This window comes from Micromonospora avicenniae (assembly GCF_900156065.1).
Taxonomy (GTDB): Bacteria; Actinomycetota; Actinomycetes; order Mycobacteriales; family Micromonosporaceae; genus Micromonospora; species Micromonospora avicenniae.
Window position 1 is genome coordinate 1 of sequence record NZ_FTNF01000032.1, and the last position, 48,632, is coordinate 48,632.

The window sequence follows — 48,632 nt, forward strand, 5'->3', positions numbered from 1 at the left end:
AGCCTTCCTGCATCACTACAATCACCACCGGCCTCACTCAGCCATCGGCGGCCTACCACCCATCACCAGGTTGACCAACGTCCCTGGACAGCACAGCTAGGCCGCTGATCAATGCGGAGGTCTCTGCGACTATCTCGGCGGTGAGGAGACCGGCATGAGCCAGTTCCACCCACACGTGCGCTGAATGTCCCCCTTGCAGATCCTGCGCAAGATCACCGACGATGCGCTTGGCGTCGAGCCGGTATTCGATCGGGATGTACTTCCGGTAATCGGGGTCGTCGGGGAGCGCCTCCCGAAGCGACTTCGGGCGCACCCGCCCGGTCGCACTGACCAGGATCGGTGCCTCCAGCTGACCGAACCTTCGTCCCCAGGGATCAGTGGGATATCCGAGTGGCCTGCTCATTCTCGTCTCCTTCACGCATAACGGCGGCCTGCCAGAGCTGGTCTACTCGGATCGCTGCAAGTTTCGGGCCAGGCAACGGGATGGACCTTCGTTGGTGAGCTTCGATGGGCCTTCCGTGGCCCATCGAAGCTCACGTCCATTCGTCCGGCTGCTACTCGGGCTGGATGTTGTGGTTGACGCGGAACATGTTGTCCGGGTCGAAGCGGCGCTTGATCCTGGCGAGCCGGTCGTAGCGCTCCGCGCCGTAGACGAGCCGCACCTGTTCCGGTGTGGTGGCCTCGTCCTTGGACAGGAAGTTCACCATGCGGCGCTGGTCGACCGACCATGGCTCGAAGGTGTGAACCATGCGCTCGAGCCAGCTCCGAAGCAGCTCAGCCTGGTCGGGCCCACCTACCCCAGCGCCGAACACCACGTATGGGACGCCACGGGTGGGCACCGCGTTCGGTACCTCGGGCTCCCGGTCGAACGCGCCGCCAAGGGCGCGGATCTCGATGCTGGCCAGCGGATTGTCCACCGCCGGTCCGGCGAACTCGACCAGGGCGTCGAGCACCTCGGGGGAGAACTCGCGCAGCGTGGTCGTGCCGTCGTAGTACGGGGCGGGCGTCGTCGGGTCCAGGTGGATCAGCGGACTGTCCACGTAAGGCAGCATCCGCACGCCGTCGATCAGCGGCTGCGTCACCGCGCGGATCGGCGCGAGCAGGCGCTCTCCATCTTCAGCCGAGCCCAGGTACGCGAAGCGAAGATGCAGCACGAGCGCGCCCCGCAACGGCTCCGGCAGTTCGGGGATGGGTGGAAGCCGCTGCACGGCGACCGAGGTGGTCGCCTGCTCCGGGAGCTCAGGTGCCCACGCGCCCCAGACCCGCAGGACATCTTCCATCCGGTCACCGGGAAGATACAGCCCGCCGCCGTAGAACTCGGTCACCGGAAACAGGTCGAACTCCATCGCGGTCACCACGCCGAAGTTGCCCTTGCCACCGAGCAGCGCCCAGAACAGGTCCGGCTCGCTGTCGGCGGTGGCCTGCCGCAACTCACCGTCTGCGGTCACCACCTCGATCCGCCGGACATGGTCGGCGGCGTACCCGTGCGAGCGCCCCAGCAAGGGACTCTGCCCGCCCCCGAGGGTGTAGCCGATCACGCTGGTCGTCGGCGCGGAACCGCTGAGCGCCGCAAGCCCGTGCTTGGCTGCCTCGGAGGAAGCCCTGGCCCAGTCGACACCGGCCTCGACCCGGGCGCTCCGCTTGTCGGCGTCGACGCGGATGTCCTGCATCCGGGACGTGTTGATGAGGATGGCGCCTCGCGCGTCCTTGACGACCTGATGCCCGGTTGCCCGTACCGCCACCGGCAGCTGATTCCGGGCCGCGTAACGGACCGCGGCCTGCACATCGGCGGCACTGGTCACACCGACCGCGATGGCCGGCTCCATCACGTTGTTCGTATTGAACCCAGCCACCTCATCGGCGAAACCGTCGTCGCCGGGCAGGAGTACCGGACCGGTCACGGTGCCACGCAGTTCATCCACAGTCACATCTCTTCTCCGATCGGAATCTGGGGTCACATGCCGGAATTCGACGTGCCGATAAGACCCATTTGCAGAACGGCCTTTTCGAGTGGGAGGTTCACAGGAGTTACCACCACCACAGCCGGGGGCCCGAGACAGAGATCGCCACGCTCAAGGCCGGTAAGATCCTGGTCAAGGTGGGCTGCTGCCCACGCCGAGCAACCGCGATCGTCCAAGTCCGGCACCACGTCGAAACCACCCGCTACGCAGGATGAAAATGGCTCAATCACAGTCCTGCGCCACGCACAGCCTCGTGAATCGCCGCGCTGTTGTCGATCAGCTCATTGACGTCCTTGCTGGCCACAGTCGTAGTCACGTAGACGTGGTGCACACCGCCCTCAGCCAGGACGGCCAAGTCTTCGACCAGCTGCTTCGGGCTGCCGGCGAAGGGCTGGCGGCCCTCCGCCGGCACCTCGGACAGGTCCTGCACGGCTACCTGGTAGATGCAGTTGATCTCGGCCGGGTCCCGTCCCGCCTCGGCTGCCATTTCACGTAGCTGCGCGAGCTGCGCCACGACCTGCTCTGGCGGGATGCCGGTGGGCAGCCATCCGGTGCCGCGGCGGGCGATGCGGCGCAGCGCGGCCGGACCGAGACCGCCCAGATAGATCGGGATTTGGCGAGCCGGCTTCGGTTTCACCATCGCCGGGGCGATGCGGTAGCGGTCGTTCTCGAACGAGACCGGGTCGGGGCCCCACACCGCCGAGGCCATGTCCAGGAACTCGTCGAGGGCCGCGCCGCGCTCGGAGTACGGCCGTGGCGCGGCCGCGGCGAACTCGTCGATCGACCAGCCGACGCCAAGGCCCGCGATGACTCGGCCACCCGACTGGTGATCCAGCGTCGCCAGCGTTCGGGCCAGCCGAAACGGCGTGTGCAGCGGCGGAACGAGGACACCCGTTCCCAGCTCGATCCGCTCGGTGACGGCAGCAGCCATCGCCAGAGTGGTCAGCGCCTCGCCGGTGGACGCATACCGGTCGAACCAGGGCATGTCAGGAATGTTGTACAGACCGTGGGGACCGCTCTGGTCGACGGGCATGAGCAGCCGCTCGTACGCCCAGAGACTGTCGTACCCGATCTCTTCGGCCGCCCGCGCGAACTTCACGACGTCCGCCGTCAAGTCGTAATGGGAGTCCTGCGGAAGGTTGACGCCAAGCTTCAGTGGCATGTGACTGACTCCTTTTCTAGGTGCAGGAATTGGAACGCGGCGAGCGGGTCAGCGGAACGCACCCGCTGGGCAGCGAGTGGCAGGTTTCGGCCATCTGATTCGACACCGACAGCACCCTGGACATGATCGACTAATTGATCATGTCCAGGGTGCTGCCTGGTCGGCCGTCTGGTCAGGCGGCTGGCACCACGTTGTGGTTGAGCCGGAACATGTTGGTCGGGTCGTAGGTCTTCTTGACCGACGCCAGGCGCTCGTAGCGTTCCGGGCCGTAGATCGCGGCGGCGTCGGTCGCCTCATCGGGTGCCAGGTTGTTCACCAGTCGCCGCTCGCCCCGCCAGGGCTCCATGCCGTCGAGTAGCTCGGCGACCGATTCCTTGAGCCGCTGCTCTTCCGACAGCGGGCCGACCGAGACGCCCAGCAGGCTGTACGGCAGGCCCCTGGTCGCCACGGCGTTGGGGACCGCCGGCTCCCGGTCCCACGCCCCACCCAGAGCACGCAGTTCGGCGATCCATAGGCCGGTTTCGGCACCCGGGCCGACGAGTTCGAGCAGCTTGTCCTGCGCCTGCGCGGGGAACTCCCGCAGCATGATGCCCCGTTCGTAGTAGGGCAACGGGTCGGTCGGCTCGTTGTGGATCGACGCGACCTCGGCGTACGGCATGTCCCGGACGGTGTCCAGGACTGCCGGGGCCACCGCCCGCAGCGGCGCTACCAGGCGCTCGCCGTCCTCGGCCGTGCCGGTGTAGGCGAACCGCACAGTCGCCAAAAACGCCCCGCGAAGCGGTTCCGGCAGCTCGGGCAGCGGTGGCAGCCGCAGCACGGCGAACGACGAGACCATGGTCTCCGGCGTGCCCGGGTGCCACGCGGTCCAGGCCCGCAGCACATCGGCCATCCGCTCACCGGGGAAGTAGATGCCGCCGCCGTAGAGGCGGGGCACCGGGAACAGGTCGAACTCCAGTGCGGTGACCACCCCGAAGTTACCCTTGCCGCCGCGCAGCGCCCAGAACAGCTCGGGTTCGGACTCCGCGTCGACATGCCGCAGCTCGCCGTCCGCGGTCACCACGTCGATCGAGCGCACATGGTCGGCGGCGTAGCCGTGGGAGCGGCCGAGGCTCGGGCTGAGACCGCCGCCCAGGGTGTAAGCGACGACTCCTACCGTGGGGTTCGAGCCGTTCAGCGGAGCCAGCCCCACCTTGGCCGCCTCCCCGACGACATCGGACCACACCGCTCCGCCGCCGACCCGGGCCGTGCGGCCGACAGCGTCGATGACCACGTCGTTCATCCGACGGGTCGCGATCACGACCGCGCCGCGTGCCGCGTCGATCACCTGATGGCCGGTGGTCTTCACCAGGACCGGCCGGCGCTGCCCCGCCGCGAAGGCGACAGCCGCCTGCACATCAGCCACGCTCTCCGCCACCACGATCACCGCGGGCACCAGCTCATGATTCAGGTTGAACACGGCGCGTTCGTCGTCGTACCCCGCGTCACCCGGCAGTAGCACCGAACCCGTCACTGCGGCCATGAGGGGTGCAACATCCTCGGGCGATACCGGCGGGAGAGACATATCGTCGAAAGTCATATGATAAGTCCTTACTGGTAGGGACGACTGGAGCCCACAGCCGGGCGTTGGGCCCGTACTGTCCGCCGGTGGTGCCTGCCGCCCTGCATGATCGATCTGTATTCCTTCGTCGCCCGTTTCGCGTTTTCATCAGCGAGACGAGGTAGCCCTTCCGGGTGTGACACGTAGTCGTCTACGTCACCCGGCGGCGGGGTCTCCGCGGCATGCAGGGTCATCCACGGCGGGTCGCCAAGGTTGTGGTGCGCTGTGGGGCGCGAGTGACAAGACCACGAAACCGAAGTAGCGCGGGCCTGCGCCGGTGACCAGACCGGGCTCGGCCGCGGCGAGCAGGTCCGCCAGTACCTGTTCCGGGGGAGCGGGGGCCGAGGGCAACGGGCGGGAGAATGACATTGGCCATTTCAGCCTGGTCCAGTTGCGCTTTGACCGGCCGTTCCAGCAACGACCGGCGGTAGTCGGCAGCGTGGTCAGCGGCAAAGTGGAACAGCCGGCTTAGTTCCTCCACCGACGCCCATCTCGATATCCAGGGTCACCCCCCCGAGAGTTCTGCAGGCGTCAGTAGCGGTCATGATCCTCAACGAGGCGCCGATCTCGATTCCCGGCTCGACGGCCACTGGCGGGTACGGGCGTCTTCAGTTGCCGGACGGCTGGTAAAACTTGCACCGGCGCCGCACGACGGCCTGGGCCACCGCAGTCCCGCCGACTAGGAGCCGCCCTGGCGGCCTGACCACCACACCGATGGTGTCCGCCGGAGCGGAGCATGCTCAGACCACAGGAGTGTCAGAACGTATGGACGGAACTGCAGGCAGCCCGTGGGCGGTAGCCGGTCTGGATCCGCTCGCCGGGCGGGTGTTGGAGCACCTGGTGGCGGTGCGGTCGGCGGACGTCACCGATGTGGCGGCGGCGGTCGGGGTGTCCCTTGCGGAGGCGGAACGAGCGCTACGACAGCTCGCGGACTCCGCACTGGTGCTGCAGATCGATGGCACGGTACCGCGATGGGTAGCCGGCCCACCGAGGTCGTCGCTCGGCGCCCTGTTGGCCCGGCGGCGGGCCGAACTGGCCCGCGTCGAGGGTCTCGTGGAGCGACTTCACGAGGTGTACGAGGCGGTGTCCGGGCCGCGCGCCGCGCACCTGGTGGAGTTGCTGGAGCGCGAGGACGAGGTGCCGGAGCGCTACGGTCAGCTGCTGAAGGGAAGCTCGGTCGAGGTACTGCATCTGGCCAAGCCGCCGTATGTGTTGGCTGAGCAGGCGTCCGTCGGGGAGTCGGCGGTGGCACCCGGGGTGCGGATGCGGTCGGTGTACGAGACGGAGGGCTTTACCGACGCGGTGTCGCTCAAGACGGCGCTGCTCGGGACGGGCCAGGGCGGGGAACTACGGCTGGCGGCCCGGCTGCCGGTGAAGTTGGCGGTGTTCGACCGGGCGGCAGCCCTGCTGCCGGTGCGCGAGGACCGCCCGGCGGCGGGTTCATTGGTGGTGCACTCGCCCGCGCTGGTGGTGGCGCTGGTGGCGCTGTTCGAGAGCGTGTGGGAGCGCGCCGACCCGGTGTCGCTGGGCAGCCGACACGATGGGCCGGCCCCGAAGGGCAGTCTGACGACCGTGGGGCCGGACCTGCGGACACGGGAAATCCTGCACATGATGGCGACCGGGATGAAGGACGAGGCGATCGCCCGCGTGCTCAAGGTGAGCCGCCGTACCGTGCAGAAGCATGTAAGCGATGCGGGTTCCCTGCTCGGTGCCCGGACTCGGTTCCAGATCGCGCTGCTGGCGGCGGAGCGGGGCTGGCTGAAGCCTCATTCATATCGCTGAACGCCTCGTTGAGGGCCGGCGATCCGTCGATCAGGCCATGTCCCGAACACGGCGGCGCGCCGGTACCTCTCATGAAGAGGTACCGGCGCGCCGTCGTGCATCGCGTCCCCTAGCAGGGGATCACTCGCAGGACTTGGCTCCCTTCGCGTACGCCAGGCCGAAACCGCCTGCCGACGAGTCCATGAAGATCACCTCGCGCCCCGCACCAGCGGTCGCGAACATCTGCGCGCCCGGGCTGCAGGACGCCGGGCCGACGTACTCCCCGTCGAACGTGTACTGCTTGAGCTTCGGGTTGAGCGCGTTGTCCGGGTAGCCGCCGGTGGAGAGCCAGAGGTCGTACGGGGCCTCCTCTGTGACCGTGAGCGTCGTGTCGGACAGCGTGAGCACATCGGCGCGGATCGCCTGCGGCGAGTTCTCCTCGAAGAGCAGGTGGCTCGTGCCCGTGGCGAAGTCGAAGAGCCGTACGGAGTCGTTGAACGTGCCCTGGTTCCACTGGCCGTCGACGTACTGGCCGTAGTCGCGGTTGATGACCCAGGCGACGCCGGTGCCGGACAGCTGGGGGTAGCTCATCGTCTCGGCGCCGGGGTCACCGCCGGCGAAGGTGATCTTCCCCGTCGCGAGGTCGTACACCTCGACACCCAGCGACCACCGGTTGCCGTTGGCGTCGGGCTGCGCGTAGTCCTCGTACCGGACGTAGGAGATCTTTCCGTTCTTGACGTCCGGCGCCGTCGCGTTCCCGACCCAGTCGGGGTGCGCGAGGGTGTGCACGGTCCGCGAGCTGCCTTGCAGGTAGCGCACGACGTCGAGGTAGTCCTGGTCCGGGTCGTACTGGCTCCACGCCACGACGTTGCCGTCGAAGCTCAGGCCGTCGATCCGGTACGGGGAGCGGTACAGCTCCTCCACCTGGCCGCCGCCGATCGGCGCCGACAGGATGCGGTCGGTCTCCCACGTCGGCGAGTCCTGGTCCGCCTCGATCGACAGCCACACGACCCGCTTGCCGTCGGTGTGCGGGAAGCTGTGCGGGTTCCCATCGTTCGGGGAGATCCGGTACGGCTTGATCTTGCCGTCGGTGCGGCCCACCCAGATCGACGTCGGCTCGGTGTGGTTCGCGTCCGAGCGCGGCACGGCGAACCAGCCGCCGGCCATGCTCGCCGTCATGTCGACGTACATTCCGGTGTTGAGCCGGTCGATGAGGAGGTCGGTCTTCTTGCCGTAGAGGTTCGCCTTCCACTTCGCGGTGATCCCGCGGGAGTCGAACGCCGCCCGCACGACCTTGAGGTCCTTGTTGCTCAGACCCGAGGACTTGGCGGAGGCGAGCACCGCCTCGCGGGCGTCCACGAAGTCGGACATGGGGGTGAGGTAGTCGGTGAGCGCCCGGTAGACGATCTTGTCGGCGACGGGGCCGCCGAACGCCTGACGCAGGTCCCACAGCGCGCCGGACACGATCGTCGAGTTGAGGTGCACGCCACCGTCGTCCATCTGCGGCGTGTCCATGAGGTGCTGGAAGTCCGCGGTGGTGGCGCCGTCGTCGAGGTTGCGCAGGGCACACGTGGCGGGAGCCAGGGTGCGGCAGAGGTCACCGCCGATCAGGCTCGCCTCGGGGTCGGTCATCGGCGTGCCGGTCGCGTCGACGTCGATGGCGTTGCCGAAGTAGTCGGCGATCGCCTCGTTGAGCGCACCCGGCTGGCCGGCGTAGACGAGGCTGGCGGAGTTCTCCACCACGCCGTGCGTCATCTCGTGGCCCACGACATCCGGGTCGGCGGCCAGCGGCAGGTACTCGGCGTCGCCGCTGCCGTACACCATCCGGGTGCCGTCCCAGTAGGCGTTGACCCACGGAGAGCCGCTGTAGGTGATGCCGACGATCGAGTTGATCGCCATGCCGTTGTCGTCCAGGCTGTTACGCCCGAGCTTCGTCTGGTACCACTCGAACACCTTCGCGGCGTCCCAGGCCGCGTCCACGGCGCCGGCGTCGGTGAGGTCCGCGCCGAGCGTGCTCGACGGCGACGTGAACGGCCCGACGCCCTCGGGCAGCTGGCCGCCGAGCAGGTCGTAGTAGTCCCGGCCCCGAGCGTCCCAGGTCGTGATCGGCACCGTCCGGCCCTCCGGGAGGGTGTGGGTCTGGTCGATCATGAGGTACGAGTCCGCGTCGTCGGCCCGCACGAGCGGGACCGGCACGGTGGCGCCGTGCAGGCTCTTGCCCTCGCCGACGACCGAGGTCGTGCCGCTGGCCGACACCGACGGCGTCGGCACGGTCCGCGGCGCGACAGCGGTCCCGCCGGCGGCCAGGGCGGCGGCCTGCTGCGCGGTGGCGAAGGACTTGATCCGGGTGACGCTGAGCAGCGTCACCCCGTTCGTCGCGCCCACGTACACGTCGCGGAGCACGGGCTGGCCCGTGGCGACGTCCTTGCCCTTGACGAGCACGCGCCGCGCGAGCACGCCGGTGCCGGTCGGCATGACCACGAGCCCCTGGTCGGTGCCGGTGAGGTCGGCGCTGGCCGCGCCGGGCTTCGCACCGGGCCGCGGCTCTCCGGCCACGACGGCGGCGCCGGGGTGCAGGCTCCTGCGTACGTCCTCGACCGCTCGCGCGATCGCGACGTCCGCGGGCATCGTCGGGCGCGTCGTGTCGACATCGAGGTCGGTGAAGTAGCTGCCCGACGTGCCGGTCACCGCACGCTTGCCGGCCTTCTTCTCCATCCGCACCACGTACTGGCCGCCGAACACGGGCAGGCCCTTGTACTTCTGGTTCAGCCGGACCGTCTCCCGCGTGCCCCGCGTGTCGACGCTCGCCGTGGTGAGCGTGCCGGCCGGGTCGGCGATCCTGTAGCGGTCCTTGTGGCCCGTGAGGTGGGCCTTGGCGGCCTTGTCCGGTGCGATCGTGGCGTCGACCGGGTCGGCCAGGTCGTCCACGAGCGCCGGGGTGTCCGTAGCGGGCGCCACGGTCGCCGGGACCGGCGCCTCCGCGTCCGTCGTCGTGCTCGCCGGCGCGGCGTTCGCGGCCTGGGCGGTGGTGCCGAGGAGGGCGGCCGCCGCCAGGATGGCGAGGGCGGGTGGTGCCTTGACTCTGCGCATCTGTTGCTCCTGCAAGGTGGTCCAGCGCCCGGCCGACTCCTTGCGGCACGGGATTTGATCACCCTCACTGCGGTGTCACCACCGGCACAAGGACCACTTTGCGCACCTGCACAAATCAGAAGGCCGCCGAGGAAGAGCCGATCCGAACGGCACACCTGGTCGGGCCGATGGCGGGGGTCAGCTGGCAGCGAGACTACGGATACCGTCACGGTAGGTGGGGTAGGTCGGTGTCCAGCCGAGCTCCCGCTTGGCCTTGTCGTTCGAAAGGCGCGCCGCCGAGGTCAGGAACACGTACAGGTACGGACCGATGACCCGCACGAGCGACAGCGGTACGGTCATCGGCTTCGGCGTGCCGAACGCGGCTGCCAGGAACCGCACGTGCGCGTTCATGGAGGCCGGCTCGTCGTCGACGATGTGGTAGGCCTGGCCGGGCGTGCCGCGTTCCAGGGCCGCAACGGTGGCCGCACCAGCGTCGGCGAGATGGGTCCACGGCAGCAGGCCCGGGCGACGGTCGGGCACGACGGGCAGCCGGCGTTTGCGCAGCATCGTGACGATCTGATCCGTGCCGCCAGCACCGAATCCGGGACCGTAGAGGGCACCGAAACGCAGCGAGATGCCATCCACGCCGTCGGTGTGCAGGGCGAGGTGCTCCTTGACCCGGAAGCCTTGCAGGTGGCGCTCCAGCGCCGGCGTGCGCCCGGGCGGCGCGAACGGGGTGTTGGTTTCGGTGATCGTCCGGTCGCCGAAATCGCCATAGCCATACCCGAAATGCATCGACTCGACGATGAGCCGGCGGGCGCCGATCGACTGGACCGCCTCGATGAGGTTGCGGGTGCCCTGGACACGCAGCGCGTCGGTGGCGGCCATGTTCTGGTGCCGCATCGGCACTTTCCGCAGCGCGGTCGCCGCGTGGATGGCCGCGTCCGCCTGCATGCCGTCAACGGCATGCAGGAGAGCGTCGCGGTCCATCAGATCCGCCACCAACGGCTCAACGCCCATCCTGCCCAGCTGCTCGGCGCCGGCGGGCGACCGGGTCAGGCCGATCACGTCGTGACCGGCGTCGGCCAGAGCCATGCTCATGTGTCTTCCGAGGACGCCAGAGGCACCCGCCACAAGCACTCTCATCACTACCTCCAATGGGGAGATCAATCACGGGTCAGGGGCCGTCGAAACCAGTTCGAAATGATGAAACCGACACACGTGCGGCGCCGGGGGCGCTTCCTGGAAGGTGACGGAAGAGCTCGAAGCTGCCTGGACACGCCGGCGCTGAGCTCAGTTCACCGGTGGCGCCCAGGCGGGGCGCCTGATCAAGCAGAACGGATGACCGGCCGGGTCGGCATACACATGATCGCCGGGCAACCGCCGCGCGCCGAGCGCGAGCACTTTCTCGCCCGCGGTCACCTGGTCGTCGACCATCACGTCGAGATGCATCTGTTGTGGCACTGTCGGCTCCGGCCACGTCGGCGGCGTCAGCTCGGTGGCGCTCTGAAACGCCAGCCCGGACGTCGCGGTGTTGGCCGATACGACCACGAAGTCCTCATCCGCATAGGTGATCGGGTCGCCGAGCACCGCACTCCAGAACCGGGCTTCAGTCGGCGGATCCGGGCTGTCGATGATCAGATGGTGCAACCGGCCGATCGGCATCGCGAACACCTCCGTGACGGTTAGGTGACCGGGCCCCAGCGTATTCCGGTGCTTACATGAACGGGAAGAATCAGTTCGGATCGCCGGGGCATGCCGTCGCCTATTTCCGTCGGTTGATGGTTCAGCACGAAGGTGGCTTTCTGCGACGGGGAACGTCACCGAGCCGATCGACGGTCGGAGCCGGTGTCGGCAAGGGCGTCGGACATGGCCCGACGCCCTTGCCGATTGCCGGATCGGCTTGTCAGTAGACGGTCACACCGTACGCGTTGGCTGCCTCGCGTACGGGCTGGTAGAAGGTGGTGCCACCGGTCGTGCAGTCACCGCTGCCGCCCGAGGTGAGGCCGAGCGCCTTCGAGCCGTCATAGAGTGGGCCGCCCGAGTCGCCGTGATCGGCACACACGTTGGTCTGGATCATGCCGCTCACGGTGCCGCCGCCCTTGCCGGAGTAGCGTACCGACACGTTGAGCGCGGTCACGGTTCCCCGGTGAGTGCCGGTGGTCGATCCGGTCCGTGTGACGGATTCCCCCACGTAGGCGTCGGCGACTGTGAACCCGCCGGGGTGGCTGAGTGAGGTGTTGTCGTAGCGGACCAGCGCGTAATCGTTGCCCGGGAAACTGGAGTTGACGGTCGGGCCGATCGGAGTGCTCTGGCTGGCATTGGTGTACCAGGCGTTGGCGACGTCTCCGCAGTGCCCGGCGGTGAGGAAGTAGTAGGTGGTGCCGCTGACGACGTTGAAGCCGAGCGAGCATCGGTATCCGCCGCCGTAGATGGCGTCACCGGCGGACAACAGCGGGCTGAAGACCCCGGAGGCCCGCTCGACACGGATGGCGCCGGCCTTGGTGCCGGCGGTCTGCTTGATCGTGGCAATCTCGGCGGGCGAGACGGTGTCATCGGCGGTCACGACGACACGGCCGGATGCCGGGTCGACGTGCCAGGCGATGCCCTCGACGCCCGAGCGATGCACCGCGGCGTTGACCTCAGCGAGTTGGTTGGCAGTGAAGTCCTGAGGGGACGCCGTTGCGGCGGTCGGCAGTACGAAGGCGGTGGTGGCGATCGCACCGACGGCGGCGGCGAGTAACCGGGCAGATCGGGCGAATGGACTGAGCTTGTTCCTCACTGGCTCCTCCTCAGGAGTGGCAAGGCCCGTTGGATCGTGGCCCATGGGCGCGATCGGGAGACGTGTCGCCTGCTCGACCGATGTCTCTCGAAGGCCCCTCCGAGTATCGGCACGCATCAATCAGTTTGCAAGGTGCAAGTTTCTGGTCGACGTGCAGGCCGCGGACCCGGGAACCGGATCCCTGTGCGAATCAGGAGTCCAAGGGCGGCGACCGTCACGGCCAGGAGCGCGCAGACGCGCTCACGCCGCCGGCCGGCTCCGACGCGCCGGCGGAGCGCAGGCTCGCTGGCAGGTCGCCCGGAAAGCACCCCGTTTGCGTACGCCCACGCCGACATGCGTGGGCGGCACCGGAGATCCCCACCGAGTGACCATGCTGCGCCCCGCGCCGATGCGGGACCAGGTGACTAACCCGGCCAGCCAATAGCATCGAGGAACTCCTCCACGGCGACCACGACTTGACTGAGCACCGTGATCGACTCGGTAAGCGGGCCAGGTACGTACATGCCGTGATCCGCGCCTTCCACCTCTAGCGTGTGGGGCGTCAGCCGGCGGGCGACGTCACCGTCCCATCTTTTGTCGGCAGTGCCACCCACGAGCAGGAACGGCGCGGTCGCACGGTCCAACGCATCGGCCACCCAGGGCAGGTCGAGCAGGGGCGTGAGCCACACGGCGGGCAAGGATCTCTCGGCGGCGATCGCTGCCGCGTTCGTGCCGAGCGACTTGCCGATCAGCAGTGGGCGACCACCGATTTTGTCGATCAGCGGAACCACCTCACCGCCGACCCAGCTCTCGATTTCGTGCTGCCCGGCCGCCGGAAACTTCTGGGACCACGATTGTTGCGCCCCGCTGCTGCGCCACATCGCCGGCGTACATCAGCAGGGGAACCTCGGGCCCGAACCTACCGCCCGGAATCACGACAGCGTCAGCCATGCGGGCGACCTTACTCAGGGCAGGTTCGGCGTGCAGAACGCGTGCGACAGGGGCGGCGCCGTCGGACCATCTATGCGCCACAAACGCGGTGCCAGTAGTAGACGCGGCAAGATGTCGTGTCCTGGTAGGGATGGAGGTCTTGTCGCGGCGCGCCCTCGACTACGGCCCAGGGTCGCGGCGGGTGAGTCACCACTGCATCGGGAGCAACCCCGCGGCCCTAGTATCGACGACCATGGGCAGCCGGGTGAACTACGTGCTCGTTCAGGACGGCCGCTCCGTGCGGTACGCACACGGCGGCTACGGCCTCGACTACCACTTCGCCGCTGGGCCTGACATCACGCTTCGCTGGCTCGCCCAGCTCGACGACTACCGGGACGACTTCTGGTTCGAGGACCTGGTTTGTGAAGGCGGCCTGCTCATCGACGTCGATGCGCAGCAATTGCTGCTCTTCACCGAACTGGGGCAGTTCCCTCTCGAGCGGCGCTATGCCTACCGTGCGGGGCTGCTGGATGCGTACCGGCGCACCTGGAGCGGGTGGTCGGTGAGCTGGGCGTACGACGGGATCGGCGACCTGTTGGCGTACCTGGGGGAGAGCCGCGACCAAGTGCGCGGCGAGCGCACCTGGTGGGATGGCCTGTACCCAGACGGCGGGGAACGGCCGGACGGCCCGGTGGAATACCTCGTCAGCGTGGCCGACGCTGACGGAGGGTGCCAGCTCTACGCCTTGCCCTTCGAGTCTTGCCCGCCGTGGCGACTCGGCCCGCGCCTGCTGGACCGGCTCGACTCACGCGACCTCGTCACTGTGTGCTCGACGCACCCTACGGCGGGGCTGCATCTCGACGTTGCGCGACGCCGGGCCGGGCTGTGGAGTATCCGGCCGTTGGTCGGGCTGGTTGAGGACTGGTCGGAGTTGTGGCCGGGCTGGGAGTTGGAGCTGTGGGGCGACGACCTCGGCCGGCAGGTCGCCGCGCTTGGTGGGACGGTTGCCGTGCCGGGCGTTGACCTCGCCGCGGAGCGGGCCACGCTGGCGGAACGGGTTGACCGGTACTGGTTCGTCGAGGAGCGTATGCGGGCGGCCGGCCAGGACGTCGACCAGCTCCGGGCGTGGAACCTCGGAGGTGTCGCGACTCTCCTCGACGCCCGCGTCACCCCGGACGAACTCGCCCGGGCCGTCGCCCTGATCCGCGGCTGACCGGTAGCGCGTCGCCGTAGCCTGTCCGCGGAGGCGGCGACGGTCGGTAATGGTCAGCCTGGACTGAGCAGGTAGCAGCGATCCGGCCCGGAGCAGTCCGTGGCCCGTCCCTCGCTGGTGCCGTTGGGTAGACGTCCCCCGGTCCGGCGACGGTCGGTGTGGCGGGCGCCCCGCAACGGTGAGTTGCGGCCGTCAGCGCAGGGTGTTGGACCGATCCGCGCTCCTATACTCGCCCGATGATCGAGGGATGGTCGATTGTCCCGGAGCGGTCGGCGGTCAATGCCGCCGGCCCGAACGTCGAGGTCGTACATGGTGATGGCGTCACTTTCGCGTACGGAGCCGACGCGCTGGTCGTGATCGTCGACGCCGGCGACCGGCCCCACGGCAACGCCGTCGACGACGCGAACACGCTGATGCTGCGCGAGCCTCTACCCAGCGAGGCGACTCAGTGGATGAGCTCGAAGAACCGGTCCAATCAGCCGCTCCTGGGCTTTGTCAAGATGGCCGAGGGCTGCCTGGCCCTCGGTGAGCTCTACCAAGCCAAGAGCATCTACCGCGGGATGGACCCGTACACCGGGGAAGAGGGGTCACTTACGCTCGCTGACTGACCTGGCGGGAGCCGCTTCCCCCAGGGCTGCTGGACAAGGCGCGGCCAACGCCGACGCTGCCGGTACCCGATATCGACTGGCTACACGATGTGCCGCAGCACCCGACTCGAGCACTGCGTTCCTTTCTGACCGCGTGGTACGCCGATGTGCCGGTGCTACCGGCCACACCCCGGGCACGCGGCCATGAAACTTCCGGCCCCGCTGCTGGCCTTTCACGACATCGCCGCCGGCCGCGAGGAGATCCTCGGCCAGCAGGACTTCATCGAGCCGCTCGACGAGATCGAGTATGCGGAAGACGAGCCGCTGGTGGTCTTCGCGGCCGAGAATCAGGGCGCCTGGGTGGCGTTGATCGACCCCACCAACGACGATCCCGTCGTTTGGTACGACGGCGGCCCGAAGCGGCTACGCGAGCGGGAACGCCTCAGCGGCTTCCTGCTCCAGTTCGCCCTCAACGAAGCGGCGAGCACCTCACCGTTCACCGGCTTCGCCACGGTCACCACGGAGGTCCTGGATCAGTTCGTCGAGGAAATGGTTCCCGTCCCGCTGCAACCGATGCGTGTTCCTGGCGACCCGACACGCCATTGGGTGGCTCCCGGACTGGTCGCCATGGCCGCCGACTACGGCGAGAGTGGTATCTGGCTCAGCGTCGGCAGCCGGCAACCCTCAGCCCTGCGGCCCCTACGCTCCCGCCTCGAATGGGAACAGTTCAACGGTTAGCCACGGAACCGGCCACCGCGAGCAGGCGTCTCGGGCATCGCGGTCGGTTCAGCGCACTCTGCCAGACGGACGCTCCGCGCTGCCCCTCAGCCGAGTCTGCCGTGTCCGAGGGTCAGGCGGCTCGAGTGGAAGCGGCAAGGGATAGCGTCGGGCGTATGGAGGTCTTCGTGCTCTGGCACATCCGCCACGCCCGGTGGCTCGACGGGCGACCAACCACGCATCGAGACGAAGCCGGCGAGCTGATCTGGGACGAGGAAGACGGTGACGATCTCAAGATTCTGGGGGTGTATTCGTCGGAAGTGCGAGCGAATGAACGGATACAGCGAGCCAGGGAGTTGCCTGGCTTCCGCGACGAGCCCAACTGCTTCTACATCAACGGCTACACGCTCGATCAGGACGAGTGGATCGACGGATTCGTGACCATCCCGCGCGCCGGTCAAGCCGACTAGACAGACCACCGCTCCCCACAGCCATTGCCGCAGACCCTTTCCAGGTTCGGCATGGTGATCTTCGTGGACGCGACCGGCGGCGCGGGCAGCGGTGGGGGACACGTCGATGGTTTGTGGCCCCGGCACCCACCACGCCCCGCGCAGTCGTTAATTACACCCCCGGACCGAGGTGGCCTTCGAGGATCGTCTGGGCGATCGGGGGGCGGTCCCAGAGGGAGAGGATCTCGTTGGCGATGGCCACGATCGGAAGCACGGGCCGGTTGCCGTGGACCTCAATTGCGGCCGCCGACAAGCTGCTCGGGACGGCTCCGGCATCCAGGAGGACCCGCCACTCTTCCGGCCCGAGTTCTAGAAACTCCAGCCCGGTCAGCTTGGCGATCTCCAGTGGGTCGGCGAGCGTGCCCGGGTAGGCGGTAAGGGTTCGCAGGCGCGGTAACCCACTGACGGGGGCGAGGCTGAGCGGCTCGCCGTCCCAGACGCCGATGCTCAGGACCTCCAGGTCGGGGTGGGCGGCGGCCTCGATACTTGTCAGGCTCCCGATGTTGACCCTGGCCACGAGCGGTGGCTGGTCTGCGCGGCGGCTGGCGTACCAGTCTGTGCGTTCCCTCACCACCATGTCGGTGAGGGAGTCGGCGAGCAGGCTGGCGCCGATGTTTTGCTCATGATCGAGCACGATGATTTGGCCCACGTGCCCGCGTGGGCCTGGTGTCAGGTCAATCGCGATCCGGTCGCCTCCGCCGTTGTCGCCGAATGCGATCCAGCCGGGTGAGCCGACCATCCCCTGCACCGCGGCATCGGACGAGGTGGCCACCGCCTCTGTCGCCGCGAATCGCCACGGGCACGGACGGGACGGCGCGTCGGCGATGTACAGCTCGTCGAGCGGGAAGAGTTCGCAGCCGACCGCTCGGGACACGCGCTCCGCTGCGGCGTAATCGTCACCCCAGTCCTGCCACCGTGCCCGCGTTACCCGGTAGAGCACCTTGAGCTCGTCGGGCAACGCAACGCCGAGTCGCGTTTCCGCAGCCGCGATCTCCGCCTCGGTCGCACCGGTAGCATCCGCGATTCGCTCGCGGAGCGTCCGCTCCAGCAACGACAGATCCACTGACGGGGCCGGCACCGCCCCGGGTACCGGATCGGGAAGACGGCGCCACGGCTCCGGGACAGCGCCCTCAACCAGGATGAGTGAACCCGGGTACGGCCCGAGGCCGACTTCCGCGGCGGGGCCGAGATTGAGCAGATGCAGCGCGGTATGCCCAGTCGACGACATCTCCACCACGAACGAAATGCTGTCAAGACCGTCGTCCGTCAACGCGCTTCGCACCCGATTCACCGCGTCGAACTCGTCCTGCATGTCCTCGACCTGGGAGGCCCGGCCAGGCGGCGGCATCCGCCGGGGCAGCGGCACACTCCACGCGCCACGGCTGACCATTCCCGCCACCTGGCCGCCCGGAGCCGCGAGGCTCTGCGCGTTGCCGGCCCGTACAAGCCTCAGCAGCGGTTCCCAGGTCGTGAAGTCATCGATCGAGGGCAACGTGACCTCCAGCCGTCCAGGGACCGTGGCGAAGCTGACAATGACGGGAACCACCCTACGGGCGGCTGTGTTGAGCGATGCACACGGCACGGCACCGCCTGCTGCTCGGGGCGCCCACGTCAACGCGTGCATCCGCCGCGCCGTCCGCGCCCGACGCCGCTTCCCCAACGAGACCGCCGCCCTCAAGTGCGCGAACCTTGCGGTCACGAGCCTCGACCCGACCGGGCAGGGCAGCTGAACGGGGCCCGTTGGGCGACCGATCGGTAACGCGTAGCGTGTTGCTGCGGCTGTCGGCATACTGCGCCGGTGACCGGCTCCGCATTGCCTCGACTGCTCCGGCCTCGTGCCTTGGCAGCACCCGGAGATCTCGTCGTCATCGCGTCGCTGTCCGGGCCGCTCCATGCCGCCTACGAGCCCGACCAGCAGGCGGTAGTCGTGGTCGCGCGGTTGGGACTCCGTGTGCGTCGGGCACCGCTACTCGAAGCGGGGCGGCATCACTGGTGGAGCGCGGCTCGGCCGGTGGAGATCGCCAGCGTACTCAAGGCTCTTCTGCGTGATCCTGGGGTGCGCGCCATCATCGCGCATGATCCTGCCATCAGGCGGCGGCACTGCTGCCCTCTGCCGCGGCGGCGCAGCCGGACGGGCGGCTCATGCCGCTGGTCCGTCGATGGCGGTTCAGTGCGCTTCCTGTAGTCGATGGGCGGATGCGTAGGTCGGGATTGATCGCGTGGGTCCCTCGAGCGCTGTCGCGCGGTGCAGATTCGATCTACTCGAGTGTTAACCGGACCGTTCCTCCAGCGCGTTCATCTGGTGGGAGGTACACATATACATGCAACGACCCCGGGAACTGGCACCGCCGGACGGCTTCGCCGAGTTCGTGGCGGCGCGTTCCGATGCGCTGCTGCGTTCGGCCTGGTTGCTTACCGGTGACGCCGGACGGGCCGAGGACCTGTTACAGACGGTCCTGGCGAACGTCTGGCGGCGTTGGGCCACGATTACGACTGTCGGGCATCCCGAGGCGTACGTGCGCAAGGCGCTGTTCACCACGCACGTGTCCTGGTGGCGGCGGCACTGGCGCGGCGAGATTCCAAGCCAGCCACCGGACAGGTCCGAGTACGGCGACATAGCCGGGGAGTCCGCCAACCGGGACGCGGTACGCCGCGCCCTGGCCCGGCTCAGCCGGCAGCAGCGGGCGATCGTGGTGCTTCGCTACGTCGAGGACCTGACGGTCCAGCGGACAGCGGAAGTGCTCGGCTGCTCGCAGAACACGGTCAAGGTGCAGGCCTCCCGTGCCCTACGGATTACGACACCCACGTTGCCTACTCCTCGGCACCGGCCGCCGTGTCCGCGATCTGAGGTTGGTCGGCACCAGGAGCACGGCGTCCCAGCTTCTTGGTCTTGAACAGCGAAGCGGCTGCACCTCCGACCGCGCCGGCTGCGCCCGCGATCGCTCCGCCCACACCCTTCACTGCGGTCAGCGCCTGCGGCGCGTCCGGGATGCCGTCGCCGTCCAGGTCGACGCTTCTGAACGGACGCGCCACAGCGCCCGCCGCGGCCGTCACGCCAGCACCCGCTACGTTGGCGGCGTCGGAGATCCAGTTTCCCGTCGCCTTCGCTGCGTCCTCCAGCGCCGCGAGCGCTCGGTTCGGCTCAGCGTCATCGTCCTCGGCCTTCGCCTTCATTGGAATGGCCAGGTGTGCTGGGAACTCTTCTGGAGCATCAGCGAATGCGACCCGGGCTGCTTCGACCACCTCCCGACCGAATAGGAAGCGGGTGACCCCTCCTGCCAGGGCGCCGACTCCGTATTCGATTGCTGCCTGCTGCTTCCCGTTCAAGTTCGCTCGTACGGTGTCCAGTTGGCCGGTCTGGATGGTGCGGACGAGGCTCTGCGCCGCGCCACCGGGAAGCGTGTCCGCGAGCGTGTTCGCCCAGTGCGACCAATCGTTGCGACCGGCAGCAATCGCGTGTCCGACGCCAACGGCGCCGCCCGGCGACATGCTTGCGAGGTCCGTTGCCATCTTCGCGATCTGCTGCTGGCTGACGCGTTCGTTCGACAGCCCGTAGACCAGGGCGTGGGCTTGCTCCTTGTCGAGGTCCATGCCGTGGATGTCGGCGATGGCAAGCCCGAAGATCGCCGTGATCTCGAACTGGAGCTGTTGGTCGCCCGCAGGAAGGAGCGCCGCAACACGCCGAGCTCCCGTCGTCGCGGCACCGAGCGCTACGTTCTTGGCAGCCGCCTTCGCGGCTTTCTTAGCGGCGGCCTTCGCAGCTTCCTTACCCGCCTTCTTCGCCGCCTGCTGTCCCGCGCTCTTGGCGCCGGCCGCAGCGGCTCCGGCGACGGGAATCAGCGCGATCGCGACATCGGCCACTATCGCACCGGCGGCGATGACGGCACCCGCGGTGCTGATGGCGGTGACGTACTGCCGCTCGAGCATTCGGATCACTTCGGCGGGCGTAGCGTCCGGATTCCGGCGGCGGACCCGCATGACGTACTTGCGAGCGATCGAATGCCGAGCGCTGACCGCCTTCGCGATGCTACGTGCAGCGTCCTCCTCGATGAGCTCAGCCTCAAAGGTGCTCTCGTCTATGTCGGTCATCGATCATCCCTTCGGCTTCCGAATTATTGCCGCACCGACCGCCAGCCGGTAGCGCGAGTTTGGTCGGACATCTGGCGTTTGATGAACACGTTGGGGGTGGTACCGACTTCTCGACAGCCACGTTGTCCTGGAGTCAAAGTTCGATCTTCGAGGCAGGCGAACTGACCTGCCGCACCGTGTGGGACCGACCAGGCCAACACGTCTCACGGCGTCGACGTCGGCGTCGGGGTGACGGCTCCGACGGCCGCGCCGAAGAAGAGCATGATGGTGAACACGATCATCGGACCGACGAAGACGTAGCCGAGGACCAGACCGGCGACGGCCATGCCCCGTCCGGACCTCGTGCCCTTCCGGGTCTCGTGCAGACCGACGTGGCCGAGGATGACGGCGAGAACGCAGGGCAACCCGAACAGGCACCAGCCGCCGAGCACACCGAGGATCCCGAACACCATCGACGCGGTGGCGGCCCCGGACGCGGGCGGCACCTGCACGATCAACCGAGGCGTTGGCGACTGGTGGCTGGCCCCTGGATACGGGTTGGCAGAGAGCGGCTGGGGATCGGCAGGCGGCTTCGACGGCGGAGCGGCACAGTTCCGCGACCACCGGCCCGCGTACCTCGGGGGGTGATCTCGTCGTTGCGGGCCAGCGCGTGCGCGTCGTCCAGGTAACGGCTGGCCGGGTCGGAGGCGGTGCGCAGGGTCACCACCGACCGTTCCGCGCGGGTCACCTCGACGATCCGCCTTACCCAGGTCGAGGCGACCGATCGCGTCGGGCAGCCGGGTGTCGTGGGTGAACACCACCACCTGCCGCTGCTCGGCCAGTTCGGCGAGCACTCGGGCCAGGCCGTCGGCCTTGCCGGGTCCATGCTCTGCACCGGGTCGTAGGGCTGGCCCCTCCAGACGAGCGCCGCTCCGGCTCAGCGCCCCGTCGCCAGCCGCGTGACCCAGCCGATCCGCCGCACGATTGAAAATCGCGTGCACCTGCACCAAGAGCATCTGGGCTGCACCGCATAGACCAGCCCGGCGGCCGAGCCTGGTCACGACCTGCCGGTTGGCAGGGTTTACCACCGACCCGCACACCGGTAGCGGAATTAACGCTCTGTTGATGGTCTCCCAGATCGGGGAAGCGTTTCCTGGACGTTCAGACTTCCGAAAGGTCCGGCTCGTATGACGTCTCCACTGGGCGGGTCACCTTCACTAGCGACGCGAGATACTCGCGGGTTTCCGGGTCTGTGGAGTAGATCGCAGTGCCGCGCATGCCGCGGGTCAGCAAGACCTTGTACGTGTTCCGGATCAGCAGATCGGCCTCGGCGTCGCTGACCGACTTGCGACTTCGGAAAGCTGGATCTTTCGACTGCTCTCGCCGGGTCACGAGTCGGCCGTCACGGGCCACCAGATCCGGCCCGATGATCACCCCGGACCAGGCGTATTCGAAGCCCTGCGCCGTGTAGACGCAGCCAATCTGACCAAAGCCGTTCGGATCGGTGGCCCAGAACGCGCTTCCGGGTGCCTCGCCGACACTGCGGTCGCTCTTGACGTTCCATGGCCTCGACCAGCTGCCGATCTGCACGTCTGCGATCAGCGTTTCGTCCGGCCGGGGATCGCTCCAAGGCCAGCAGTAGCCAGCGGACAGCCGTGCGGTCAATCCGGCCGCCTGCTTTGTGGCGAGGAAGATCTCCAGATCTTCCGGCGAATTGGCAAGGCGCACGTCGATGCGCCCATCGCCGGTCCAGACCCACGGTTCACCGCCGTCGAGGCCGAGCAAATCGACGACCCATTGCTCGTAGGCGTCGCTGCCTCCACAGCGGAACTGGCCGTGCAGCTCCACCATTTCGACATCCAGGTTCAACTGCTTCGCGTACGACGAAATGACCTCGACGTTGCCCATCTCGCCGGGCTTGACCACCTGGTGTTCGTCGAGCAGAAAGACCGGCACCCGAGCGGCGGCGATCAGTTCATCGATCTGCGAGCGGGCCTTGTCCCGCTTCGCCTTCGGCGTGAACCGGTTGACAGAGGTCTCCCGAATCCGGTGCGCCTCGTCACAAATCAGTACGTCCAAGCCGTTCCGTTCAGCCGACATGAAGCTGTTGAAGTACCCGAACAGGTTCTTTAGCCGGGTAGAGCCCCGGCCGGCGTAGCGGCGCAGCGTCTGCGTGAAGGAGCGAGACCCGGTCGCGTGCATGACCGTCCGCTGCTGCCGCGCCAGTTCGCCTAGGACCGAGAGCGCGATGACACTCTTGCCACTGCCGGGCCCACCAGAGACGACGACTAGGCTCTTATGGTCCGCCGAACGCGCGCGCTCCACGGCGTGCAGCACCAGCTCGTACGCGACGCGCTGCTCGTCGAGGAGCGTGAAATGCGACCGTTCCTTCAGCTCCTGTGCCGCGTAAGCCAGTAGGCGTCGGCTCGGCCGCACACTGCTGGTGAGGAAGCGGTCTGCGGCGCCGACCCCGGATTTGGGCGCCAGGTGGGTGCGAAGGTAGTCGAGGAACTGTCCGCGCCGCTGCTTCGTGAAGATCCGACTCTGCTCGGTTGGGCGTCGCGCGAATAGATCGTTGACGTCACGGTCGACCGCGTTGTGCAGATACGCCACCCCACGCACGGGGCTGCCGTGACCGGCCAGGACGCCGAGGAAGTCCGTCAGGTACTCGCAGTACAGCTCGACTTGCACGCCTGGGTGCAGACGCGGGCCCCGGACGTGTTCGACTGCCACGAGGCGCTCCGAGCCCTCATAGGACTCCGCGGAGGACCATTGCTTCAGTTCCACAACGACGTAGGAGTCGTCGGCGGTTCTCGGGTCGACGCCGGCGAGCACCACATCAACCCGCTTGCTGGTCAGCGGCAATTGGTACTCCACCAGTAGCTCGACCTGTCCCAGGCCGGCATCGGTGAGATCCTGCCCCAGCACCTCGAGGCTGCGAGACCAGGAGCGACGCTCTGCCGGGCTCACGTTACGGCCCATGCTTTCCGCGATCCGATCCGCGAGAGTGCCGTTACCGACCAGGCGCAGAAGACCATCGGCGGAGGTGCGGAATGTCGACAAAACATGCCCCCGGGCAGCACGAAGTGATCGTGCGCATGGGGGGCGTGTCCGGCATGAGCCGGAAGCCCGTCGTAACGCGCCTTGATGTGGTGGACTGTAGCGAAGAGATCAACTCTCCGCCACGGCCGTTCGGAGGACCCCTACCGCTTCGCGGCGGAGCCTCGAACCTGATCGACCGGGTAGCGGCGGGCCGAATCCTCGAGCTTGCTGAGTGCCGCGTCGACGAGATCAATGTCGAGCACGTCCGCGAGGCGGGTCAGGTAGATCATCACATCGCCGATCTCGGCCCTGACCCGGCCGGAGGCCTCCGGATCGGACATCACCTCGACGGACTGCTCCGGCGTCAGCCACTGGAACTCGGCGATCAACTCGCCGACCTCACCAGCCAACGCCATGGCGAGGTTCTTCGGCGTGTGGAACTGCCCCCACTCTCGCTCGTCTGCGAAGGCGCGCAGCCGGCGCCCGAGGTCGTGCTCCGTACGGCTGCGATAGGCGTCTTGGTTCATGGTGCGAGCAGCTTAACGTTCGGCATCTCGGGCGGGGCCGCTGGAAGTCAGATGGCTCAGCGTCACCAGCGGGGAGATGTCCGCCGTCAGTTGGTTGCTTTAAGCTCCGGCCTCCACGCTACGAGGGACCTGCAGTCGTGCCTGGTGCGTTGCCTTAGCGCCGTGGCTTACGTCGCCAGACGGTAGTCAGGTATTCCACGGTTGCGATCCTCAATCGGATCGTGGATCGAGCGGACGTCGGCTCCCACGGGAATGGGTGTCCGAGAGAGGTAGATCCCCTCCAGACAGGTGTCGCACCAGAACGAGGCATAGCCGTGCCCGGCCCTTGGCTGCGCCGTGAACACGACCCGCAGGGTCCGATGCCCGCAGTTCGGGCAGGCAAGATTCGATGCCGCCGGAGACGTGCGGTAGACAATGTCGTACGCGTTTAGCCACTCGTCGAAGGTGGCCATCACCGTGCTCCCTCCGGCCTGACCGACTGGTCGGTCCACCATCGTTCCTCATGCGCGTACGCCCGGTCTTCGAAGGCGTCGACCTCGTGACGGGTGGCCGGGTATGTCTGCCCTTCGCGCAGTTCAGCGACGTGGAAACGCTCGTGCTCAAGCGTACGGGCCAGGTCTTCCTCGCTGCGGAACGCCTCTCGGCAGAGCATGACCGAGTTGTCGGGTCGGGTCACCCCGCACACGCCTGAAACCCGGTTGTTGATGGTGATCGGGATGCCGGCGATGTCGATCCCGTACTTGGCAGCGATGTTTTGTACCGCCTCCATGTTCATCGGCATCCGAGGACCGGCACCTTTTCCGCGAACCCGGCTGAGGCTGTCCTCGTCCAACGTCGCGCGTCCGAGTCGGCCGAGCGCCTGCTTGAGCTTGTCGATCAGTTCGGTGAGCCGGCGGGCAGCCGGGATGATCCTCCGGAGGCTGTTGATCAGCCCGCGCAGTAGCTTGGCGATCCGGGCGGCCCAGGACGCCACCAGGGTGGTGACCTGCTCGGCGACCAGGGGAGTGGCGAGCCCGGCCGTGGCGACGAGTTCGGCGGCGTACACGATGAGACGGGACACGCAGGTGGCGATGGCGTCGCGGACGAGGAGCCGCACGGCGGCGACGAGGCCCGCCGTCGCCTCAGTGATGGTGGCCATCGTGTCGGCGCCCGCGGCCAGCCCTGTGATCGCCTGCTGCTGTTCGCCCGCCCAGGCGCGGTAAGCGGGGCCGGCGGCGCCGCCCCACTCGCCGACGTCGGCACGGACGTCGCGGCCCAGATCCATGGCGGTCTCGCGGAGCGACGCGGCGGTGTTGCGCCAGGTCTGGGCGTGGGCGGTGATCTGGGCCGGGTCGCCGGCGAGCCAGTCGAGGGCTTCGCTGAGTGGCTTGACGTGTTCGATCAGCCAGGCGACGCCGTACTGCAGGAGAGCGCCGACCGGGTCGGAGACGAATGCGAGCGCGTCAAGGCTCGCGCTGACCGCGCCGAGCGTTCCGTCGATCCAGCTGCCGTCGCGGACACCCTGGTGGATGAGCTCGATGTCCTCCAGGATCCACACGCCCGCCCATGGGCTGGGGGAGGTGTCCGCGGGGGCGGCGACCAGCGGGTTGGTCACTGCTGACGCCGCACCTCGCCGAGGAGCCGCTCGGCGCGGGCGTCGGTGGCCAGGTAGCGGTCCGCACCGAGCCGCAGCCGCTGGGCGCTGCCACGGACCGAATCGGCCGCCGCGCCGATACCGTCCACGAGCGTGCGTTGCAGGCCGTCCAGCAGTATCGGCATGAGTACGCAGAGCTGTCCGTACGCGTCGGCGTCGAGCCGGATGTGCTGGCCGGCGGCTCGCGCGATGTCGAGGCGGCCGGCCGTACGGTCGAGGCGGCCGGCGTGGGCGATCAGGTCCTCCGGCCGGACGTGGATGCCGTCACCGGGCGGCACCGGTGCCACCAGCCTCGGGCCGCGCACGTCGCTGATAGGACTCGACGATGGCCGCCCCGGCCGGGTCGTCGCCCAGGATTTCCCGGGTCACCTCGGTGACCTGCCGGAGCAGGTCGGCGTACGCCGCTCTGGCGGCTGCGATGATCTGCTCGGCGATGTGCGCGGTCGGGCGATGGCGGATCCGCTCGTCCAAGCGCAGGTCGACGAGCTGGCCGGACGGGTCCACGGTGGCCTCGACCGTCCGGTCTGGGCTGTGCGCGGTGCCGGTAAGCGCTTCGATCTGCGACGTCAGCGACCGCGTGCGCTGCGCCCGGTCGGCGAAGGACGCCTCCCAACGGTCGAGTCGTTGCGCCACCGCGTCGAGCGCAGCCTCGTCCGCCCACATGCCGACCCTCCCCAGGGACTCACTCATCGACGGCCATTGTGGTCACGGCGACGATATCAACCGGTAGCGCTGCGTGCTGCCCGTCGTTTGCGCTCGAATTGGGCGTGAAGGTCAGGACGGACCCGTCGGGGCCTCCCTCGAATCGCAGTACGGCGACGACGCCGGGAAGGTTGGTGGCGACGTCGGCGCAGTCCCCGCCGTTGCCCCCGCTACGGGTGCTCCTGCGCCCGACAGTGCTTGTCGTCGCCGCGCCCGTCTTGCGGGTCGTGGTAGTCGAGGCCTGCCGGGTTCCACGGGTACGAGCAGGACCGCCGGAGGATCCGTGCACCGAGCCCATTGTGCGTTCCCGTGTTGGCCATGTCAGCCGCTTCATCGACTACCTTGAGGGCCGCTACGACCTCAGCACCGACTACCCGAAGCGCATCGCCGGCTAATGAAGGAGCACCTCCCGTGGCGAACCCGAAACTCCCGGCCGGGCTCATCAGCGACCTGCGCCAGCTCGCGGACCAGTACGGTCGGGCGCACGAGCGGGGCGGCTATGAGCCTCGCTCGAAGGAGCTCCGCGAGTTCCATCTCGACCGGTTCCTGATGTGGCTGGAAGGTCGATACGACCCTGCCACGGACAAGGGAAAGCGCCTCGCCTGAGCGGCTAAACCCGTAGTCAGCTACCTGACACAACTAGTTCCCTCATGAACAACACGACCACCATCGACAGGTTGTCACACGTGGGAGCTGAATATGACCGATCCGTACCCGACCCAGCCGCCGCAGCAGCCCTACCAGCAGGGCGTAGCCCCGGCATACCCGCCACAGCAGTACCAGCCGGCCACCGGCGGGTACATGCCGCCACAGCCCGACCAGCAGCCGCCGGCTGCCCCCGCGCGCCAAGGCCGCAAGCCGCTCGTCGTCGGGCTTGCTGCAGCCGCAGCGGTGCTGGTCGTCGCTGTCGCAGGCCTCGCCGTCTACGAGGGGTTCATCAAGGAAGACTCGGGCGTCGCCGCGTGCAAGGCGATGCGCGACGGGCAGAAGATCGTCGGTGACGACGACGCAGGCGACGACAAGCTGACCGAGGCGGAGTACCGGGAGGTGCGGGGACAGTTCGAGGACTCCCGCCACGACGACATCAAGGAGCACGGCACCGCGCTGGTCGATATCGCATGGCAGGTGTCAAACCTGCCGAAAGACCAGGAGATGGGCGCGCTCGCGTTCCTCGGCCCGATGGGAACCCACATCAGCGGGCTGCAGACCGCCTGCGCCAACCAGGGTGTCATCGTCAACTTGAACCAGAACTAGACGCTGCACAAGCAGAAGCCGCCCACCGAACTGGTGGGCGGCTTCGCATGGTTAGCGAACGGCGTCGCAGCGGCTCAAGGAATCATCTCGGGCGACTGAGTCGCGAAGAGCGAAGCCGACGAAGCGGCGACGTCGAAGGCGACATCGAGGAACTGTCTGCTCCTGCAGGGGTGGCTGGAGGCCCTACCGGCCGGCACGCAGGACACGCCCTGATCGTTGCAGGCGTCGAGGGCGGCGCGGTAGGCGTCAACCAGCGCTGGCACAACCGCGAGGTCGCGATGCCGGCGTGGCTGCGGCAGGAGACGACCGGCGCTGTGGGAGGCTCTGGTCGACCGCTGCAGACCGCCATCGAGGTGATTCCGCAGGCGGCCAACGAAGTGATTACCAACATCTGCGGCATGCCGGACTACCGCCGGTAAGGCTCACGTCGTACGCCGAGAAGGCCGTCCTTTTGGTCACCACCGGCAACGGCTGCGGTTTCGAATTCGCGCCGTCGTCAGCCGACTCCCAGCTCTCGGCAGGTGCACGAGCCGATCAGGTCAACGGGGCGGGGCGGCGTTAGACGGCGGACAAAGGCATGTGCGACACACCGTCCCGGGCGGTGGCCAAATCCGGATTTCCCGCAGGCCATCAACCTTCGCGGCGCTCGAACAGAACGTCGGCGTCCTTCCAGCACTCGTGCGCCTTCGGGGGCGTGAGAGCCCGCGCCTGCCGGAACTGCTCCTTGGTCATGCCCTTGCTCCGGGCCTCGTTGGCTTCGATCGCCAGCTGACGACGTGCGGGATCGGATTCGGGGGCCGAGTAGAACTTCCCGTCCCGCAGGAGGGCCTTCACCGCTTCCGCGCCCATTCCCAGCTCTTCGCCGATTGCGGCGCGGCTGAATCCCGCCTCTTGGAGGGCGACCGCCCGTCGGCAGCGTTCAAGTCGGGCGGCGCGTGTTTCGGCGTTGGCGTTGGTGTTGGTAGTTCGTGTCGCTGGTGAACCAGGCTTCCTGGGGCGTTGAAGCCGGGCATCGTTGAGCTTGCCCGACGCGGGGACCGGCACCGGTTGAGCCTCGCCGATGACCCACGGCGCGAAGACCTTGTGTAGGTTGCCAAGGTCCGCCGAGGTCACGCCGACGAGGCGGATGCCCGTGCGAGCGGCGAGATCGACCTTCCGCTCCATCTTGCCCGCGTAGGCCGGCTCATCCGGTAGCCCCCATGCCTCGACGTAGGTGCCGTCGTCGAGCAGCCAGTCGGCGCGCAGGCCGGTTGTGTTCAGGTCGGCGTCGTAGGGCCAGTAGGGCTCCACTTCATGGGCGATGCCGTTCGCGGTCAGGAAGTCGTCGACGTGCCGCTCAAGGAGGGAGCGGCACAGGTGGCCGTCCGAGGCGACGGTGACGGTGCCGCGAGCCGTCTGCACTCCATCCCCGAGCAGCCCGGCCCGCTTCAGCCAGTCCGCCCAGATGAGTGGTGCGCGCTGCTCGGCGTGGGCAGGTGCGCGGCGCATCCGAGCGCGCGGGACGTGCATGCGGATGAGCATCGCCCGATCGGTGACTGCCGGGTCCGCGGTCGACACCAGTCGCGGGATCTGCGCCTGGCTGGGCGGGCCGCCCAGTTCCGCGGCGAGTTGCTGCAAGCTCCAGATGGCCAGTGGTTCCCACGGCTCGTCGGAGCCGCGATCGACCAGGAATCCCTTCACGGCCCGGCTGGCACACCCGGAGCAGTACGCGAGGGGCTTGGCACCCGGCTCCTCCCGCCGGGTTGCCGTCAGCGCATCCCTGCCGCAGAGGCGACATGGAACGGGTTTCTGGTCGTGTCGGTATTCGCCGTGGTCATGAGGGCCGAAGAGGGCCTCAAGGTCGCGCAGGTAATAGCTGTCGTGGTGGAGCCAGTAGGTGTCCTCCCTGGCGAAGATCGGATTCTGCTGCTCGTTGGTCCACCGCAGGGCAGACAGGTCCGCCAAGCCGTCGGGGAACACGTCGCGGTGACGTGCCCACATCCGCCATGCCTGCTGTTCGGCCAGGTCCGACGCCCGCCGTGACTGGGCTTCGTACCGATCGGTGATACCGAGGTGACGGAGGAAACGCTCAGGGTCGGGTGCAGCCCAACGAGTTGCGACGGGCACGATGCCGTGCCGCTGGAGGAGGATCTCGGCGGGTTCCTTATATGCGTCGGCATGGATGTGTAGAACCTTGGTGTCGGGGTCGTACCAGCCCATTGGCGACCCGCCGTCGCGCGGCTTGAGGAGCCACCGCGCACCGCGGTGCACCAGCACCGCGTCCGGGAACCAGTCGCCAACCATCGCATCGTGCTGCGGTATGCCCGCGCGTTCGAGCGCGTCCAGAGCTGCTCGCCGGTGGCGTTCGTCGTCGAGGAACAGCGCGCCGTCCCTGAGCTGTCCGATGCGGCCTCCGGCCTGGTTGACGACGTAAACCATGTGGTGGCCGAACACGGACCGTTGTTGGATGCGAAGCGGTGTGCTTGTGACGCCGTTGGGCGGTGCCTGCCGCCACCGGTGTACGCGGCGCTCGGCTTCCTTTTCGAGGGCTGCAGCCTGTTCGGCCCGTGCTCGAGGAACGCGGTCCATCGCCCGCGCGGCGAGCGCGGACGTGACTAGAGCCTGGTCGGCACCATGGCGCGCCGGGTTCCTGCCTCGGCTTAGGAAGTCATCGATGAGCGCGAGCGCCTCCTCAGGTGAGGGCACCCACAGCTGCAACTCGGCGTCCGAGCGGCCGGCCTTTAGCCGGGCGTGGCAACCGACCTCAGCTCCCTGCGCTGCCGCCGCCAGCTCACGGAAGCGGGCTCCGCCGACGAAGCAGTGGTCGGCGTCGTACACGAACCCCATGTGCCGGTCCCGGTACGAACCCCCGTACGTGATCGGCTGCGCGACCGAGATCGCCTGAGGGTTGTAGTCGTTGTCGGGTCGAGGGACGAGAGCCACGACCACGTCGATCCACTCGTTGCGGCTCGCCATCCCGTTACGCAGGAGCTCGAGCTCGACGAACTCGTTGAACCGTTCCTTCGCCCACGTCGAGCATTCGATGCTGTGCTGCCTGCGGGGAAACATCCACAGGCCGTGCTCGGGGCTGAACGAGATCGCTGCTGACACGAGAGCGAATGATGCCAGGGATGATCAAGAAAGCTGCGGGGGGTCAGGGCACGTAGCCCTGGTGGGCTGACCATGATCCCTGTCCGGTGCCAATCAACAAGCAGGACCGTGCAGCAGACCCCGATGGCGGATTCGTCAAGGTTCGTCGGTGTTGATACTGGTGGTGGCCTTATAGGTGCGGCAGTCGATGTCGGGTCCGCGGGCCTGGTATTTGGAGTTCGAGCGTTTGATCATGCGGGTTTTCGCCCGGACGCGGCGCTCGGGCAGCAGGTGCGCCAGGACGTGGCTGCTGATGACGCCGATCAGGTCGATGGCGATGGCGCCGGCGGCGTGTACGACTTGGTCGCGGGCCGGGGTTGGAGGGAGGTGGTGAAGCTGGCCCGGTCCGGGGCGAGGTCGGGCCTGCTGTCGGTGGCGTCGACCATGGCGGTGCGCAGTCGGTGGTAGACGATCAGCAGGGCGTGGACCTCCTGATCGACACCGTCGGGGGTGCGGGTGCGTAGGATCCGGCCGCCGAGGATGGCGGGCTTGAGTTCGAGGTAGGCGGTTTCGATCTCCCACCGTTGGTGGTAGAGGCGGACGAGGTCGGCGGCCGGGCGGCGACGTGGGTCGAGCAGGGTGGTGATCAACCGATAGCCGCTGGTGTGGCTGCCGCCGATGATGGTGATGCTGATCCCGGATTCGATGATCCGTACTGGCTGGCCTGCGATGACCGACAGCCAGGATCCGTCGTGACAGCGGCGGATCAGTGGAAGTCTCCGGCCGGTCTTGCAGCGGATCAGCAGGTCGGCTCCGGCCGCGGTGAAGGTGGTGGTCAGGCCGGCGGCGGCGTAGTTGCGGCCGCCAGGAGCAGCATCCCGGGGCGCAGGCTGCGGGCCAACCGATGGGCTTGGGTGATCTCGCCGGTGGTGATCGGGTCGAACAGCGCGCCGAGCACCGAGCGGGTGCCGCAGGTGAGCAGGGCGCTCAGCCGCATGCTCGGGTAGCTGGATCCGCCGTGGTTACGTCGTTGCTTCAGGTCGGCTGGCGAGTCCGCGACGGCGAGCACGGTGCCGTTGACGACGACCGCAGCAGGCAACGCCACCACTCAGCGACAGCGCCGGTGGCCGCTGGGCCGCGGAGGAGGTCGAACAAGGCCCGCAGCGGGGCCACACCGAGTCGTTGCCGGGCCTGCCGCAAGACGCTGGCACTGGGATCGGCGACCGGCAGATCCGATGCTCATGAACGTGCTCGACCACTATGAGCCAGACACCAGGTGGCAAGGGATCCGACCACCGCAACGCGGCAGCCGCTCCTGACTCTGACGAGAGGATATCCGGTGGTGTCAGGACCAGCGCACGCCGTGGCGTGCGCTGGTCCTGATCCGTTGCTCAGAGTCGGAATCTCGGCGTGCCCGGCTCCGGGAAGGTGCGCGTGTACGCCCGGATGTAGCTGTCGAGGAACGGCGAGCGCCCACCCGCGGTCGGCACGTCGTCCGTGGTGCTCTCCGTCGCCAGCCGCAGGATGGCGCCGCTCACTCTGATCGTGTCGCCCGACGGCGTGTCCCGCCAGCTCCCGGTCGTGATCGAGCCGATCTCGACCGCGAGCCGGTGCCCGGCCTGCAGCGTCCAGTCGGTCGACTTGAGGTCGAACCCGACCCGGCCCTTCTTGACCAGCGACACGTTCTCGTCGAACATGACCGCCGTGCCGTCGGGCGCGACGTCCCACAACTTGACCATGATGTTGCCCGCCGCACCGGCCGTGAGTTCGACGCGCGGCGTGGCGGTCAGCCGCGTCTCACGCCGCACGACGTCGGACCACACGAGGTAGCTCGACGCGGGCTCCGCGGAGGCCCCGTCGGACGACGGCGAGGTCGCCTTGCGCGTCGCTCCGAGCCCTTCGAGCCTCGGGGCGCTCTCCATGTCCCACTGCCCGTAGCTCTTCGGGAGGGCGAGCGTGGACGGCGACGACGCGTACGGCACGCCCGCGGCGCCGCCGTCGTCGACGTAGGTGCCGTTGCCGAGCGCCACGGTGATGCGGCGGTCGGGGGTCGGCCAGGTCGGCTCGGCCCGCCACTCGCCGAGGTTGTCCTCGATCGAGTACGTGGGGTACGTCTTCGTCGGCTCCTCGCCCTTGAGGTACTGGTTGTAGAAGCTCATCACCTCGTCGAACCAACCCTCGCGGCCCATCGCCAGGCGTCCGTCGGATACGCGGTCGTTGCCGCGCACGTGGTCCCACTGGCCCAGCCAGCCGCGCTCGGGGCCGACGTGGTTCTTGAGGAACTCCTCCATCCCCTCGGGCTTGGTGTTGTTCTCGATGAAGCCCGCCGTGACGAACAGCGGCGTCGTCGTGCCCTTGGCCATGGTTGCCATGTCGCGCGCCTGCCAGAACGGGGCGTTCGGGTCCGGCTCGTAGTTGTCAGCGATGTTCTCGCTGAGGCACTCGGGGTGCGACTCCTCGTACCGGGCGTTGGCCTGGTAGCGCGAGGTGTCGTCGGCCAGCGGGTCGATCGTGGCGATGCTGTTGTAGGAGTTCGGCGTGCCGGTGGCGTTCGGGCGCGGCACCCCGTTGGAGAACAGGTAGTTGTACCCGGTCCAGATCGACTCCTGCGCCACGACCGCCTTGAGCTGCGGCATCTTCAGGTTGTTGCCCATCAGACCGGTGGCGCCGTCGTACGACTTGCCGTACATGCCGACGTTGCCGTTCGACCACGGCTGCGAGGCCGACCACTCGATGGCCGCGCGGACGTCGTTCTGCTCGCCCGGGCCCTTGTTGTCGAGGCAGCCGGTTGACCCGCCGAACCCGCGCAGGTCGACCATGACGTACGTGTAGCCCTCGTCGAAAAGGTCGGCGCCCTCGAGGAAGTCGTTGAAGCGTGACGACGGCCCGGTGTGGGTGAAGCCCTCGGGCCCGGTCTGCCCGGCGTGGCCGAAGTAGGGCCCGACGGAGAGGATGACGGGCGTCTTCGCGCCCGCCGGCAGTCCCTCGGGCCGCAGCACGTCGGCGTGCAGCTCGACTCCGTCCGTCGACGGGAAATAGTGCTCCGTCCAGACCGAGCCCTCCGGGACCCGGTCGTTCTCCTCGTGGGTGATCCCCTCCGGCGGGGCCTCCGCCGCCGTCGCGGGGGGCGCCGCTGCGATCCCTCCCGTGAAGACGCTCGCGGTCAGCAGCACACCGAGCGCCGCCGCCGTCGTCCGTCTCTGCATCGATGTCTCCTCGTCGTCCGTGATGGTCGGGTCCCGCCGGTCAGCCGTTGCGGACCGGAATCTCCTCGTAGCGGTCAGGATCGATGTCTTGGAAGGTGTCGTCGACGAGGGAGTCGATGATTCCCATCATCGCCAGTTCGTGGACCTTCGCGATGAATCCGTGCCGCCACTGCGGGTTGGCGTGGCGCTGGCGGCCCGCCTCCATCAGCACGCTTGCGCTGCCGCGCAGCTGGTAGGAGGCGTTGGCCGAGCCGGCCAGGTCGAGGTTCTGCGGGTAACGGGTCACGCCGGAAAACGTCGACCCTCCGCGCTGGACGCCCTCCCAGGCGGCGACGTTCGCGCGGCGTGACGCGTCCCAGCCGAAGTTCGGATACACGGCCCCAGCGCCGTGCGAGCCGGGGTCACGGAGGAACTGCGCCGAGATCGACATCGGCGTGTGCAGGTCGGGAGTATGCGCGTCGCCGTCGTCGAACGTGTTGCAGGGCGCCTGATTGTGCAGGTCCACGAACACGTCTACGAGGCCGAACTCCTGCTCCAGCGCGGTGTACAGGTCGCGCGAAGCCCGCGCCTCCGGGGTGAGGTACATGCCGCGCACCGAGCCGCTGCCGGGAAGGTCCCCCGCCTGCGGCACATAGTCGAAGTCCGGGTTGAAGTCGCGGTTCAGGTCGAAGCCGGGTACCCGCGGATCGGACCAGAACCGTGGGCCGGGAAGCGAATGGTAGAACGCCGGCGGCGCGCCTGCCAGCTGCGGGAACATCGCGACCGTATCGTCCCAGGTCTGGTGGTTCTCCCGCTGATATGGGACAGCCCCGTCCGGGTTCAGCTGCGGGACCGCGACAATGGTCACGGCCTCGCGGATCTGCTGCGATCGACTCGAGCTGTCGCTCAAGCTCTTGAGCACGTTGACGAGTGCGATCGTTCCCGTTGGCTCGTTCGCATGGATTCCGGCCTGCAGGAAGATGACCTTGTCGCCGGAGCCCACTCGGACCGAGTAGATCGGTCGTCCCTGGTTCGACGTTCCGATAACGTCGGTGGTCACACCCTGGCCGGTTTGCTCAAGCTGCTGGACCACGCGCTCGATTTCCGCAGGCTGGTAATACCCCTCGACCGTCTCGCTTCCCTGGCCTTCCGGGAACTCATTGCACTGCGAGGGCTCCGCTCTGACCGGCGACGGTGACTCGACCATCGCGACCGACGTGAACACCAGCGCGGCCAAGAGGCCGGCCCCGAACACTCGACGTATGCCAGGTGATGTAGCCACCAATTTCGGTCCTCTTCTCCCTGGTCCATGACCGGCCGCGCTCGCTGCGGTCGCTTCCGCCACCAGCTTCCTCGCCGGTTTTGTGATCATCGTTGATCAATGTATTTGGCCGGGTGTCGGAGGGACACCGAACACGTGCAGGGATTTCGAGCGCCCGTTTAGGACATCCGTCGAGACGTGTGTCGGCGGCCCGGTATGACCGTGACCTGCTCGAAGAGGGCCTCAGCCGGACCGGGCGGCGTCGCGGCGAGACCGTGGCGACGTTGGCGATGCTGGACGCCTACCCGGCCGAGCGGCTGCCGGACACCACCGAGCAGGGAACCGAGCGGGACACCTGATCGCCCTCGTCGAAGGCCTCGGGCACGACCCGGCCACGGCGTCCGCCTCCAGGGGTTTCGAGCGCGCCGAGGTGCTCGACTACCTGGCCCGGGACGCTGAGAGCCGGCCGTACAAGGAGCGGCGCACGCTGGACGCGATGGTGGACGTGGTGGTCGACAGCAGGTTGATCATCCGCAGCCACCAACCGGGCACCTTCCGCGGCGACGTTGTCGAAGGCGGCGGCGTGGTGTGCGCCATCCGCGCTGCGGGCGACGGACCGCGGGGCGCCCGGGTACTCCGACCGGGAACCGTAGGTGCGGACCTTGGTCAGCGTGGTGGTGTCCCACACGTCCAGGCCAGAGCCGGGGAAGACGGTGATCGCGTGAGCGCCGTCCGGCGTGATGGTGAGGTCGTTCAGGTCCCACAAACCGTTGGCGGAGCCGTTGATGATGCCGCGTAGGGTGGCCGGTGTCGTGCTCACGTCGTACGCCCGCAGGTTGCTGGGGCTGAGGCCGGACTCGCCGGTGGCGACCGTGGTGCCGGCTCCCGCGGCCGGCGGCGCGCCGTACATCCGGTCGGCGACCTGGACCGGCGCGGATGCCGCGGCGGACAGGTCGAGGCTGAGGATGCCGCCGGCGCAGCTGCCCTTCACGCCGTAGCCCACCCAGAGCCGGTCGCCGTCCAGCGAGAGGTTGGTAGGGGAGGGGTACGCGGACAGGTCGATCTGCCGGGTGACGGCGAGGGTGGCAGCGTCGATCTTGGCGATCTCGTTGGAGCCGGAGAGCGCCGCGTAGACCCGGCTTCCATCGGGCGTGATCGCGAGGCCGGTCGGGCTGGCCAGGCCGGCGATGGTGCCGCCAGCGATCGCGCCCCTCGACGGATGGTGGGGTGTCCCGTGGCAATCCGCCCAACGATCTTGGCGCATCGCCAAGTGTTGGCCGGGACCAGGGACACCCCACAGTGAATCCAGGACGTCAGCAAAGGGTCAAAGAGGTCAGCGGAGTCCGAGGGCGCGGAGGATCGTCTGGGTGACGGAGTTGCCGGCGGAGTCGGTGGCGGTTACGCGCAGCGAGGCGAACTGCGCCTTTTTCGGTGCGTTGAGCCGGTAGGCGCCCTGGCGGTCGTCGGAGAGACGGGACCAGGTGGTGCCGCCGTCGTAGGAGACCTCAACGCGGGGCGAGCGAGGAGTGCCCCCGCCACCGACCGATACCGGGGTCAGGCCGACCGATACGGGAGCGCGTTGTTCGACCGTCACGCCGAATGTCGCGTCGCGGCGCACGGACCCGGAGGCGTCCGGGTCGACGTCGTAGCGGATCTGCAGCAACGGGAGCAGGTCCCGTTGGCCGGTGACCTTCGGGGCGGCGGAGGTGAACCTCCACTCTGTCGTGGTCGAGGACGAGTAGGGGCTGACGGACGCGTCACGCTGGTTCACGACGACCAGGCGGTACGGCAGCGGTCCGGCGCTGGGGGCCGTGGGATAGATGACGAGTCCGTTGTCGGACCTGCCCAGCTGGGTGTCACCCTGGTAGAGGGTCACGGTCTGACTCGCGTGCTGCCGGTCCGAGAGCGCGCCGACGTGGTCGGCGTTGCCGTACCCCGGCACGTCGATCCGCATCTGGTCGTCCGTACGCGTCGGCCCGAGGTAGTTGTTGTTGAGGTAGGGCCGCTGGATGGGCGTGAACCACTCGTCGCTCGACACGGTGCCGGGTTCGTACGCCCGGCTGACGCCCCACTGGCTTAGGAGGCCGTCGTAGACCTCGTGGCCCCACCGGTTCGCGCCGTCGGTGGTGACCCAGTCCGTGCGGCGGCCGCTGGCGGCCATGGCGACGTAATTCCCGATCCCCCACTCCGAGTACGCCGGGAAATCGTACCGCCATTCCTGACCGTCTCCACTGGGGACGGCACCGGCGAACGTCTCGTCGATGCGCGCGAGGTTCCTGCCCGACGCGCGCACGACCATGTCCTTCGGCACCTCGTTGTGCCAGGTGTGCATGAGGTCGTAGAGGTAGGCCAGCGTCGGGTGTGACTCCGTGCGCAGCATCGCGCCGGGCCGCTGGGCCTGGGCGATCAGCTTCGCGCCCTCGTCGGGGCTGAGGAGCCCGACGTCGAGCGCGTCCGTCCCGAAGTACAGGCGCTGCCGCCCGGGACGGTCGTTGGCCACCAGCAGCAGTTCGGCGCCGGCGTCCGCCGCCGCCTCGGCGAGCGCGGCCGGGGTCGCCGACGTGGCGCGCCGGATGACCACAGCCTTGCCCCGCGCGCCGAGGCCCGCGTAGTCCGCCGGCGCCCCGGCACCCGCGAAGACGAGCGGCAGGGTGCGGGTCCCTTCGGGCAGCGGGGTGACGCCCGACTGCCGGAGGACATCGGTGTATTCGGTCCCCCGCACGGACACCGTCAGCGCCGGCTGCTCCTTGCGCCACCTTGCACCGAGGACGAAGTCGCCGTGCGTCACCTTGCCCTGTGGCTGGATCCACAGGCTGTCGAAGCCCGTGCCAGCGAGACCGAAGTCGTGCCAGCGGCCGTCCTCGTGGAGCATCCGCGAGTACTCGAGCCGCAGGTAGCTGGGGACGCCCGGCTGCGGGGTGGTCTCATCGACCAGCCGGACGTGGCGGGCGTCCAGCGTGATCGTGCGGTCCCCGTCAAACGTGAAGTCGGGATCGCCGAGCAGCGCCAGCCCCTGTGAATTCGAACCGTGGACGCCGGGCACGGTCAGATAACCGAGCGCCGAGTACTGGTCTTCCGGAGTGTAGAAGCTGACGGTGCCATTGACCGGGACCGGAATCGGGGTCGGGTCGCCCGCCCGGAGCACGATGACGAAGGCGGACGCGGGTAGGCCCGCGGCGTCCTTGACGCTGATGGTCATCCGGTGCGCCAGCGCGCCGAGCGAGACAGCCGTGTGCGCGGCGAGCCCGCCGTCCGGTCCGGTGGCCAGGATCTGGGCGCTGAAACTGTTGGAACCGCCGGACGCGGCGTGCGGATCGATGGTCACGGTGACCGAGGTGGTGCCGTGCGCGGGCACGGTGACCCGGTCGGTCGAGAGCCGGAACATCCCCTCGGGCACGACGGGCGCCGCGATCGACAGGGCGAGAGTCACCGGCGTGGCGCCGAGGTTGGTGTACGTCACCGGGCGGCTGACGGGGTCGGCCGCGTTCTGCCCGGCGGACGCGGTGGCCGAAGCGAAGATCCCGGCGCGGGCGGCGGCTGCGACGTCCACGCGGCCGCTGCCGGCCTGGAACGCGGTGTAGTCGGGGGTCTGCTTGGCGGTGCTGGTCAGCAGGTCCTTCAACTGGGCGCCGGTGAGCTCGGGGTGCTTCGAGGCGAGTAGCGCGGCGGCACCGACCACGTGCGGCGTGGCCATCGACGTGCCGCTCATCGTCTGGTAGGGGCCATCCCCTTCGGAGGTGTACTGCGACCGCGCCGCCAGGATGTCGACGCCGGGGGCGGTGATCTCCGGCTTGAGCGCGCCGTCGCCGACTCGGGGACCCTGGCTCGAGAACTCGGCGAGGCGGTCACCGCTGTCCACCGCGCCCACGGTGAGGGCCGCGTCGGCGGCACCGGGCGAGCTGACGGTGCCGGGGCCGGAGGTGTTGCCCGCCGCGATCACGAACAGCGCGCCGGTCTGCGCGCTGAGCCGGTTCACGGCCTGCGACAACGGATCCGTGCCGTCGGAGGGCTCCTGCGAACCCAGGCTCATGTTGATGATCTTGGCCTGCTCCTCCACCGCCGCCCACTCCATGCCGGCGAGGACCTGGGAGTCGGTGCCGGAGCCGGAGTTCGCCAGCACCTTCCCGATGTGCAGGCGAGCGCCGGGGGCGACCCCCTTCTCCGTGCCGCCGGACGCGGCGCCCGTACCGGCGATGGTGGAGGCGACGTGGGTGCCGTGGCCGTGGACGTCCTCGACGCCCTCGCCGGGGATGAAGCTGCGGGTGTCGACGATGCGTCCGGCCAGATCGGGGTGGCCTTCGTCCACACCCGTGTCGAGGACCGCGACATCGACGCCCTGCCCGGTGTCGCCGCCGGCCCAAACCTCCGGCGCGCCGATCTGCCCGACCGATTCGGCCAGCTCCGGGTAGACCTTGCCGTCGAGCCAGATCTGCTTGATGCCGTTCGCGAACGTCGGGGCTGCGGATCGGGCCACTCCCGCCGCGGTCGTTCCTGCCGTCACCGCGGCCCAGAAGTCTCGCGCGTTCGCGCGGCTGGCGGTGATGGCGGCGCCGTCGACACTCGGGAGCGTTCGGACCAGCGCCGATCCCCGCGGGGCGGTGTTCGCGCGGAACCCCGGCGACTGGGCGGCGTAGGAGACGATCAGGGGCAGGTCGCCGCGGTGAGCGTCGTCGTAGCCGTCGGCGATCAGTTCCGTGACGTTGAAGAGCCGCCGGTCGAGCACACCCTTGGCAAGGTAGGACACCGCCGAGTACGGGTAGACGTACACGTCTCCCGCCGAGGCCAGGATCCTCGCGTCGGCGGGTTCGCCGTCCGGTCCCTCGACCGAGATCGTCCCCCCGCTGTCACCTGCGTCGCCGGTCGCGTTCACCGTGACGACATCGCCGGTGATCAGGGTGACGGTGTGGGTCTGCGGGGCCGCGCGTCCCGATGTTCCGCCGGGAGCGGCCGACGCCTCGCCGGGAACGATGATCGAGCTGAGTGACAACGCGAGGCAGGCGGCCGTCGCGATGGCGCGACGCATGCGTGAGGTTTTCAATAGCGGGGTTCCTTTCCGCGCCGGCGCACGTCGATGAGCGCCACTGCGGCCGAACAGTGCCAGCCGGCATCATCCGCCACAAGATTCCCTCGTGGCTGCTCACTGCCACGTGGCACAATCTCGACGATGGAGCTCGCGGTCCTGGGGTTGTCCGTCGACGAGGAGCGGGTCTACGAAGCGCTGGTAGCCCTGCCGGGGTCGACGGTCGCGGCGCTCGCCGACCACCTGTCAACCCCGGCGGGCCCCTTGCAGCGGACCCTCGCCGCGCTCTGCGCGAAGCACCTGGTGGCCCGCAGCGGCAGGCCGGCGCGGTACCTGGCCGCTCCCCCGGACATCGCGATCAACCAGCTCGTGCAGCAGCGGGAACGCGAGCTGAGCGCAGCGCGCGCCAAAGTCCACTCGCTGTCGGAGATCCACCGCAGCGCACACCGGGCGAGCCCCGAGCTCGTGATCGAGCAGTTGACCGGCCGGGAAGCGATCGCTGCGGCCGTCGCGCACCTGGAATCCGAGGCGCTCCATCAGGTCCGGGTGTTCGACACGCCGCCCTACTACGAGGCGCCCGGGGGTGAAGGCGCCGCCAGGAACACCCAGGCGCAGATCGCCCGCCACCAGAACGACGGCGTGACGCACCGCGTGATCTACAGCCTGGACGCGGTCACCTGGCCCCAGAAGCTGGAAACCGACATCCTGCCCGCCGTACGCGGCGGCGAAGAAGCCCGAACCCGGCCGACCCTGCCCATCAAGCTGATCATCCGCGACGACCAGGACGCCCTCATCCCGTTCGACCTCAGCCGCAGCGGCCTGCAGGTCGCCTACCTCGTGCGGCGCTCCCCGCTGCTCACCGCCCTCGAAGCCCTGTTCGAGGGCGAATGGGCCCAGGCCGCTCCGCTCGATGGGGGCGTCCCAGGGCCGGACGAGGAAACCCGGTCCCTTTGCAAGATGATGATGGCGGGGTTGACCGACTCAGCCATCGCGCGCGTGAACGGCTGGAGCACTCGGACCACCTACCGCCGGCTTCAGCGCCTGATGACCGAGCTCGGAGCGTCGAGCCGGTTCCAAGCCGGCAGCCTGGCGGAACGCCGCGGCTGGCTCTGAGTCGTATACCGCACGCCCGCACGCGGACGGGGCGAGTCCGGATGTTGTGGCTACCGAGATGCGGGCCGGTGCTCCGTCCGTCAGGGCGGGGGTGAAGGCCCGCGCGGGACGTCTCGGGGGTGGTGCAGCGCTCTGTCATCCGGTCGCGGCCACGCTGGCCCGGGTGGCGCTGACCCTGCCGGGTCTGGCGCTGCCCCAAGGCGGTCAGCCGATGACCCGTCCCCGGCGCAGCGCGGTCCGAGGTTTCGCCGGACTCGGTTGAGCCGGGTTTCCGGCGATCACCACGGCTTCCGCTCGGCCCGGGTGACCGCGCCGGCATCGCCTCGGCGCGGCGTGCACGAGTCCGCTGCCGATGCCGGCTCCCCACCGGCTGTCCGGCACTTGATGTAGGGGACCGGCCTCGCGCCGGCCGGAGCCGGCCGTGGGAGCGTGCTCGGCGTACTCGGGCAGTCACCGTACGCTGCCGCCGGGAATCGCGTGCAGAGCTCGGCTGACGTGCGGCTTTGCATGATCACGACGATTGACGTAGCGGCGGGGTCGCCTTCCTCGACAACTGCCGCATGACGTCCCGCTCATGCCGTCCTTAGTGTCATGCTCCGTGCGCTCTTCGGCTGCGCGGTGTCCAAGCTGCGCTGAGAGTCACCAAGGGAGAATTGCCAAGGGAGAAGTGTGGTGAAAGCGAAGCCCCTCGTCGCGGGCGCGGTCGCTCTGGCGGCGGCTCTGGCAGTGCAGCTCGGTGCGGCCGGCGCGGCATTCGCCGCCGGGCCGGGATCGAGCCCGTCGGACAACTCCGCCCACGGCGGGACGGTCCTGGACGACGTCCACAATGAGCCGACGACCGCCGTCGCAGGCAACGTCACGTTCATCGACAACGTCAGGGGAGTCAGCGGCTACTCGGCGCTGAACTTCATCAACTACGACAAGTACGGCTACGACTTCATGTTCGCCAACGGCACCGGCGGTCTGGCCGTCTGGTCGCTGAAGGACCCCAAGCACCCGGCCCTGGTCTCGAAGATCACGGCGGCCGAGCTGCGCCTGCCGGGGGACACCCAGGACAGGTTCTGGGAAGGCGAGAACATGACCGTCGACCCGAAGCGCAAGCTGGTCTTCCTCACCCGGGACCCGCGTGGCTTCGGTGGCACCGTCTCGACCGGCCAGTCCGGCGTGTACATCGTCGATGTCAAGAATCCGTGGAAGCCGGAAGTCGTCACCTTCCACCCGATTCCGGCCGGGCACACCGCCACCTGCATCAACGACTGCAAGTACCTCTGGTCGGTCGGTCCGGCCAACACGGGTACGCCGGGCCAGGACCCCTCCTGGAAGGGTGTGCCGGTGCGGGTGACCGACATCCACGACATCAAGCACCCGTACACCTTCGACCAGGCGGTCGATCTGGGTCGGCACGACGGGGTCACCGACTACGTGCACAGCGTCGACGTCGACAAGAACGGCATCGCCTGGGCCTCCGGTGAGGGTGGCGTGCGCGGCTACTGGACCGAGGGCCGGCATTACGACCCGGTGCAGAAGCGCAACCGCGTCGCGACGGCGTACGACCCGGTGCCGTACGCGGGCGGGACCGTCGTGGCCACCAACCCGGCGGGCACCGAGTTCTTCGACTTCTTCGACCACAACGCGTACCACAACACGGAGAAGGTCGGCGACTTCGACAAGGGTGAGCTGCTCTACATCACCAACGAGAACATCACGACCTGCTCCCGGGCGGGCGAGTTCAAGATCGCCTCGTTGAAGGGCAGCTACGACGGCGAGGGCTGGCGTTCCACGCCGGAGAATCCGTTCCGGCTGGACCTGATCAGCCACTGGTCGCCGTGGGGCAAGGAGGGCTCGGCCACCACCGGTAGCTGCTCCGCGCACTGGTTCACGGTGAACGGCAACATCGTGGCGCAGGGGTGGTACGGGCAGGGCACCCGCTTCATCGACGTGTCGGACCCGAAGAACCCGACCCAGGTCGGCTACTTCCGGGTGCCGGCAGGCGAGGGTGTGACCGGCGGTTCGGCGTCGGCCGTCTACTGGCACAACGGGCTGGTCTACGTCGCGGACTACAACCGGGGCGTCGACGTCCTGCGGTTCGACGGCAAGCTGGCCGGCGCACCGGACGACAAGATCTGTTGGAACTCGTGCGACAAGTAACCGTCTGAACGAAAGCACCGGCCCGAGCGCGGCGACGCTGCGCCCGGGCCGGCTTTCGGTGGTGACGGATCTGGAGGTAGAACGGTGCGACGCAGAGGTGCCGTGCGCTCGGTCGCGCTGGGCGCGGCCGCGCTGCTGGTGAGCGGCCTACTCGGCGCGTGCTCCGGCTCTGACGAGGGCGGGGGCGAGGGCGGGGGCGCCCCGAAGCTGCGGGGCGAGATCACGTTCGGGGTGCTGGCCCCGCTGTCCGGCGACCTGGCTGAGCGTGGGCAGGACCTCGTCGACGGGGCGCAGCTGGCTGCCGCTGAGCTCAACGATCAGGGCGGGGTTCTGGGTCGGCAGGTGAAGGTGGTCGTCGAGGACGGCGGCTGCACGGCGGCGACCGGCGAGCAGGCCGCGACGGGCCTGGCCGCCAAGAAGGTCGTGGGGATGGTCGGCGGACTGTGTGAGGACGCGGCGGTGGCGGCGGCCAAGACCGTGGCCGCGGCCGGCACGCCGTTCCTGGTCTCCTCCGCCCCCGCCGACCGGCTGATCGAAGCAGGCGTGCCGTCGGTGTTCCCGATGGAGGCGACGGTCTATCAAGAGGCGCTGGCCGCGGTGCACTGGATGGGCTACCGGAGCGCGCAGCAGGTGGCGGTGCTCGATGACGGCTCGCCGGCCGCACAGCGGCTGTCCGGCCTGGTGGTCGACCGGATCAAGGCCGACGGCCTGCCGGTGAGCAGGCGGAGCACCGCTGGTCCGGATCTCGCGAAGCTTGCCGGCGCCGTTACCGCCGCCAAGGCGGACTTCGTCTACTGGACGGGGGCAGCGCAACCAGGTGGACGACTGGTGAGCGCACTACGCCAGGCCGGCTACACCGGCAATTTCATGGCCTCCTCCGAGTCGGACAGCCCCGAGTTTCTGCAGGCTGCCGGCGGGGCGGCCGAGGACGCATTCCTCACCACGGCCGCGGGCCCGAAGCTTCTCCCGACGGCGGCGGACTGGGCCGCCCGCTTCAAGGACCGTTACCGGCGGGACCCGGGCCGGGACGCCATGCAGGCCTACGACGCGCTCCGCGCGCTGGCGCAGGCGGTGCGCCAGGCAGGGGACACGGCACCCTCGAGGGTCGTCGACAACATCCCGCGGCTCGAGGACTTCACCACCTTCACCGGGGTGCTCCGCTTCGCCGCCGATCACTCGATGACGTACGACAACTACGTCATCGCCCAGGTCCAGGGCGGCACGTTCACCCTGGCCAGCAAGCTGCGTACGGACTGAGCCGGATGACGCACAGGATTCGACTCGCAGGCCATCGCTGGGCCCGGCTGGTCACGCGGATGACGGTGGTCCTCCTCCTCGCGACCGGCGGCCTGGTCACCAACCTGGCGTCCACCGCACAGCCGGCGTACGCCCACGCCTACCTGGTGGAGACCTCGCCGGTCGACGGCGAGGTGCTGGCCTCGCCCCCGGCGGAGGTCCAACTCCGCTTCAACGAGGCGGTCAGCTTCAACGAGCGGTCGATCCAGCTGCTCGACACCAACGCGGAGAAGCTGACGATCGGGACTGTCGGTCACGTGGACGGGAAGGCCAACACGGCGCAGGTCGGCCTGCCCGCGGACCTGGCCGAGGGAACGTACGTCCTGGCCTGGCGGGTCACCTCCGCGGACTCGCACGTGGTGTCGGGCGCGCTGACGTTCAGCATCGGCCATCCGAGCGCGACGGCCGCCCCGGTGGAGCAGGACGCCCACCGTGCCGTAGTCGTCGTCGACGCGGTCGGCCGTGCCCTGGCCTTCCTCGGGATGGCCCTCGCCCTCGGTGGCGGGCTGTTCGTGGCGGTGCTCTGGCCCACCGGCCGCACCGACCGCCGCGGCCGGCGCATCGTGTGGTCGGGATTCGCCGTGCTGGCCGCCGGCACCGTGGTGGTCCTGCTCGTGCAGGGGCCGTACGCCGCCGGCACGTCGCTGGCCGGAGTGTTCGACCCGGACCTGCTCGGCGCGGCACTGTCCATCCGGTTGGGCCACGCGCTGCTGGCGCGGCTGGTGATCGTGCTCGCCCTCGGCGTGCTGTTCGGGCTCGCCGTACGCCACGGGTCACACCCTGCTACCACCGCGACAGCGACCACCACCGCTCCTGCCACAGCCGCCGGGACGGCGACCGCTGGGACGGCGACCACCGCGACGGCGATCGCCGAGAAGGCGGCTACCCGGACGGCGATCGCCGAGGAGGCAACCGCCGGGACGGCGAGCACCGCGACGGCGATCGCCGAGGAGGCGGCTACCGGGACGGCCGGAGCGGCCGACGCCACCCGCCGGATCGTGCTGCCCGCGGTCGCCGCGGTCGGCGCCGTCGCCCTGCCGCTGACCTGGACGCTGACGGATCACGCGCAGACCGGCGTGCAGACCTGGCTGGCCGTGCCGGCGACCAGCCTGCACCTACTGGCCATGGCCCTGTGGCTGGGCGGCCTGATCACGCTCGCGGCCTGCGTCCTCATCCCGGCCGGCAGGCGGGAGTCCAGCCGAGCCGTCACCCTGGCGCCCGCGCTGCCCAGGTTCTCCGGGCTCGCGCAGGTCTGCTTCGCGGTGATCGCGGCGACCGGCGTCTACCTGGCCTGGCGGCAGGTGGGGACGTGGGCCGCGCTCGGCGCGACCGACTTCGGCCGGCTGCTCCTCGGCAAGCTCGCCGTCGTCCTCGCCGTGGTGGGTCTCGCCGCCGGAGCGCGGCGGTTCGTACGGCGGCGCGGCCGCGAGCCCCTCGGCCTCGACGCCGCCCCCGCCGCCGCGGTGCGCCGGCTGCGCCGCTCGGTCGTGGGAGAGATCCTGCTCGGGGTAGCCGTCGTGTCGATCACGGCAGTGCTCGTCAACACCGCCCCGGCCCGCACCAGCTACGCGCCGCCGGTGCACACCACCGTCCCCGTTCCCGCCGCCGCGGCCGAGTCGGCCGCCGGGCTGCGGGACGCCTCGATCGAGGTGAACATCGAGCCGGCGCGGTCCGGCGACAACGTGGCCGACATCTACCTCACCGGCCCGGACGGCTCGCTGGTCGCGGTACCCGAGGTCTCCGGTCAGCTCGAATCACCCGACCGCGACGTCCCGGCACTGCCGGTCACCGTCACCGCGGCCGAACCCGGTCACTACGTGGCGAACTCGATGTCCATCCCCTTCCCGGGGGAGTGGGTGCTGCGGCTGGACATCCGAGTCTCCGACTTCGACGAGACACCCGTGCGCGTCCCGTTCACGGCACGCTGAAAGGTAGGTAACACATGCGAGGCGCTTACCGAAACGCGTCCCGGGGCCGGCCGACCACGATCGCCGCCGGCTTGCTCGCCCTCGGCGTGCTGGCGGGCTGCTCCAGCGAGGGCCCGGCACCCGTGACCAAGCCCCCCTACACCGTGGACTCGGTCCGCTCCGGCCTGGTCAGCCCCGAGGACCTGGGCGACGGCGCGATCGAGATCGAGGACGAGGGCCACTCCTCGCACGTCATCTACACGCCCCCGAACAGCATCCCGACCTGCCCGTACGTCCAACGTTCCGAAAACGTCGAGGTCGCCGTGGAGCCGGCGATCGAGCCGGTGGGTGGGAATCCGACCGGACGTACCATCGTCGCGCCTCAGAAGGTGGGGCCGTCGTCGCTGCCGGTCGTCACCCAGGGCGCGGTGGTCTTCCAGAGCTCCTCGCTCGTGGACGACACGATGAACGCCGTCGTGGCCGAGGCCAACAAGTGCCCGGCGACGTTCAGCGTGCTCGGCGGACCGCCGACCGTCGTGGGTGAGTACAAGGTCGGCAGTCGGCCGATCGAGATCAACGGGTGGAAGGGGTTCGCGCAGCATCTCGTACACACCTCGCCCCCGGAGGTGAACCCGGAGACCTACGACGACCTGGTCACCGTCGTGGTGCGCAAGGCGAACGCCATCATCTACGTCGGCTACACGCAGATCAAGTCCGTGGGCAAGCGCGCCGACTCCGACGAGAAGGTCAAGGCGTTGATGAAGACCACGCTGGCCCGTCTCGGCTAGTCATACTGTCGATCGATAGGAAGCTGGGGAATGCGCATGCTCCGCCGAGTTGTACGTGGCCTCGTAACCGTAGGCGTGGCGGCCTGCCTCGTCGGCGTCCTACCGGCCGCGGCGTTCGCGCACGTGACGGTCAACCCGGGCACGGCCACCCAGGGCGGTTACGCCGCCCTGACGTTCCGGATTCCCACCGAGAGCGACGACGCGAGCACCACCAAGGTCGAGGTGCAGTTCCCGGCCGACTCCCCACTGGCCTCGCTCTCGGTGAAGCCGCACGCCGGTTGGTCGTACGAGATCACGAAGAAGAAGCTGACCACACCGATCGAGGCGCACGGCGCGCAGATCAGCGAGGTCATCGACAAGATCACCTGGACTGCGGCGGATCCGCAGTCGGCGATCAAACCGGGTGAGTACGACGAGTTCTCGGTGAGCGCCGGACCGCTGCCCGCAGCCGACCAGTTGGTGTTCAAGACGCTGCAGCACTACAGCAACGGCGAGGTCGTGCGGTGGATCCAGGAGCCGGCCTCCGGTACCGACGAGCCGGAACGGCCCGCGCCGGTGCTCCGGCTCGTGGCCGAGGCGAATGCGGCATCGTCCCCGGCGGCGGGCACCGAGCAGGCGGCGGTGGCCGTGGACAGCGCGCCCACGGCGCAGTCGGATGCGGGAAGCCGGTGGGCGGTCGGACTGTCCGTCGCCTCGCTGGTGGTCGCCCTGGTGTGCGCGGCGATCGCCGTGCGATCCCGCCGGACGCGGTGAGCGCCTGATCGGGGCTCCTCACGCCGGACGCGAGGGGCGCCGATCAGCACCGCCAAATGCGGCTCAGCGGCAGAAGTGGATGTCTGCATCCATCAGTAGAGCCACCGGTCGAGCTGCCGTCCGACGACCGCGCCTCCACCTCACCGGTCCCCGGCGCGCCGCCGTACACCCAGTCCAGGTCGTCGGAGTTCGCCAACCGGTACATCGTCGGCTCCGCGTGGAATGACACCGCACACACGAGGTCATCGATCAGCGGTACGCCAGAGGAGACCAGCGCTGCCTTCTGCGGCTCGGGAATCCGCCACGTCGCCACGTCCAGCTCGGTGGCACGCACCACCCGCCCAGTACCAGCCCAGGCCGTAACCGCTTCGCAATCGGGAGGCAACGGAAGATCATCAAAGGGCACGCCAATGAGGGTAGTCCGGGCAAGGTTCCGAGCACCCAGTGTCGTGTAGTGGCAGGCATCCGACCACGGTCACGACAGGACGACGCGACGCCCGACCAGCGGCAGATCAGGACGCCGGGGCGGCGGCACGGTCGCTCGTCGCCACGACGGCGTCGATCTCGAACTCGACCAACCACGCCGGGTCGATGAAGCG

Annotated in this window: 43 protein-coding genes and 1 pseudogene; 18 read left to right on the top strand and 26 right to left on the bottom strand. The window is 68.8% G+C overall.

All coding sequences use genetic code 11. From position 1 onward, the window contains the following. On the top strand, positions 1 to 100 hold a 100-nt coding region (locus BXA10_RS31135; RefSeq protein WP_139338199.1), incomplete at its 5' end, for an integrase core domain-containing protein. On the opposite strand, the gene BXA10_RS31735 is transcribed toward BXA10_RS31135, so the two are convergent. Together BXA10_RS31735 and BXA10_RS28250 are read right to left on the bottom strand one after the other, a co-directional pair. Continuing rightward, positions 53 to 403 (bottom strand): hypothetical protein, encoded by a 351-nt coding sequence (locus BXA10_RS31735; RefSeq protein WP_175649334.1) that lies wholly within the window; start codon positions 401 to 403, stop codon positions 53 to 55. The two genes, BXA10_RS31135 and BXA10_RS31735, sit on opposite strands and share 48 nt — an antisense overlap. A gap of 151 nt (positions 404 to 554) precedes the next feature. After that, positions 555 to 1,922 (bottom strand): FAD-binding oxidoreductase, encoded by a 1,368-nt coding sequence (locus tag BXA10_RS28250; RefSeq protein WP_139338200.1) that lies wholly within the window; start codon positions 1,920 to 1,922, stop codon positions 555 to 557. A 143-nt stretch (positions 1,923 to 2,065) separates the two neighbouring features. Here BXA10_RS28250 and BXA10_RS31140 point away from each other — a divergent pair. Continuing rightward, a pseudogene (locus BXA10_RS31140) lies at positions 2,066 to 2,176 on the top strand (IS5/IS1182 family transposase); the annotation flags it as partial. A gap of 11 nt (positions 2,177 to 2,187) precedes the next feature. Here BXA10_RS31140 and BXA10_RS28260 read toward each other — a convergent pair. Both BXA10_RS28260 and BXA10_RS28265 read right to left on the bottom strand, forming a co-directional pair. Then, positions 2,188 to 3,123, bottom strand: a complete 936-nt coding sequence (locus BXA10_RS28260) for a TIGR03619 family F420-dependent LLM class oxidoreductase (RefSeq protein ID WP_076473897.1) — start codon at positions 3,121 to 3,123, stop codon at positions 2,188 to 2,190. A 172-nt stretch (positions 3,124 to 3,295) separates the two neighbouring features. Then, positions 3,296 to 4,642, bottom strand: coding sequence for an FAD-binding oxidoreductase (locus tag BXA10_RS28265; protein ID WP_245828596.1), 1,347 nt, complete (start codon positions 4,640 to 4,642; stop codon positions 3,296 to 3,298). 843 nt (positions 4,643 to 5,485) lie between these two features. Here BXA10_RS28265 and BXA10_RS28270 point away from each other — a divergent pair. Further along, positions 5,486 to 6,502, top strand: a complete 1,017-nt coding sequence (locus BXA10_RS28270; protein WP_076473899.1) for a helix-turn-helix transcriptional regulator — start codon at positions 5,486 to 5,488, stop codon at positions 6,500 to 6,502. A gap of 120 nt (positions 6,503 to 6,622) precedes the next feature. On the opposite strand, the gene BXA10_RS28275 is transcribed toward BXA10_RS28270, so the two are convergent. The 5 genes from BXA10_RS28275 to BXA10_RS28295 form a co-directional block, all read right to left on the bottom strand. Further along, entirely contained in the window at positions 6,623 to 9,571 is a 2,949-nt protein-coding gene (locus tag BXA10_RS28275) for a M4 family metallopeptidase (protein WP_076473900.1), read from the bottom strand. A 177-nt stretch (positions 9,572 to 9,748) separates the two neighbouring features. Beyond that, the gene (locus tag BXA10_RS28280; protein ID WP_076473901.1) at positions 9,749 to 10,696 is read right to left on the bottom strand and encodes an NAD-dependent epimerase/dehydratase family protein; all 948 of its coding nucleotides are present in this window, start codon (positions 10,694 to 10,696) and stop codon (positions 9,749 to 9,751) included. A gap of 147 nt (positions 10,697 to 10,843) precedes the next feature. After that, on the bottom strand, positions 10,844 to 11,215 hold the full coding sequence (locus tag BXA10_RS28285; RefSeq protein ID WP_076473927.1) for a VOC family protein: 372 nt from the start codon (positions 11,213 to 11,215) through the stop codon (positions 10,844 to 10,846). A gap of 241 nt (positions 11,216 to 11,456) precedes the next feature. Beyond that, complete coding sequence (locus BXA10_RS28290) at positions 11,457 to 12,332, bottom strand: S1 family peptidase (RefSeq protein ID WP_245828598.1); 876 nt, start codon at positions 12,330 to 12,332, stop codon at positions 11,457 to 11,459. Between the two features lie 404 nt (positions 12,333 to 12,736). Beyond that, entirely contained in the window at positions 12,737 to 13,192 is a 456-nt protein-coding gene (locus BXA10_RS28295; protein ID WP_245828600.1) for an alpha/beta fold hydrolase, read from the bottom strand. A 302-nt stretch (positions 13,193 to 13,494) separates the two neighbouring features. Between BXA10_RS28295 and BXA10_RS28300 the strand changes: the two genes are divergently transcribed. The 4 genes from BXA10_RS28300 (at position 13,495) to BXA10_RS28315 (ending at position 16,228) form a co-directional block, all read left to right on the top strand. Next, positions 13,495 to 14,454: a hypothetical protein gene (locus BXA10_RS28300; protein WP_139338202.1), complete on the top strand. Its 960-nt coding sequence runs from the start codon at positions 13,495 to 13,497 to the stop codon at positions 14,452 to 14,454. Positions 14,455 to 14,690: 236 nt separating this feature from the next. After that, positions 14,691 to 15,062, top strand: a complete 372-nt coding sequence (locus BXA10_RS28305; protein WP_076473904.1) for a hypothetical protein — start codon at positions 14,691 to 14,693, stop codon at positions 15,060 to 15,062. 183 nt (positions 15,063 to 15,245) lie between these two features. Next, positions 15,246 to 15,779 carry a hypothetical protein gene (locus tag BXA10_RS28310; RefSeq protein ID WP_076473905.1) on the top strand — a complete coding sequence of 178 codons (534 nt, stop codon included), beginning with the start codon at positions 15,246 to 15,248 and terminating at the stop codon, positions 15,777 to 15,779. A 155-nt stretch (positions 15,780 to 15,934) separates the two neighbouring features. Then, entirely contained in the window at positions 15,935 to 16,228 is a 294-nt protein-coding gene (locus BXA10_RS28315) for a DUF7336 domain-containing protein (RefSeq protein WP_076473906.1), read from the top strand. A 151-nt stretch (positions 16,229 to 16,379) separates the two neighbouring features. Here the strand turns inward: BXA10_RS28315 and BXA10_RS28320 are convergent, their stop codons facing one another. Further along, positions 16,380 to 17,579 (bottom strand): SMI1/KNR4 family protein, encoded by a 1,200-nt coding sequence (locus tag BXA10_RS28320; protein WP_217696876.1) that lies wholly within the window; start codon positions 17,577 to 17,579, stop codon positions 16,380 to 16,382. Positions 17,580 to 18,588: 1,009 nt separating this feature from the next. Here BXA10_RS28320 and BXA10_RS28330 point away from each other — a divergent pair. Beyond that, entirely contained in the window at positions 18,589 to 19,161 is a 573-nt protein-coding gene (locus tag BXA10_RS28330) for a SigE family RNA polymerase sigma factor (RefSeq protein ID WP_076473907.1), read from the top strand. Here the strand turns inward: BXA10_RS28330 and BXA10_RS28335 are convergent. Together BXA10_RS28335 and BXA10_RS28340 are read right to left on the bottom strand one after the other, a co-directional pair. Beyond that, positions 19,079 to 20,356, bottom strand: coding sequence for a hypothetical protein (locus tag BXA10_RS28335; protein ID WP_076473908.1), 1,278 nt, complete (start codon positions 20,354 to 20,356; stop codon positions 19,079 to 19,081). The two genes, BXA10_RS28330 and BXA10_RS28335, sit on opposite strands and share 83 nt — an antisense overlap. 203 nt (positions 20,357 to 20,559) lie before the next feature. After that, entirely contained in the window at positions 20,560 to 20,847 is a 288-nt protein-coding gene (locus BXA10_RS28340; protein ID WP_076473909.1) for a DUF4190 domain-containing protein, read from the bottom strand. Positions 20,848 to 21,045: 198 nt separating this feature from the next. On the opposite strand from BXA10_RS28340, the gene BXA10_RS28345 reads away from it, so the two are divergent. Then, on the top strand, positions 21,046 to 21,240 hold the full coding sequence (locus BXA10_RS28345; RefSeq protein ID WP_076473910.1) for a hypothetical protein: 195 nt from the start codon (positions 21,046 to 21,048) through the stop codon (positions 21,238 to 21,240). A 256-nt stretch (positions 21,241 to 21,496) separates the two neighbouring features. Here BXA10_RS28345 and BXA10_RS28350 read toward each other — a convergent pair whose 3' ends face one another. The 6 genes from BXA10_RS28350 to BXA10_RS28375 all read right to left on the bottom strand — a co-directional run bounded on the left by BXA10_RS28350 (position 21,497) and on the right by BXA10_RS28375 (position 26,227). Next, on the bottom strand, positions 21,497 to 23,398 hold the full coding sequence (locus BXA10_RS28350; protein ID WP_076473911.1) for a DUF2075 domain-containing protein: 1,902 nt from the start codon (positions 23,396 to 23,398) through the stop codon (positions 21,497 to 21,499). Between the two features lie 140 nt (positions 23,399 to 23,538). After that, positions 23,539 to 23,904: a nucleotide pyrophosphohydrolase gene (locus BXA10_RS28355; RefSeq protein WP_076473912.1), complete on the bottom strand. Its 366-nt coding sequence runs from the start codon at positions 23,902 to 23,904 to the stop codon at positions 23,539 to 23,541. Positions 23,905 to 24,071: 167 nt separating this feature from the next. Beyond that, a complete protein-coding gene (locus BXA10_RS28360) occupies positions 24,072 to 24,356 on the bottom strand; it encodes a hypothetical protein (protein WP_076473929.1) in 285 nt (94 codons plus the stop codon). Then, on the bottom strand, positions 24,356 to 25,498 hold the full coding sequence (locus tag BXA10_RS28365) for a WXG100 family type VII secretion target (RefSeq protein ID WP_245828601.1): 1,143 nt from the start codon (positions 25,496 to 25,498) through the stop codon (positions 24,356 to 24,358). Before BXA10_RS28365 ends, BXA10_RS28360 begins: the two co-directional genes overlap by 1 nt. Continuing rightward, on the bottom strand, positions 25,495 to 25,815 hold the full coding sequence (locus tag BXA10_RS28370) for a type VII secretion target (RefSeq protein WP_076473930.1): 321 nt from the start codon (positions 25,813 to 25,815) through the stop codon (positions 25,495 to 25,497). Before BXA10_RS28370 ends, BXA10_RS28365 begins: the two co-directional genes overlap by 4 nt. Beyond that, positions 25,802 to 26,227, bottom strand: a complete 426-nt coding sequence (locus tag BXA10_RS28375) for a YbaB/EbfC family nucleoid-associated protein (protein WP_245828603.1) — start codon at positions 26,225 to 26,227, stop codon at positions 25,802 to 25,804. The genes BXA10_RS28370 and BXA10_RS28375 overlap by 14 nt, the downstream gene beginning before the upstream one ends. A gap of 423 nt (positions 26,228 to 26,650) precedes the next feature. Between BXA10_RS28375 and BXA10_RS28385 the strand changes: the two genes are divergently transcribed. From BXA10_RS28385 to BXA10_RS31150, 3 genes are all read left to right on the top strand, one after another. Then, positions 26,651 to 26,845, top strand: coding sequence for a hypothetical protein (locus BXA10_RS28385; protein WP_076473914.1), 195 nt, complete (start codon positions 26,651 to 26,653; stop codon positions 26,843 to 26,845). Between the two features lie 93 nt (positions 26,846 to 26,938). Then, positions 26,939 to 27,493: a hypothetical protein gene (locus tag BXA10_RS28390; protein WP_076473915.1), complete on the top strand. Its 555-nt coding sequence runs from the start codon at positions 26,939 to 26,941 to the stop codon at positions 27,491 to 27,493. Positions 27,494 to 27,540: 47 nt separating this feature from the next. Next, positions 27,541 to 27,912 carry a hypothetical protein gene (locus BXA10_RS31150; protein WP_139338204.1) on the top strand — a complete coding sequence of 124 codons (372 nt, stop codon included), beginning with the start codon at positions 27,541 to 27,543 and terminating at the stop codon, positions 27,910 to 27,912. A 211-nt stretch (positions 27,913 to 28,123) separates the two neighbouring features. Here BXA10_RS31150 and BXA10_RS28400 read toward each other — a convergent pair whose 3' ends face one another. The 7 genes from BXA10_RS28400 to BXA10_RS28425 all read right to left on the bottom strand — a co-directional run bounded on the left by BXA10_RS28400 (position 28,124) and on the right by BXA10_RS28425 (position 40,031). Further along, a complete protein-coding gene (locus BXA10_RS28400) occupies positions 28,124 to 30,583 on the bottom strand; it encodes a hypothetical protein (protein WP_076473917.1) in 2,460 nt (819 codons plus the stop codon). 302 nt (positions 30,584 to 30,885) lie between these two features. Then, complete coding sequence (locus BXA10_RS32325; RefSeq protein WP_342742915.1) at positions 30,886 to 31,401, bottom strand: transposase; 516 nt, start codon at positions 31,399 to 31,401, stop codon at positions 30,886 to 30,888. Then, a complete protein-coding gene (locus BXA10_RS32330) occupies positions 31,398 to 31,661 on the bottom strand; it encodes a hypothetical protein (protein WP_245828605.1) in 264 nt (87 codons plus the stop codon). The genes BXA10_RS32325 and BXA10_RS32330 overlap by 4 nt, the downstream gene beginning before the upstream one ends. A gap of 292 nt (positions 31,662 to 31,953) precedes the next feature. Further along, complete coding sequence (locus BXA10_RS28410) at positions 31,954 to 33,768, bottom strand: CocE/NonD family hydrolase (RefSeq protein WP_076473918.1); 1,815 nt, start codon at positions 33,766 to 33,768, stop codon at positions 31,954 to 31,956. Between the two features lie 40 nt (positions 33,769 to 33,808). Beyond that, complete coding sequence (locus BXA10_RS28415) at positions 33,809 to 35,002, bottom strand: M14 family zinc carboxypeptidase (RefSeq protein WP_175649335.1); 1,194 nt, start codon at positions 35,000 to 35,002, stop codon at positions 33,809 to 33,811. Between the two features lie 307 nt (positions 35,003 to 35,309). Beyond that, a complete protein-coding gene (locus BXA10_RS28420; protein WP_076473919.1) occupies positions 35,310 to 36,272 on the bottom strand; it encodes a YncE family protein in 963 nt (320 codons plus the stop codon). A gap of 69 nt (positions 36,273 to 36,341) precedes the next feature. Further along, positions 36,342 to 40,031 carry a S8 family serine peptidase gene (locus BXA10_RS28425; protein ID WP_084753448.1) on the bottom strand — a complete coding sequence of 1,230 codons (3,690 nt, stop codon included), beginning with the start codon at positions 40,029 to 40,031 and terminating at the stop codon, positions 36,342 to 36,344. A 141-nt stretch (positions 40,032 to 40,172) separates the two neighbouring features. On the opposite strand from BXA10_RS28425, the gene BXA10_RS28430 reads away from it, so the two are divergent. The 6 genes from BXA10_RS28430 to BXA10_RS28455 all read left to right on the top strand — a co-directional run bounded on the left by BXA10_RS28430 (position 40,173) and on the right by BXA10_RS28455 (position 48,033). Continuing rightward, complete coding sequence (locus BXA10_RS28430; protein ID WP_076473920.1) at positions 40,173 to 41,141, top strand: helix-turn-helix domain-containing protein; 969 nt, start codon at positions 40,173 to 40,175, stop codon at positions 41,139 to 41,141. Positions 41,142 to 41,813: 672 nt separating this feature from the next. Continuing rightward, a complete protein-coding gene (locus BXA10_RS28435; protein ID WP_139338206.1) occupies positions 41,814 to 43,289 on the top strand; it encodes an LVIVD repeat-containing protein in 1,476 nt (491 codons plus the stop codon). Positions 43,290 to 43,373: 84 nt separating this feature from the next. Then, the gene (locus BXA10_RS28440; protein WP_084753450.1) at positions 43,374 to 44,546 is read left to right on the top strand and encodes a branched-chain amino acid ABC transporter substrate-binding protein; all 1,173 of its coding nucleotides are present in this window, start codon (positions 43,374 to 43,376) and stop codon (positions 44,544 to 44,546) included. A gap of 59 nt (positions 44,547 to 44,605) precedes the next feature. Next, on the top strand, positions 44,606 to 46,513 hold the full coding sequence (locus BXA10_RS28445; protein WP_076473923.1) for a copper resistance CopC/CopD family protein: 1,908 nt from the start codon (positions 44,606 to 44,608) through the stop codon (positions 46,511 to 46,513). Between the two features lie 14 nt (positions 46,514 to 46,527). Next, on the top strand, positions 46,528 to 47,280 hold the full coding sequence (locus tag BXA10_RS28450) for a hypothetical protein (RefSeq protein ID WP_076473924.1): 753 nt from the start codon (positions 46,528 to 46,530) through the stop codon (positions 47,278 to 47,280). Positions 47,281 to 47,316: 36 nt separating this feature from the next. Then, the gene (locus BXA10_RS28455; RefSeq protein ID WP_139338207.1) at positions 47,317 to 48,033 is read left to right on the top strand and encodes a YcnI family copper-binding membrane protein; all 717 of its coding nucleotides are present in this window, start codon (positions 47,317 to 47,319) and stop codon (positions 48,031 to 48,033) included. A gap of 43 nt (positions 48,034 to 48,076) precedes the next feature. On the opposite strand, the gene BXA10_RS28460 is transcribed toward BXA10_RS28455, so the two are convergent. Further along, positions 48,077 to 48,439 carry an SUKH-4 family immunity protein gene (locus BXA10_RS28460; protein WP_175649336.1) on the bottom strand — a complete coding sequence of 121 codons (363 nt, stop codon included), beginning with the start codon at positions 48,437 to 48,439 and terminating at the stop codon, positions 48,077 to 48,079. Positions 48,440 to 48,632 lie beyond the last annotated feature (193 nt).

Coding starts and splice junctions, on each gene's coding strand:
- BXA10_RS28355 (WP_076473912.1), bottom strand. CDS start 23,904: ATGAACCAAGACGCCTATCGCAGCCGTACGGAGCACGACCTCGGGCGC.
- BXA10_RS28455 (WP_139338207.1), top strand. CDS start 47,317: ATGCTCCGCCGAGTTGTACGTGGCCTCGTAACCGTAGGCGTGGCGGCC.
- BXA10_RS28305 (WP_076473904.1), top strand. CDS start 14,691: ATGATCGAGGGATGGTCGATTGTCCCGGAGCGGTCGGCGGTCAATGCC.
- BXA10_RS28430 (WP_076473920.1), top strand. CDS start 40,173: ATGGAGCTCGCGGTCCTGGGGTTGTCCGTCGACGAGGAGCGGGTCTAC.
- BXA10_RS28335 (WP_076473908.1), bottom strand. CDS start 20,356: ATGACCGACATAGACGAGAGCACCTTTGAGGCTGAGCTCATCGAGGAG.
- BXA10_RS28260 (WP_076473897.1), bottom strand. CDS start 3,123: ATGCCACTGAAGCTTGGCGTCAACCTTCCGCAGGACTCCCATTACGAC.
- BXA10_RS28315 (WP_076473906.1), top strand. CDS start 15,935: ATGGAGGTCTTCGTGCTCTGGCACATCCGCCACGCCCGGTGGCTCGAC.
- BXA10_RS28280 (WP_076473901.1), bottom strand. CDS start 10,696: ATGAGAGTGCTTGTGGCGGGTGCCTCTGGCGTCCTCGGAAGACACATG.
- BXA10_RS28330 (WP_076473907.1), top strand. CDS start 18,589: ATGCAACGACCCCGGGAACTGGCACCGCCGGACGGCTTCGCCGAGTTC.
- BXA10_RS28285 (WP_076473927.1), bottom strand. CDS start 11,215: ATGCCGATCGGCCGGTTGCACCATCTGATCATCGACAGCCCGGATCCG.
- BXA10_RS28425 (WP_084753448.1), bottom strand. CDS start 40,031: ATGCGTCGCGCCATCGCGACGGCCGCCTGCCTCGCGTTGTCACTCAGC.
- BXA10_RS28295 (WP_245828600.1), bottom strand. CDS start 13,192: ATGTGGCGCAGCAGCGGGGCGCAACAATCGTGGTCCCAGAAGTTTCCG.
- BXA10_RS28445 (WP_076473923.1), top strand. CDS start 44,606: ATGACGGTGGTCCTCCTCCTCGCGACCGGCGGCCTGGTCACCAACCTG.
- BXA10_RS28275 (WP_076473900.1), bottom strand. CDS start 9,571: ATGCGCAGAGTCAAGGCACCACCCGCCCTCGCCATCCTGGCGGCGGCC.
- BXA10_RS31150 (WP_139338204.1), top strand. CDS start 27,541: ATGGTTAGCGAACGGCGTCGCAGCGGCTCAAGGAATCATCTCGGGCGA.
- BXA10_RS28360 (WP_076473929.1), bottom strand. CDS start 24,356: ATGGCCACCTTCGACGAGTGGCTAAACGCGTACGACATTGTCTACCGC.
- BXA10_RS28265 (WP_245828596.1), bottom strand. CDS start 4,642: ATGGCCGCAGTGACGGGTTCGGTGCTACTGCCGGGTGACGCGGGGTAC.
- BXA10_RS28270 (WP_076473899.1), top strand. CDS start 5,486: ATGGACGGAACTGCAGGCAGCCCGTGGGCGGTAGCCGGTCTGGATCCG.
- BXA10_RS28310 (WP_076473905.1), top strand. CDS start 15,246: ATGAAACTTCCGGCCCCGCTGCTGGCCTTTCACGACATCGCCGCCGGC.
- BXA10_RS28320 (WP_217696876.1), bottom strand. CDS start 17,579: ATGCAGGACGAGTTCGACGCGGTGAATCGGGTGCGAAGCGCGTTGACG.
- BXA10_RS28300 (WP_139338202.1), top strand. CDS start 13,495: ATGGGCAGCCGGGTGAACTACGTGCTCGTTCAGGACGGCCGCTCCGTG.
- BXA10_RS31735 (WP_175649334.1), bottom strand. CDS start 403: ATGAGCAGGCCACTCGGATATCCCACTGATCCCTGGGGACGAAGGTTC.
- BXA10_RS28450 (WP_076473924.1), top strand. CDS start 46,528: ATGCGAGGCGCTTACCGAAACGCGTCCCGGGGCCGGCCGACCACGATC.
- BXA10_RS28390 (WP_076473915.1), top strand. CDS start 26,939: ATGACCGATCCGTACCCGACCCAGCCGCCGCAGCAGCCCTACCAGCAG.
- BXA10_RS28375 (WP_245828603.1), bottom strand. CDS start 26,227: ATGAGTGAGTCCCTGGGGAGGGTCGGCATGTGGGCGGACGAGGCTGCG.
- BXA10_RS28420 (WP_076473919.1), bottom strand. CDS start 36,272: ATGCGCCAAGATCGTTGGGCGGATTGCCACGGGACACCCCACCATCCG.
- BXA10_RS28410 (WP_076473918.1), bottom strand. CDS start 33,768: ATGCAGAGACGGACGACGGCGGCGGCGCTCGGTGTGCTGCTGACCGCG.